Genomic DNA, 56,662 nt, shown 5'->3' on the forward strand with positions numbered 1-56,662 from the left:
GGAACCGCGACGCCGACTACTACTATCACAAATAGTAGATCGGCGGCGCCGACGGGCGATAGGGTTCATCCCGAAAGGGAGGTCCCCATGCCCAGACTCGGCGAGCTGGAAGCCTCGATCATGGCGGTCCTGTGGTCCGCGCCCGATCCGGCCACGGTCCGCGACGTGCTCGGCGCACTCGACAGGGACCCCGAACCGGCCTACACCACCGTCATGACGGTCCTGGACAACCTCCACCGCAAGGGCATCGTCACGCGCGAGCGCGTCGGCCGGGCCTGGGCCTACCGGCCCGCGCAGTCCCGCGAGGAGTTCGACGCCGACGCGATGGCCGCCGTCCTCGAATCCTCCTCCGACCGCAACGCCACACTGCTGCGCTTCATCGGCAAGATCGAACCCGAAGAACTCGCGCGCCTCCGCCGGATCCTCGACACCGAGGACCACCGATGACCGCGGCGCTCATACTCCTCGCCTACGCGGCACTGCTCGCCGTCCTCGCCCCGCGCCTCATGGACCGGGCCGCGTGGCCCGTCGCCGCACCGCGCTTGGCCATCACCACCTGGTTCGCCCTCGCCGCCTCCTTCGTCCTCGCGCTCGTGCTCGCGGGAGCGGCGATCATGCGCCCCACGGAAATGCTCGCCGCCGGAGCCGTCGAGGACTGCGTCACGATCCTGCGCGAACTGCACGGCCCGATCGCCGGCCCGGTCCTCGTCGTCCTCGCCGCAGCACTGACCTGGGCAGTACCACTATGGACGCTGGCGGTCGGGGCGATGGTGGCGCGGACGACCGCAGCCGACCGATCCCACCTGCGACGCGCGCTCGCGAGCGCACCCCTCGACCGAGCGCTCAACGCGGTCGTGGTCGAATCCGCGCGGCCCGCCGCCTACTGCATCCCCGGCAGGGGCGGCCTGGTCGCCGTCACCTCCGGCGCCCTCGCGCTCCTCGACCGGCCCGAACTCGACGCCGTCCTCGCGCACGAACGCGCCCACCTCGCCGGCCGCCACCATCTGCTCGTCGCGCTGGCCCAGACCGGAAAGCGCGCCTTCGGACCGCTGCCGCTGTTCGCGCGCCTCCCCGAGCGCATCGGGCATCTCGTCGAACTCGCCGCCGACGACGCGGCCGTGCGCAGCGCCTCCCGCGCCACCCTCGCCCGCAGCCTCCTGAGCGTCGCCACCGCCCTGGCCCCGGCCGAGGCGCTGGCCGCGAGCGGCGGCGACACCGTCGCCCGCGTCGAACGCCTCCTTGACACGCCCGCCGCTCCCGGACCGGCGGGAGTGGGCACGATCCTCGGCGGCAACGCCGCCGCGGTGGCCGCGCCGGTGCTGGTCCTCGCCGTCCCGATCCTCACCGCCGTCGGCTTCGCCTGCTGCTGATCGACCCTTCGCTCTGCGCGGGTGGCGGCACTCGCGTTTAACTACTATTCTGCCTAGTAGCGAATCGCCGGATGGGGGAGAGCTGCGATGGTCGAGCCGCCGCGGGCACCGTGCGGGACCGGTCGATGACCGAGATGATTCTGGTCACCGAGCCCCGCTGCGGCCGCTGCGACCGCGCCAAAGAGGTGCTCCACCACCTGTCGGCCGAGTTCGAGCTCACCGTCACCGAGATCGACTTCTCCAGCGACGAGGGCCGAAGGCTCGCGATCGAACACGCCATCCCGGTCGCCCCCGGGCTGCTCCTCGACGGCGTCCTGTTCAGCTGCGGCGAAGTCCGCGAAGACCGCCTCCGCATGACCCTGGCGTCGATCCGGCCCATCGGCGACGGCCTCCCCGCGCTGCCGCCGCCCGCGCCCCACTCCGACCTCCCCGAAGGAGCGCCCCGCTCATGAAGCCGTCCTCTCTTCGTCGCAAATTGACCGCCGTCGCCGTGATCGGCGGCCTCCTCGTCTCCGCGGTGGGCTCGGCCCCCGCCTGGGGCCAGCGCGACACCTCGGAGATCAACGACGAGATCGAGGAGACCGACCGGGATCTGACCGCGGCCGTCGAGGCGTACAACCAACTGGCGCAGGAAGCGCAGGACAACCGTGACATGATCGCGCAGACCCAGGAGTCCCTGGACGCGGCCGAGGCGAACCTGGACTCCCTGCGTGGCCGGCTCGCCGACTACCTCACCGCATCCTATGTAGACCAAGGGATCGGCGACGCCGCACTGCTGCTCGAATCGGGCTCCCCTGCGGCGTTCGTCGATCGCCTCGACCGGCTGAACTCCGCGAACCTCTACAACTTCGCGCTCATGGACGAGCTGCGGACGGCGTCCGAGGAGTACGCGGTCCAGCTCGACCTCCTGAACGACCTCCAAGGCGACCTCGACGACCAGGAGGCCGACCTGGCGCGGCAGCAGGACGAGCTCAACGCCCGGATGTCCGACCTCGAGGAGGAGTGGCAGGCCGCCGCCGGCGACGCCGTCACCGACTACGACCTGCCCTACATGACCGATGACGAGTACGCGGTGGTCTCGTTCGCGCTCGACCAGGTCGACAAGCCGTACGTGTGGGGGACGGCCGGACCGGACACCTACGACTGCTCGGGCCTCGTCCTGCGCGCCTACGCGCAGATCGGGATCGAGCTGCCGCACAACGCCGCCGCCCAGTACAACTCGACGGCGAACATCAGCCGCGACGAACTGCAGCCCGGCGACCTGGTGTTCTACAACGACCTTTCCCACATGGGCATGTACATCGGCAACGGGCTGATCGTGCACGCCCCGAACTCCCGCACGGTCGTCAAGGTGGTCGAACTCGACCACGGCAACGTCTACTACGGCGCGACCACCGTCCTCCACTAGAGCACCGCCCCGCATTCCTTGTATCCGCCGCGGGACGTGGTGCGTGTTACAGTCGCGGATGCCGCCGCCGCGATCGGCGACGGCGGCCGGATTTCCGTCGGCGATGCGAGGTGTCCACTGGGCCGCATGCGATTCGCGCTCTGGCTGGTGGGAATCGCCGCGATACTCACGCTCGGTCACCTGCTCGGGCCGCAAAGCGACCTCCAGGCGATCGCCCCGCACGAGTCCGCGAACGACTCCTCGCACGACACCGAGTCGGAGCAGGACCATCCCGAGTCCCCTTCGCACGACCACGGCGCGCACGCCTGCGGTCTCGCGATGCTCCCCGACACCGAGCCCGCCGCCCCCGTCGACGCGACGGCCGACCCGCTCGCGGCGGACTGCGCGTCTCCGGCTGCGCCGGTTGCGGACACCGTCGACGCCCGGGACCGCTCACCCACCGATCCCGTATCCGAACTCCAGGTCAACAGGGTCTAGAAGCGGCCGCCCTCCCCGGGCCGACCGCATCTCCTCCGACCCTCCGGCCGCGCTGCGCGCCGCCGACTGACCTGAAGCGAGGACCACCCGTGAACCGACCCCAAGACAGCGGCGCCCGCGTGCCGTCCGACTGGCAGGTGCCGCGCGCACGCTCCTACGCGCGCGAGCAGTCCGCCGACGACGCCGTTGCGCGCCCGACGCGACGCCGCGGCGCCGAAACCGACGAGCGGCGGCCGAGATACGACCGGCCCGCATCGCCCACCGCCGTGCCGACCGCCGGGTACTACGCCGCCGCGACGCCGCAGCGGCCCGCTCCGCGTACGGGCCGTGTGGCGAATCCGGCCGTCGACGACCGACCGCCGGGGAACCCCGACCTGTGGGCCGACCCCTATCCGGAGCGCCGGCGCGCGGGCGCGCCCGCGCCGGATCGCGGATGGTCCGGGGGAGCGGAGGACGACGACTGGGACACCCAGGTCTTCTCGCTCCTGGCCGATCGCCGTCCCGCGAACGCCGATGACCGCGGCGACCGGAGCCCTCGCTCCGCCCGCGATGCCGTTCCCGGCGAAGCCGGGGAACCCGCGCCGCGCGCCTCCACCCGAACCGAAGCCGGGCTCGCCCGCCACACGGCCGCGGTCGCCAGCCTCGCCGCCGCCGTCGTCCATGCCTTCGCCACCCCGGCCCACTGGGGCGAATGGCCCCTGGCCGGCGCCTTCTTCGCCGCTGCCGCGGGCTTCCAGCTGATCTGGGGGCTGCTGGCGTTCCCGTTCGGGCACGCCTTCCTCCGCGCGGCGGGGCTCGTGGCCAACGTCGGTCTCCTGGGGCTGTGGGCGGTCAGCCGCGTGTGGGGCGTGCCGTTCGGCCCCCACGCGGGTGTCCCCGAATCGTTCGGCGCCGCCGACTTGATCGTCGCCGCGATGGAAGTCGCCATCGTCGTCGGACTCCTGTGGTCCCTCCTGCCGCGCGAGCGCCACGGCATCGTGTCCGCGGGCGGCTACCGGGCGGCCGTCGTGCTCGCGTTCATCGCCTTCGGAGCGATGGCCGTTCCGGGATCCGCTGCGGCGCTGGAGCACAGCCACGCGCACGACGCCGAGACGACCGATCATGACGACGGCCACGACCATGAGCACGGCACCGACATGGAGTCCCCCGCGGACGCCGGGACGAGCGCCGAACCCGAAGCGGAGGCATCCGAACCGGCGGAGGACCACACGCACGCCCCGGGCGAGGAGCACGACTGAGACGGCGCCGCCGAAGCCCGCGCTTCGGCGGCTCGTCGACGCCTTCAAGGAGACTGATAGTTTCCGAAAGTTTCAGGATTCGCTGTCTCGAGCATCGGCGATCGATGATGGTGTGTTTCGAAGGATTCCGAACAGGTATGGGCTTTCAGCACTACTGATGCTTGTTCAGTAGCGATCTTTGCGCCGAAAATCTTCCGATAGTTTTCCGGAAGTCATTGACATGCCTGCACCTGCGGTCCACGATGGTCTCTATCGAAAGATAGATGGCTTTCGATTCGGTTTGCGCGAGTCGCAGCCGGACGGCACCCTTCCAAGGAGTCAGGATGTCCACCTTCAACCCACCGCCCAGCCTCTTCAGCCGCCGGAACCTGCTGCTCGGCGGCACGGGCGCGCTCGCGCTCGGGGCCACCGGGATGTTCCTCCCCAGCGCGGCGCAAGCGCAGCAGGTCATCACCACCAACCAGGAGGGCACCCACGACGGGTACTACTACTCGTTCTGGACCGACACCCAGGGCGCGGCCTCGATGACCCTCGGCGCGGGAGGGAACTACAGCTCCCAATGGAACGGCGCCAACAACTGGGTCGGCGGCAAGGGCTGGAGGAACGGCGGACGCCGCGTCGTGGACTACAGCGGCTGGGTCAACCACGGCAGCAACGGCTACCTGGCACTCTACGGCTGGACATCGAACCCGCTGGTGGAGTACTACATCGTAGAGTCCCACGGCCCGTACAACCCCAGCAGCGGCGCCACCAACCGCGGCACGGCCAACATCAACGGCGGCACCTACACCCTCCTCCACTCCACCCGCTACAACGCCCCGTCAGTGGAGGGCACCAAGACCTTCAGCCAGTACTGGAGCGTCCGCCAGGGCGCCCGCAGCTCCGGCTCGATCGACACCGGCGCCCACTTCGACGCATGGGCCCGGGCCGGCATGAACCTGGGCAGCTTCAGCTACTACATGATCATGGCGACCGAGGGCTACCAGTCCACCGGCAGCTCCAACATCACCGTCGGCAGCACCGGGGGCGGCGGAGGCGGCGGAGGCGGCGGCGCCTGCACCGCGACGCTTTCGGCCGGCCAGTCCTGGGGCGACCGCTACAACCTCAACGTCACGGTCTCGGGCAAGAGCGACTGGCGGACCACGCTGAACATCCCCTCGCCCGCGAAGGTCATCGCCACCTGGAACTGCAACGCCTCGTACCCGACGGCGCAGCAGCTCGTGGCCACCCCCAACGGCAGCGGCAACACGTTCGGCCTCACCATCCAGGCCAACGGCAACTGGAACTGGCCGACGGTCGGCTGCGCATAAGACGATCCTCCGGACACCCCGGAACGGCGCGGCGGCCGCGGGCCGCCGCGCCGCGTCGCCGCCTCAAGCGGGCGGAGCTGAGCGCTCGGCCTCCAGGAACACGTCCGGGGCGCCCCCCCCCCCCCCCCCCCCCCCCCCCCCGGGGGGGGGGGGCGCCCCCCCCCCCCCCCCCCCCCCGCTTCGCCGCCTCAAGCGGGCTGAGCTGAGCGCTCGGCCTCCAGGAACTCGTCCTTCTTCGCGTGGTGGAAGAAGAACGGCGCCAACGGGATCACCGAGCAGACGAGCGCGACGAGAGTGGTGCCGAAGCCCCAGTCGAGGCGGCGGCGGATCAGGAAGGTCGCGAGGACCAGGAGCACGAACAGCGCACCGTGCAGCGCCCCGAGCGGCATGACCAGGTCGATGTCCGAGATGCGGCTCAGCACGGAGCCGAAGACCAGGAGCAGCACGAACGACCACCCCTCGGCCAAGGTGAGCATGCGGTAGCGGAAGACGGGGTTCGCGAGCACGGCAGGGTGTCCCTTCGACGGCGTTCCACGGGGTGACACGGGGTTTCCCGCGGCCGACACTAACACCGCGACCCTGAACCGCCCCTGTGGTCTCGGACGGCCTGAGCCAGGTCACGCCCGCGTCTCCCGTCGGCCCGGCCCCGTTCCCTCCGGCGTCTCCTGCGGGTGTCGACGACGACATAGGATCGGGCCATGCGATCGATACCCCTCGTGGTCACCGCCGGTCTCGCCCTGTTCGCGGCCGCCTGCTCGAGCGGCGGCGACCTGCCCGCCGCCGACGACTTCATCCCCGACACCGCGACCGCCATGCGCGAGGTCGAGAGCGTCCGCTTCGACCTCACGGTCGACGGCGAGGTCCCCGGACTCGACGTGAAGGCCGCCGACGGCGTCGTCACCGCCGACGGCTCCGCCGAAGGCACCGGCACCCTCACCGCGTTCGGCATGGACATCGAAGCCGAATACGTCATCATCGGCGAGGACGCCTGGGTCAAGGGCCCCACCGGCGGATTCCAGCAGATCCCCGTCGGCGACGACCTGCTGCCCTACGACCCGACCCTCCTCCTCGACACCGACTCGGGCGTCGCCACGCTCCTCGAAGCCGTCGAGTCGGCCGCACCGGAGGACACCGAGACGATCGACGGCGTCGAGACCTACCGCTACGCCGTCGAGTTCGACCCGGCCGCCTTCGCCACGCTCATCCCCGCCGAAGGCGACTGGAACGCCGCCACCGTCTGGTTCGACCAGGAGACCTCGCGCGTGGTCAAAGCCGAGTTCGCCCAAGGCGACGCCACCGTGACACTGCTCCTCTCGGACTACGACGAACCCGTGACGATTGCCGAGCCTTAACCGGATGGACCCTGAACCGCAGCGCCCTGAACCGCAGCGCGCCGGCTCGACCCGCCGAAGACTCGCCATCGGCGCCGCCGGCGCCGCCGTCCTCATCGGCTCGATCGACGCGTACGTGCTCGTCTCGGTCCTGGTCGACATGATCGACGAGTTCCACATCCCCGTCAACCACCTCGAACGCGCCACACCCCTGGTCACCGGCTACCTCCTCGGCTACACCGCCGGGATGCCGCTCCTCGGGCGGCTCTCGGACCGCTTCGGCCGCAAACCGATCATCCACGCCTGCCTCGCCGCGTTCGCCATCGGCTCGGTCGTCAGCGCCACCGCCACCGAACTGTGGCCGCTCGTCGCCGGACGCGCCCTCCAAGGCCTCGCCGGGGGCGCCCTCCTGCCCGTCACGATGGCCCTCGCCGCCGACCTCTTCGCCGCCCGGCGGCGCCCCGCCGTGCTCGGCTGGGTCGGCGCCGCACAGGAACTCGGAGCCGTTCTCGGGCCGCTCTTCGGCGCCGCCGTCGCGGCCCTCGTCGGCTGGCGCGGGATCTTCTGGATCAACGTCCCGCTCGCCCTGCTCGCGGCGCTGGCGATCCACTTCGCGCTGCCGAAGGCCGCGGTGCGCCGCGACACCGGACGCGTGGACCTCCTCGGCGGCCTGCTCCTCGCCACCGCCTTGGGGCTCTTCACGATCGGGCTCTACAACCCCGACCCGGAGTCCGCCGTCCTGCCGTCCTGGGGCCTGCCGACCGTGCTCGCCGGCGCGGTCGTCCTGGTCGCCTTCGGGTTCCAGCAGTGGTGTTCCTCCACGCGCCTCCTCGACCCGGCCGGGGTCGCCTGGCGGCCCTTCTTGGCCGGGCTCGTCGCGAGCCTCGCCGCCGGGGCGGTCCTCATGGTCACCCTCGTCGACGTGCAGCTCCTCGCCCAGACCCTCCGCGATCTCGATTCGGCCGGCGGCGCGCTGCTCCTGCTCTGGTTCCTCATCGGCCTGCCGGTCGGCGCGCTCTTCGGCGGCTTCGTCGCCTCCCGTCTCGGCGAGCGCCTCCCGGCCGTGATCGGCTTCGCGGCCGCTGCGGGCGCCTACCTCTGGATCGGCCGATCCGTGCCCGACATCGAACCCGGCCTCGTCCTCGCCGGCGCCGCCCTCGGTGTCACGATCGCCCCGCTCTCCTCCGCCGCGCTGCGCACCACCCCCGAACACAGCCACGGCACCGCCTCCGCCGCGGTCGTCGTCGCCCGCATGATGGGGATGCTCGTCGGCGTCGCCGCCCTCACTTCCTGGAGCCTCCACCGCTTCCAGGACGCCACCGCCGATCTCGACACGCCCCTGCCCTTCGGCGTCCCCGAAGCCGAATACCTTGCGCTCCAAGCGGACTACCTCAAGGCCCTCGACGCGGCCCTCGCCACCCAGTACGCCGAGGTCTTCACCGCCGCAGCCTGCATCTGCGCCGCCGCCGCAGTGGTGTCGCTCGGTATTCCCGGACGTGTGCGAGCCCGCAGACCCTCGCTGACCGGGGCCCGCCCTGGATAGGGTTGCCCGCATGGCGGATCTTTCTGTGGTCGAGAATGTCGACGAGAACCGGTACGAGCTGCGCGACGACGCCGGAGCCGTGCTCGGTTACCTGGAGTACCTCACCCGAGAGGACTTCGTCGTCCTGCCCCACACCGAGGTGGACCGCTCACTGCGCGGCCAGGGCTGGGGCGACCGGCTCGTGCGCCACGCGCTCGACGACCTGCGGGCGAAGGGCGCCAAGGCCTACCCGACCTGCCCGTTCGTGGACCGGTGGATTCAGCGCCACGACGAGTACGAGGACCTGCGCTACCAGGCCTAACCAACGTATGGCTCGCAGGCGTCGCCAAGAGTGCCAACGTATGGCTCGCAAGCGTCGCCAATGTCGGCACCACTGCTGCGGACTGTTCACCTCCGCTTCAACTTCGGGTTCATCCACAGTTCACTTATGGATGAAGCATCTTCAATATGCGTCTCCCGGTTGCCGAGCCCCGGCCCTCGTCCCGCCTCCGTGCGAACGGGGGCCGCTGATGCTGTCCGCCCTCATCCTCCTGCGCCACGTCGCCCTCCCGTCCGCTGAACCCGCGCCGCTCACCGACGAGCAGTCTCGCCGGGCCTGGGCCCTCGCCGACTTCCTGCAGCTCTACAACCCCACCTCACTCCTCAGCGGCCCCGGCCGCGCTTGCGCCGACACCCTCGCGCCCCTCGCCAGCCGCCTCGGGCTCCACGTCACCGTCACCGAGGACCTGCACGCCGCCGCACCCACCCTCCCCGGCCCGGCCCACACCGCGGTCTGGCTGGCCGCCAAGGCGATCCGCGCCCTCCCCGACCCCCGCCGCACCACCGTCGTCTGCGCCGAGGGCATCGTGCTCGCCGCGCTCCTCGTCGCCGTCGCCGCCCGCGACGGCCACGACCTCGCCGGCCACGACCTCACCCTCCCGCTCGACGGACCCGACACCGCCCCACCCGGCACCGGATGGGTCCTCCACCGCGACGACGGCCGTCTCGTAGACGTCAAACCGCTCGCGGCCCGATAGCGCCGTAAATCAATTGCTCCCGCAGGTCAGGCACGGGTAGGCTCGACGGTTCGTCTGCTTCAATCCTGTCCGAATCCACCGGGAGACAAGCTATGGCCAACTCGGCCGAATCCGAACTCCGCGCCGAACTCGACCACCACGAGCACGCCCGCGCCCAGATGGCCGCCATGCGCGACCTCACCGAAGCCATCCACCGCACCTACGCCGGCGACTTCGACGAGTCCGGGAAGAACCTCGGCATCGGCGACGTCGGCGCCGACCAGCACTTCGGCTGGGTCATGGCCAACTACACCGTCCCGCGCCTCGCCGACCTCTCCGACCGGGACATCGCCCTCTTCTTCGGCCGCATCTGGATGGACGACGGCGAGGACTTCCACATCGGACGCCGCCACATCCGCGACGAGAACAACGACCCGATCGTCCTCGACTGGCGCGCCCCGCTCGCCGAGCAGTACTACCACGCCTCCGCCCACGAGCGCCGCGACGTCGCCAAACGCCGCCGCTTCGGCTTCCAAGGCGCCCGCATCACCGGCTTCGAGGACGAGAACCTCCTCCTCGGCGAAGAGGTCGCCTCCGACATCCTCACCGAGGAGATCGAACGCCCCCGCACCGGCCCGATGCGCGACATCGTCGCCACCATCCAGCCCGAGCAGGACGAGCTCATCCGCCGCGAAGCCGCCGTCAACCTCTGCGTCCAAGGCGCCCCCGGCACCGGCAAGACCGCCGTCGGCCTGCACCGCGCCGCGTGGCTCCTCTACAACTACACCGAGAAGCTCGACAAGGCCGGCGTCCTCGTCGTCGGTCCCAACGAAGGCTTCCTCTCCTACATCTCCGGCGTCCTCCCCACCCTCGGCGAATCCTCCGTCTGGCAGGTCACCGTCCACCAGCTCACCGGCGCCCACACCGCCGCCACGGCCGACACCCACGAAGCGGCCCTCCTCAAACACGACGAACGCATGGCCCTCGTCTGCGAGCGCGCCGTCTGGGGCCATGTGGGCACCGCATCCGACGGCGGCGTCACCGCCGATGAAGGACTCCTCATCACCGACGGCGGCTGGCGCTGGCGGCTCGGCCTGCGATACCTCGACGAGGCGATCGCCAACGCCCGCAAGCACACCCGCACGTACACGGCCGGGCGCAAAGCGGTGGAAGACGCGATCGTGCAAGGCGCCCGCCGCCAGGCCGAGATCCGCTCGGGCCATTCGCCGGACAACAAGTGGGCCACGAAGCTCAAGCGCACCGAGTCGGTGAAGGCCTTCCTCGACGCGGTGTGGCCGAGGCTCAACACCAAGACCGTGATGAAGAAGCTCTACGGCGACCCGGCCTTCCGCGCCGACGCGACCCGAGGCATCCTCACCGACGCCGAGGCCGCGCTCCTGACCGGGAAGCCCGGCAGGCCCACCCCGGGGGACCTGCTCATCTCGGACGAGATCGAGTCCCACATGAAGCTTCGCGAGCCGTCGGAGTCCTTCGGCCACATCGTGATCGACGAGGCCCAGGACCTCTCGCCGATGCAGTGCCGGGCGATCGCCCGCCGCTCCGGCAAAGGCTCGGTCACCGTCCTCGGCGACCTCGCGCAGGGCACCACCGCGTGGGCGGCCACGTCCTGGGCCGATCAGATGCGCCACCTCGGCAAGGACCGGGTCGAGCACACCGAGCTGACCATCGGCTTCCGCGTCCCGGCGGTCATCATCGAGCTCGCCAACCGGGTCCTGCCGCACCTCGGCGTCGACGTCGCCCCGGCCCGCTCGATCCGCTCCGACGGCTCCCTCGACACGATCGCCGCTCCGGAACTCCACGAGGGCGTCCGGGAGGCCGTCGCGAAGGCCCTCGCCGAAGAGGGCCTGGTCGGCGTCATCGCCGCCGACGATCGAGCGGAGGACCTGCGGTCCCTGTTCGAGGGCACCGAGCGGCTGGAAGTCGTGGCCGCGAGCCTCGCCAAGGGCCTCGAATACGACCATGTGGTGGTCGTCGAGCCCGCCGAGATCGTCGCAGCACCCGCTACGGGAGGCGCGACCATCGCGGGCGTCGGACTCCGCCACCTCTATGTGGCGCTGACGCGCGCCGTCTCGCGCCTCACCGTCGTCCACTCCCGAGCGCTCCCGCCCGAAATGGAGGCCTGAGGGTCCACCACGCCTCGCCGTTTGTCCGGAACTTCCCGAAACTTGCGCTTTCAGGTGTAACGATGATCCAGTCGCGGGCTCTAGCGGCCCACAGTGGATTCACACACGGGGGAGTGGTCGAATATGCGACCTTCACAAGCGAGGGTCTTCGCCCTCGCCGGAACGGCGCTGCTGGCCGCCGCGGCGCTCGGCGCCTGCGGCGCGGGTGACGACTCGGGCGGCGGCGACACCGACGTCACCTGGGCCGTCAGCTCGGGTTGGGAGTCGTGGAACGAGAACACCGCCGACGGCAACACCTCGTACCTGCACCAGGCGCTGTCTCCGGCCACGACCGCGCTCGGCGACTTCGACCAGGACGCCGAGTGGGTCCACAACGACGCCCTCCTCGCGAAGGCCCCGGAGCTCGTCAGCGAATCGCCGATGACCGTGGCCTACACGCTCAACGAGAACGCCCAGTGGTCCGACGGCGAGGCGTTCGGCGTCGACGACTTCACCTACCTCTGGCACCAGATGTCCGGCAAGGCCGAGCACTGCGACCAGACCCAGTGCCTTCCCGCCTCCACCGACTGGGGCGCGAACGTCGCCTCGATCACGCAGGAGGGCGACGTCGTCACCATGACGTATGTGGACGGCTACCTCGACCCCGAGTGGCAGTACTTCCAGACGCCGATGTACCCGGCCCACATCGCCGAGGCGAACGGCTTCGCCGACTGGGCCACCGACCCGGCCCAGATGGGCGCCAGCGCCGCCTGGTTCACCGAGAACCCGCCCACCTGGTCCACCGGGCCGTACACGCCGACCGACGCGGTCGCCGGCGAGTACGTCACGTTCGAGCCCAACGAGAACTACCAGGGCTCGACCGAGCCGGCCCTCGAGAAGCTGACGATGAAGGTCGTCGAGGGCACCGAGGCGATCATCACCGAGCTGCGGCAGGGCTCGATCGACGGCGCCTGGCCCTCGGAGTTCAGCCAGGAGGAGCTCGACAAGGTCGCCGACGACGACGCCGTGACGACCGAGGTCTACGAGGGCTCGATCTGGCTCCACATCGACACGAACATGAACAACGAGTTCCTGGCCGACCAGGTGCTGCGCCAGGCGGTGTTCGCGGCGATCGACAACGCGGACATCATCAAGAAGGCCTACCCGGACACCGACGTCACGGCCCGCACCAACCACTTCTTCAACGAGCAGTCGGAGTACTTCGAGAACGCGCTCGCAGCGGTCGACCCGGAGTCGGGCTCGGGCGATCCGGCCGCGGCCAACGCGCTGCTCGAAGGCGCGGGCTACACCACCGGCGACACGCTGATGACGCCCGACGGGCAGGCCGTCACGCTGAACTTCCGCTACGGCGAAGGCGACGCGACCCGCACGCTCGCAGGCGAACTCGTGCAGTCCTATCTGGCCCAGATCGGCATCGACGTGCAGCTCGAGGCGATCCCCGACGGCCAGCTCGGCACGGTCCTCTCGGAGGGCGACTTCGACCTGGTCATCTTCGGATGGTCGGGCACGCCCGCGTTCACGACCGCTCCGGCGCAGTACTTCGCTTCGACCTCGTCCTCGAACTTCGGCAAGTACCGGCTCGACGGCCTTGACGAGGCGATCGCGAAGGTGCGCTCGACGACCGACATCGCCGAGGCCGCGCAGTTCGCGAACGACGTGGAGGCGATGGTCGTGCCGCAGGCGTTCACGCTGCCGATCTTCGATGAGCCGCAGTCGATCGTGTACCTCAACGGCGCGCTCGACGGGATCGTCGCGAACGGCAACAGCCAGGCGGGCCCGATGTGGAACATCCAGGAATGGAAGCCCGCGTAGGGCAAACGATCCTGTAAGAGGGCGGTCCGATTCGGACCGCCCTCGTCGTGTATCGGTCCGGTAACAATGATCCGCCAAATTCGTACCGATGCGTTCCCTTCGGGCATGACGCATGGCACTGTGGCACCCAGCACTGCCGAGCGGGCGCCTGGCCCCTCCGCGACCCCTTTGACGGCGACGAAGCCCCAACGGCGCATCGGGCGACCCCTCGGCCGGACACCCTATGGAGGAGACAAGCACATGGCTTTGACTCGTAGAGCACTCGGTGGACTCACGATCGGCGGTTCATCCGCTGTCATGCTGGCGGCGTGCGGCGGCAACGACGACGGCGGCGGCGCGCAGAACGACGAGCTCGTCTGGGCCGTCTCCTGGCCCTGGGAGGCGTGGAACCAGACCACCGCCCTCGGCAACACCAGCTCCTGCAACGAGGCGACCGCCCCGATGTTCGCGGTCGGCGGCGGCGCCGGCTACGACTTCGACCCCGAAGGCAAGGTCTTCTACGACAACAACCTCTTCTCCGGCCCGCCGGAACTCGTGGCCGAGGAGCCGCTGACGGTCAAGGTCCTCCTGAAGGAGGACGTGAAGTGGTCGGACGGCAAGCCGGTCCGGCTGGAGGACTTCATCTTCTACTGGCACTCGCTGTCGGGCCTGCCCGAGCACGCGAACCAGGAGAAGGCCACCCCGACCAGCACGGACTGGGGCTCCAACGTCGAATCGATCACGCAGGACGCGGACGGCTCGATCGTCTTCACCTACAAGGCCGGCTACAGCACCGCCGAGTGGGCCTTCCTCGGCGGCGTCTACCTGCCGAGCCACGTGGCCGAGGAGAACGGCTTCACCGGCTGGGACACCGACCCCGAGGTCATGGGCGACGCGATCCTGTTCTTCAACAACGACCTTTCCCCGGTGGGCCTCGGCCCGTACAAGCCGGTCGACTCCAAGCTCGGCGAGTACGTCATCTACGAGCCCAACGAGCACTACCAAGGCGACAAGAAGCCGGCCTTCAAGAAGCTCACCATGAAGATGGTCGACGGCCTCGAGGCGATCGTCACCGAGATGCGCCAGGGCACTATCGCGGGCTCGGCCCCCAGCGACTTCGACGTCGAGATCCTCGCGCAGCTCGACGAGAACCCGGACTTGAAGTACGAGACGTACGCGGGCGCGACCTGGTCGCACATCGACATCAACATGAACGCGGAACCCTTCAAGGACCTCGCGCTCCGCAAGGCCTTCTTCACGATCATCAACATCGCCGACATCACCGAGAAGATGTTCCAGGGCATCCCGATCCCGTGGAAGGGCAACCACTTCTTCACCGAGGAGAGCCCGTACTACGCCGACTACACCGGTCCCGCCGGCTACGGCTCCGGCGACGCCGAAGCCGCCCGCACGATCCTCACCGCCGGGGGTTACACCTGGGACGCGGATGGGAAGCTGCTCAACCCCGCCGGCGAGATCGTCAAGACCGACTTCCTGTTCTCGGCCGACAACGTCGTGCGCAAGGACACCGCGTCCCTGCTCCAGGCGTATGCGGCCGAGATCGGCTGGGAGATCACGCTCAACGGCAGGGGCGACGACCTGTTCTCGAAGATCGAGGCCGGCGAGTGGGACTCCTGCATCTTCGCCTGGGTGGGCAACCCGCAGTTCACCACCTCCCCGGAGCAGTTCTTCGGCTCCGAATCGTCCTCGAACTACGGCAAGTTCAACGACCCGGCCGTCGACGAGCTCATCACCCAGGTCAACGGCACCCTGGAGATGGACGAGGCCGCCGAGTACGCCAACCAGATCTCGAAGGCGGTCGTCGACGCGGCCTACACGCTGCCGCTCTACAGCAGCCCGCTCTCGCACGCCTACAACACCACGATGGTCGGCAACATCCAGACCAACGGCCAGGCGCAGCTCGGCCCGATCTACAACGTGGTGGAGTGGACGCCCGGCGAAGAGGGCTAGTGCGACGACGATTCCCAAGTCGCATGGAGCCGTAGTCATTACGACACCATCCGTCCTGATAATTCACTGAATTCCCCCGTGGGGCCGATGCCACATCGGCCCCACGGTCCATTCTGTGCACTGCCTTCACGGCGCAAAGTCACGAATTCATCACGAATAAACTCCAGTTGAGGCCGCGACCATGTCAATCCCCTCACGTCTGTGCAAGTGTTTGTCACAACACCGCCGAGGGCGACCTGACGCCCCACCCCGATAGTTCGGACGCGAGGCATCGGCGCCTTCGCGAAGGCCCCTCGGCATCGATACCTGGAGGAGAACACTCATGGCTCTGACCCGTAGAGCTCTCGGCGGCCTGACCATCGGCGGCACGGCCGCCTTCACCCTCGCCGCCTGCGGCGGCAACGAAGGCAACGGCGGCTCCGGCGCGACCGAGCTCACCTGGGCGATCCCCTCGGCGTGGGAGTCCTGGAACGAGAACACCCAGTCCGGCAACAACTCGTACGGTCACCAGGCCATGTACCCCATGCGCTACGGTCTCGACGGCAACACCACCGGCGACTGGGACGAGAACGGCGAGTTCCACCTCAACGACGCCGTCTTCGCCGACGCGCAGGTCGTGAGCGAAGCGCCCTTCCAAGTCGAGTACACCCTGCAGGAGAACGCGCAGTGGTCGGACGGCGAGCCGGTCCGCGTGGAGGACTTCATCTTCCAGTGGTACAGCATCTCGGGCCTCGACGAGCACGCCGACCAGACCAAGGCGCTCCCGGCCTCCACGAGCTACGGCTCCAGCATCGCCTCGATCGAGTCCCCTGAGGCGGGCAAGATCGTCGTGACCTTCGTGGACGGCTACCTCGACCCCGAGTGGAAGTTCAGCCCCACCATCTACCTGCCCTCCCACGTCGCCGAAGCCGAGGGCTTCGCCGCCTGGCAGACCGACCCGGCCGTCATGGGTCAGGCCATCGAGTGGTTCGAGAAGAACCTCTCCGACGTCGTGACCGGCCCCTACAAGCCCGTCGACTTCAAGATGGGCGAGTACATCACTTACGAGATCAACGACAAGTGGAACGGCTCGGTCAAGCCCACCGTCAAGAAGCTCACGATGAAGGTCGTCGAGGGCACCGAGTCCGTCGTCACCGAGCTGCGCCAGGGCACGATCGCCGGCGCATGGCCGAGCGAGTTCTCCCAAGAGGAGTTCGACAAGGCCGCTGAGGACCCGAACCTCTCGCAGTCCATCTACGAGGGCGGCGTCTGGCTCCACATCGACACCAACCTCAACTCGGAGCCGCTCAAGGACACCGCGCTTCGCCAGGCGATCTTCACCGCCATCAACGTGGCCGACGCCATCAGCCGCGTCTACCCCACCACCGAGATCTCGCAGCGCCTCAACCACTTCTTCGGCCAGAAGAACGAATTCTTCCAGGACTTCCTCACCCCGTCCGGCCAGGGCTCGGGCGACACCGCCAAGGCCGCCGAGATCCTCACCGCCGCCGGCTACACCGGTGCGGCCGAGGGCCAGAAGCTGACCAAGGACGGTGCCGAGGTCCCCAACCTCGTCTTCCGCTTCGGCGAGGGCGACGCCACCCGCACCACGATCGCCGAGCTGGCCCAGGCCCAGCTGGCGCTCATCGGCATCACCGTCGACCTCAAGGCGATCCCGGACGGCCAGCTTGGCACCGTGCTCACCGAGAGCGACTTCGACCTGGTCATCTTCGGCTGGTCCGGCAGCCCCACCTTCGTGGCGGCCCCGAACCAGTACTTCCAGACCGGCGTCAACTACGGCAACTACGCCTTCCCGGAAGTCGACGAGGCCATCGCGAAGCTCAAGACCACCACGGACAACGCCGAAGCCGCGGCGTTCGCCAACGAGGTCGAGGCGATCGTCGTGCCGCTGGCGCTGACCCTCCCGCTGTTCGACGAGCCGCAGGGCATCCTGTGGAACAAGAACCTCATCGACGGCGTCAAGGGCAACGGCAGCAGCCAGGGCGGTCCGATCTTCAACTGCGCTGAGTGGAAGGCCCTGTAAGGGCTCACCGAGCTGAGCGGCGGGGCCTCCCGGGGCCTCGCCGCTTCCCTGCTTTCAAGGCCGAAGTTACGGCGATGTCGCTCACCGATGAACGACCGTCGACACCCCTCGTCCCTGAGTTAGCGCTGGCAGACGGTGAATTTTCCACTTAACGGCGCCATTCAGGGAATGAACGTCACGGGAACATAACGAACGAAACTCATCTCGTGTTCGGTTGTCCGAAACCCGGGATTCCCGTGGAAGGCTGTACCTCGCGTCACCCGACCCGCCACCCGATCCGCGCCCGCGCGAGCCCGGCGGCCCGGCCCGGAGCCACCGGCCCACCAAGGTGCTCCCGCCGACCGGTCGGTGACGCAAACCTTCGAGAGGAACCATGAAGCGACACCACAAGGCGGCCGTCGCCGCCCTCGCCTGCACCGCCCTGGTGCTGGCGGGTTGCGGCCAAGGCGAGGACACCACCTCGTCCGGCCTCGACGCGTGCCTCACGGACCCCGCCGACTGCAACGGCGGCGAGCGGGCCGACGGCGGCGAGATCACCTGGGCCCTCGACGGCTCCTGGGGCAGCTGGAACCAGAACACCTCCGAAGGCAACACCGCCTACGTGGCCATGGCGCTCGTCGGCCTGTGGCCCGCCACCGGCCAGTTCGACCCGAACGGCGAGTACATCGTCAACGAGGGCATCTTCGCCGCCGCCCCGGCACTCGTCAAAGAGGACCCGGTGACCGTCGAATACACCCTCAAGGGCGGCGCGAACTGGGGCGACGGCACCGACATCACCGTCGACGACTTCATCTACCACTGGTACGCCACCTCCGGCGACGCGGCGCTCTGCGAGGGCTGCGACCCCGCCAACATCACCCGCGGCTCCCAGATCGAGTCCATCACCGGCGACGACTCCACCGTCACCGTGACCTACAAGGACTCCTACCACTCCGCGGAATGGCAGTACGAGGACGTGCTCTCCGAGCCCGCCCACATCGCCGAGGAGCAGGGCCTCGACTGGCAGAACGACCCGAAGGACATGGCGGCCGCCGAGGACTACTTCGCGATCACGGTCCCCACCTGGTCCAGCGGCCCCTTCAAGATCGCGGACGCGAAGATCGGCGAGCACGTCGTCTACGTGCCCAACGAGGACTGGGCCGGGGAGACCGAGGTGACCCTCGACAAGATCACCTTCCGCGTCATCAACGGCCTCGACAACATCACCACCGCCCTGCGCAACGGCGAGATCGACGGCGCCTCACCGTTCTCGGTCAACGCCGAGACCATCACCCAGCTGCAGGGCGCCGAAGGCCTCGAATACCAGGTCGCGGCCGGGCCCTCGTGGGAGCACATCGACCTGAACACGCAGAACGAGTTCCTCGCCGACCCCGTCCTGCGCCAGGCCGTGTTCACCGCCATCGACCTCGAGAACATCATCGGGCGCACCTACGCGTACGTGCAGTCCGACATCGAGCGCAAGGGCAACCACCTCTTCCGCAACGGCTCCGAGTACTACACGGACCACCTCTCGGCCACCGGCCAGGGCACCGGCGACATCGAGCTCGCCTACGACCTGCTCGCCGAGGCGGGCTACGAGCTCGAGGACGGCGTGCTCCACACCCCCGACGGCGAGCCCGTGGAACTCGACTACCGCTACTCCGAGTCCAAAGAGAACCGCCGCATCACCGGCGAACTCGTCCAGGCCAACCTCGCCGACCTCGGCATCGAGGTCGAGCTGCGGTCCATCCCCGACGCCGACCTCGGCAAGGTCCTCGGCCAGGGCGAATTCGACATGATCGCCTTCGGCTGGAGTTCCGATCCCCTGTTCGTCTCCTCCGCGTCCCAGTACTGGGGGACCGGCTCGGGTTCGAACTTCGGCTCGCTCTCGGACCCCGCGCTCGACGAGCTGATCGGCAAGATCAACGGCACCCTCGACTTCGACGAGGCCGCCGGGTACGCGAACGCCGCGGTCCAGCAGGTCGTCCAAGACGCCTATTCGCTGCCTATCGTGGACACACCGGTCGCGGTCATGCTCTCCGATAGGTTGGTCAACGTCCGCGACAATTGGGCGTCGCAGCAGCGGGCCGCGTACAACATCGCAGAGTGGGGAGTCGAAGGTGAGTGATCATCGGCGACCGCCCGCCCACGACGCCACCGAATGGAGCGTGGCCGCTGAGTGACGTCGAGGAGAAGCCGGGGCGGGGCCGCAGACGCCCCGCCATACGGCGGCAAGAACAGTGTATTTGGAGAAGTGCCAGGGGCTCACGGACCCGGCCGCAGAATGGGGAGTCAGTGAGCCGTAGGAGAAGCCGCGTCGCGACGCGGCGGGACCGGTCGGCAGGCGAACCGGTCCACACCAGAGAAACCGTTAACGAGGCATTATGGTTGTATTCATAATCCGGCGCATCCTGCTGATGATCCCGGTGCTGCTGGGCGCCACTATCTTGTGCTTTGTCCTGGTCGACGTCGCGAACGACCCCGTCCAGGACAAGATCTTCGAGATCTCCCAGTCCACCGGCGAGCCGGTCCCCCAGTCGACCATCGACGCCCTCGAGTCGTCGCTGTACTACGACCGGTCCATCCCCGAGCGCTACTGGATCTGGCTCACCGGCTTCGGTGAGACCAACGGCGACATCGGCCTCCTCCAAGGCGAATGGGGCCCCTCCATCGAGGGCTCCGCCATGGACATCGGCTTCGAGGTCTCGACCCGCTTCTGGATCACCCTCCGGCTGGTCCTGTTCGCGACGCTCGCGTCCATCGGCATCGCCATTCTCTCCGGTGTCGTCAGCGCGGTCAAGCAGTATTCGCGCACCGACTACACCCTGACCTTCCTGGGCTTCCTGTTCCTCGCCATGCCGATCTTCTGGCTCGGCTCGCTGTTCAAGGAAGGCGCGGTGCAGCTGAACAAGATCATCGGCTCCACGTTCTTCCAGACCTACGGCTCCGGCACCACCGGCTTCCGAGGCAACGGCTGGGAGGTCTTCATGGACTCCCTGCCCTTCCTCATCGTGCCGACCCTGGTGCTCATGCTCGGCGGCTACGCCGCGATCTCGCGGTACCAGCGCGCCGCGATGCTCGAGGTCATGAACTCCGACTACGTGCGCCTCGCCCGCGCCAAGGGCGTGCGCAACCGCACCGTCATGCGCCGGCACGCCCTGCGGACCGCGCTCATCCCCGTCGCGACCTTCGCGCCCCTCGCCCTCTCGGGCGCCATGGGCGGCGCGATGGTCACCGAGAGCATCTTCGGCTGGCGCGGCCTGGGCGTGTACTCCCTGGACGCCATCCGGGCCGGCGACACGTTCGCCGTCATGGCCTACGTGCTCATCTCAGGCCTGGTCGTCCTGATCGGCGTCCTGATCTCCGACATCCTGTACGGCGTGCTCGACCCGAGGATCCGCTATGAGTAACACCGCATCGCCCCGCCTCGACGCCGAGGCCATCACCAGCAAGGAGCGCGGCCAGTGGGAGATGGTGGCCCGCCGCTTCTTCCGCCACCGCGCCGCCGTGATCAGCCTCGTGATCTTCATCCTCGTCGTGCTGTTCGCCTACATCGGGCCCTTCCTGTGGAAGTGGGACTACAAGATCCACTCGGAGATCCCCTCATGGGCCGCCCCGAGCCTCGAGCACCCCTTCGGCACCGACAAGGCCGGGCGCGACATGCTCGGCGCGATGATGCAGGCGACCAAGCAGTCGCTCAACGTCGCGCTCGTCGTGGCCATCGGCTCGACCGTCCTCGGCGCGCTCTACGGCGCCGTCGCCGGCTTCTACCGCGGCACGGTCGACTCGATCATGATGCGCTTCCTCGACATCATGTTCGTGATCCCGTTCCTGGTCATCACCGGTGCGCTCGCGGGCGCCATCGACACCAGCGTCCGCTGGTACCACATGGCGATCATCCTCGCGGTCTTCGGATGGACCTCGATCGCGCGCGCCGTGCGCGCCGAGGTGCTATCCCTGAGGGAGAAGGAGTTCATCGAAGCCGCCCGCTCGGCGGGAGGCTCGGACTGGCACATCATCGTGAAGCACCTGATCCCGAACACGATGAGCGTCATCATCGTCTCGGTGACGCTGCAGATCGCCTTCGCCATCCTGTCGGAGACGACCCTGTCCTTCCTCGGTCTGGGCATCCAGAGCCCCGACACGTCGCTGGGCCTCCTCATCGAGGCGGCGGGCGCGTCGGCGTTCAACGAGCACTGGTACCTGTTCTACATCCCGGGTCTCATGATCATTCTCATCGCGCTCACCATCAACTTCATCGGTGACGGCCTGCGCGACGCGATGGACCCGCGGCAGACGATGGTGAGGCGATAGCGTTGACGAACATCTCAGTCGGCACCAACGGCGCCCAGCGCTCCGCGGGAGCCAAGGGCGACATCGTCCTCGAGGTCAACGACCTCAACGTCGCGTTCCCGACCGAGGACGGGCTCGTGCACGCCGTCCGCGGCGTCTCCTACGAGCTGCGCCGCGGTCAGAGCCTCGGCATCGTCGGCGAGTCCGGCTCCGGCAAGTCGGTGACCTCCATGGCGATCATGGGCCTCCTGCCCAAGACCGCCCAGATCACCGGCTCCGCCAAGCTCGAGGGCGAAGAGCTCCTCGGCCTCGGCGACGCCGAGCTCTCCCGCATCCGCGGCAAGAAGATCTCCATGATCTTCCAGGACCCGCTCACCAGCCTCAACCCGGTCTACACGGTCGGCTTCCAGCTCGCCGAGGCCATCCGCGTCCACTACCCGGACGTGAACAAGGCCGAGGCCCGCAAACGCTGCATCGACCTGCTCGACTCGGTCGGCATCCCGAACCCGCAGCAGCGGGTGGACGCCTACCCGCACGAGCTCTCCGGCGGTATGCGCCAGCGCGTGGTCATCGCCATCGCGATGGCCAACAACCCGGACGTCATCATCGCCGACGAGCCCACCACGGCCCTCGACGTGACGGTCCAGGCCCAGGTCCTCGAGGCCCTGGAGAAGGCCCGCGAAGAGGTCAACGCGGCGCTCATCCTCATCACCCACGACCTCGGGGTCATCGCCGGGCACACCGACGACGTCCTCGTCATGTACGCGGGCAAGCCGGTCGAGCAGGGCACCGTGGACGAGATCTTCTACGAGCCGCGCATGCCCTACACGCTGGGCCTGATCGGATCGCTCCCGCGCATGGACGAGGACCGGGGCCACCGCCTCACCCCCGTCCACGGCACGCCGCCGTCGATGCTCAACCTGCCGCCGGGCTGCCCGTTCCGCCCGCGCTGCCCCATGCACCAGGACATCTGCGCGGAGGTCGAGCCGGACCTGCTGCCGGTGAACTCGTCCGGGCACGTCTCGGCCTGCCATTTCCAGGACCAGCTCGAGGGCAAGGCCCCCGACGACGTGTTCTCGCCCGTGGCCACCGACCTGTCGGTCGAAGCGGAAGTCGAAGCCGCTGAAGCCGAGGCCGCCGCGCACCACGAGGAGGAGGAGAAGTGAACGCCATGCTCGACACTCCGCAGACCGCGGCGAGCCCGGTCATCGCCGGGAAGAACCTGGTCAAGGAGTTCCCCGTGCGCTCCAAGGGGATCCTCCGCCGCAAGGTCGGCGCGGTCCACGCCGTCTCGGGCGTGACGCTCGAGATCGGCCAGACCGAGACCCTCGCGCTCGTCGGCGAGTCCGGCTGCGGCAAGTCCACGACCGCGCGGCTGATGATGAACCTCATCCCGCCGACCTCGGGCGAGATCCTCTACGAGGGCCGCGACCTGACGAAGCTCTCGCGCAACCAGATGCGGCCCATCCGCCGGGACCTCCAGCTGGTGTTCCAGGACCCGATGGCCTCGCTCGACCCGCGCATGACGGTCTTCGAGATCATCGCCGAGCCGCTCCGCGTGCACAACATGTTCAAGAACGGCGGCCGCGACCGGGTGAACAGCCTGATCGAGATCGTCGGCCTGAACCCGGAGCACCGGAACCGGTACCCGCACGAGTTCTCGGGCGGGCAGCGGCAGCGCATCGGCATCGCCCGCGCGCTCGCCCTGCAGCCGAAGGTCCTCATGCTCGACGAGCCGGTGTCGGCCCTCGACGTGTCGATCCAGGCCGGCGTCATCAACCTGCTGGAGGACCTGCAGGACGAGCTCGGGCTGTCGTACCTGTTCGTCTCGCACGACCTTTCGGTGGTGCGGCACATCGCCGACAAGGTCGCCGTCATGTACCTCGGCAAGATCGTCGAGGAGGGCACCACCGACCAGCTCTTCGCCGGTCCGGCCCACCCGTACACGCAGGCGCTCATGTCGGCGATCCCGCTCCCGGACCCGCGCAAGGAGCGGACCCGCGAGCGCATCGTCCTCCAGGGCGACGTGCCGAGTCCCTCGAACCCGCCGTCGGGCTGCCGGTTCCGCACCCGCTGCCCGCTGTTCAAGGAGCTGGGGGAGGCGGAGCAGGCCAAGTGCATCGACGTCGAACCGCTCCTGCGCTCCGACCACGCGGGCCAGACCCGCGCGGCCTGCCACTACGCCGAGCCGAAGCAGCTCGTCTAGCGAACGCATCGCAGGGCCGCCCCGCCGCCACCGGCGGGGCGGCCCCGTCTCTTTCCGCCTCATCGGTTCGCGCGCCCCGGCCGTCCAGTGCGAGACTTCGACCATGACCGCATCTGCCAGCGCCACCGTGTCCGCCCTGCTCGCCGAACTCGGCGACCGGTGGGCGACGCCCGAGAAGATCGCCGCCGTCCGGGAACGCCTCATCGCGGACCTCCCCGGCTGGCAGCTCCCCGCCGCTTACGGGCTCGGGATCTACGACGTCTCGGGCGAGCTCGTGTTCGGCCTGAAGAACGTCGGCGAGCACCCGCTTCCGGCGGTCGTGATGGCGACGATCCTCGGCCACGAGGGCGGCTCGAAATCATACGAGGTGAACGCGGCGACCCTGCAGCAGGCGATCCGCCTCCTCGAACCGGCAGAGGCCTGCAAGGCCTACGACCACCCGAACCTGGCGGAGTGGAAGAAGATCCTGAGACTGCTGAAGGGCGACCGGCAGTTGGAGGCGAAGATGGTGTTCGTCGCCGACTTCGCCGACTGGCGCGACGACGACGATGTTGACGACCTGTGCGAGGCCGTCTACTACGCCGCCGAGTCCGACCGCAAAAAGGGACCGGACCGCGGCTGAGCCCGCGGTCCGGCCTTGCGCGACTCAGGTCAGTCGACGTAGTACCCCTGCATGCAGCCGACGTGCGCGAAGCCCCACGTGTCGTGCCAGTCCACCACGACCCAGACCTTCGACCAGGACCCGCAGGTCGTGTGCTTGCCGCCGTCGGTGAACGGCGAGCACCAGGTCCCGTCGACCCAGGTCCCGGCCGGGATGGGCGGGCCGATCTGCCCCGCGGTCGCGTTCGGGAACTCGCGCACCGCGGTCGGCACGCTGAACGCGGCGCTGCAGTACACGCTCTCGGTGTCCTCGGCCGCCTGAACCACAGGCGCTTCGGACCCGACCGGCCCCGCCGCAGCGGGAGCGGCCCACGCCGCACCGATCGCCAGGGCAGCGGCCGCACTGGCCAGAATTCGTCGCATTTGACCACCTCGTTGTAGGACGACAATGCCGCTCCATGCTTGCAGCGGAGAGGGTGCCGCGTGGCCGGAACCGGTGCGGTCGGGATTGTCGGAAAGACGATAGGCGCGACCTCCCGATTCGAGCCGCATGCGGGCTCAGGGTCGGTGCGAGCCGGGGTTCGGTCGGGCAGCGACATCGAGGTGAGGGAGGGGCGGGCCCGGACTGGGCCCTCCGGCTTGACGGGGCGCGGACCTGGCGCCTCCGGCGCCGTCTCGCAGCCTGGGGAACCTTTCTTCTCTGGACATGCTGAGGGGCCCGGTCCCCCTTGGGAATCGGATTGCACCGGCTTTGACCTGCGCTCCCCTCAGCGGTCGCCCGCTGAGGGCAGGTTCAGAACGGAGGGCCGCCCGGGTCTTCCCGGAGGACCACCGGGGTCGCGGGCCTCGCCAGGGCCACCTCGATCACCTTGCAGGCCTTGACTTCTGCGGCATCGGATTCCCGGAACTTCTCCCGGGTTCGCGCGATGCTCGCTTCCATGCGCTTGTGGGCGAACCAGACGCATACTCATCGAGTTGACGCTTCAGGCTCCGAGAGAACGCTTCGGCGGCCTGCCCGTTCGGAAGATCGGCATCGGCTTCCCATTCGGCATCCGCAGCGCCGGTGCGCCTGTGGCGGATCACCACCTGACCGGGTCCGGTCTTCGTAATGTCCCATTTGCCCGTGTGGATCCTGCCGTGGTGGAATCGGCAGAGCAGGATCAGGTTCTCAGCGGTGGTCGAGCCGCCGTCCGCCCAGTGCTCCAGGTGATGCGCTTCGGTCCAAGAGATCGGAGCCCGGCAGCCGGCCCAGGCGCAACCCCCGGGCTGCTCGAGCTCCAGCTTGTGGCGGAGCGTCACGTCGGGGAGGCGCTTCGCCCGGCCCAGTTCGATGGCTTCGCCAGTGCTGTAGTCGAAGACCGAGGGGATGACCCCGGCTTCGCAGGTGAGCAGGCGGGCCTTGGAGACGGCGATCGTCTTGCCGTCGAGGTTCGGGAGCCGCCCGGTCTTCTCACCGCGAAGGGTCTCGACATCGCAGGTGAGGTGCAGAGTGGCGGTGTGGCCGTGCCGCTCGGGAGCCGAAGGGTCGGTGCCCTAGGCGGCCGCCATCTGGTGCAGCGCTTCTGCATTGCGCCCGGAGGCGCGGGGGAGCAGACCGTCTTCGTCGGCCTCGTCCTGGCGGGGAGGGGGAACGGCGGGCGAGCAGGGACTGCTGGTCGAAGAGCTCCGCGCAGATGCGGTCGAGGTGCTCGGCGAGTTCGGGGCGGGTGGAGTGGATGCAGTATTCCCGGATCAGCTCCTGGGCGTGGCGCAAAAGTCTGCTCCGTAAGGGGACTCGACCGGGGCGGGGTAGGGAACCCGGGAGTGCGCGGCCAGCCCTTCTCGCTCCAGGCGGCGCACGGCGTAGGCGATGGCGTCGATGCGGGCGGCCCCGGCGAGGGCGGCCTCGGTGAGGTGCTTGAACCTGGGAGCCAGGCGGGCGATGGAGGCGATCTGACCGGCGCAGGCTTCATTGAGATTGAAGGACTCCTTGATCCAGTCGCGAATGCCGGAGAAGCCGTCGCATTCTTTGTGGAGCCCTTGGGAGGTGTAGGTGATGACCGCTTGCAGGAGATTGACCTCGACTGCGGGGAGCCGATCGGCGAGGAAGTCGATCCGAGGGTGCAGGGCGGCGGCCCGTGTGTTCCGATCTGTGCCATTCATCCTGCTCGCCCCCTCCGGAGTTATCCGATTTCGGTATTGGTGTCACCACCCAAAAGAATGAATGTATGTCCATAAGGGATTTCACGGCGCTGCTCGATCGCTTCGATTCCAGCCTGCAGGCCGGAATCGGAGAGGTGCCGCTTGCTGCCGGTTCGTCGCTGCCGCTTGAACCTTGTGTACACATCATTGAAATCCGCAGTGGGACAATGGAAGCACTCGCACCCGTCACTGCCGCCTGAGCCGCAAGGCGAACAGACCGGCGACTGTCGGAATCACGACACTTTGGCGTTCGCAGAGGTGAAGGGCCCCAAGGCAGAACTTGGGGGGTCCACCGCGCCCGGATTCCCGCTAGCGTGGCAGCATACGGGCCCGAGTGGTGGAATCTGGTAGACACAGTCGGCTTAAAACCGGCCGTCGTGAGACTTGCGGGTTCAAATCCCGTCTCGGGCACGGAGGTGGGATCGACTTGTAGGCCAAGGGGATCGGACGGAGGGGGGCCGTCCGGCCCTGGAGTGGCGTTCCTCGCATTCCCGGCATCGCCGTCCGAACGGGTGATCGCCCTCCGGCGGCGGGAAATCCTCACAATTCGTGTCCACACCGTCGTTGACCTGCTCCGTTAGGTCTGTGAACCGGGAGTTTCAGGCTCGGTACGGACTGCATCGACAGGTTGACTGCGCAGGGCCGCCGTGCTATCCAGGGAGGCGAGCGCTGATACCATTCTGTCGAAACAGCCGGTGGGGACATGGCTTTCCCTTCTGCTGCAACGACCTTTGTCACTTCCCGGTATCGCGGAAGCCGTAGGCCAGTGTCGTGAGGATGGCGATGCCCGAAACACCTCTGTCCACAACCCATACTTTCCAGCCCACCGGTCCGCCTCCCCTCCCTTCCGGACCCAATGCCGAAGAGGGAGCTCGGGAGTCGGCCGATGTCAAGGCCCGACTGCTGCGCATCGCGCTGCTGCCGCTCGTCGCCGCCGTGCTCCTCGGCGTCGGCGTGGTGGTCTTCTACAACCTGGCCCCATCAGACGGTCCCTCATGGACCGCGCCACTCGTGCTCGGCCTCGCCGCGGTCTTCATCGCGCTCGTGGCCTACCTGTCCGCCGGTGCCGCCTCCAAGGTCGACGCCGACCTGGGCCGTCAGGTGCTCGCGGTCCGTCGGGCCACGGTCGAGACGCACTACAAGGTCTGGCAGGTCCTCGACGATCTGCAGCGGGATCTGCCCGCCGACCAGCGATGGTCCGTTCCGCTCCCCAACCCCTCCGCCAACGCCTCCACCACCAGCGAGGCGGTGCGGCTCCTGGCCGCGGAGGCCCGGCAGCTCCGTGCGGCCGCGGAGGCGGTCGCGGCGCGAAGCGGGCGCACCGCGCCGCAAGCGCCGGCCCGCAATCCGAAGCCGACGATGACCTCGGGCCCGATCGACGCGGTGAGCGCGCATTCGCGCGTGGGCATCTTCGTGAACCTCGCCCGGCGCCTGCAATCACTGGTGCACCGGGAGATCGAGCAGCTCGACGAACTCGAGAACCAGGTGGAGGACCCTGATCTCCTCAAGGGCCTGTTCTCGGTCGACCACTTGGCGACGCGCATCCGACGCCACGCCGAGAACCTGGCGGTCCTGGGCGGTGCGACCTCGCACCGGCAGTGGTCGCGGCCGGTCAACGTCTACGAAGCGCTCCGCAGCGCCGTCGCGGAGGTGGAGCAGTACGCCCGGGTGAAGCTGGTGCGCCCCATCGACGGCACCCTCAAGGGCCACGCGGTCGCCGACGTCATCCACCTCGTGGCGGAACTGGTGGAGAACGCGACGACGTTCTCGGCGCCGAACACGCAGGTGCTCATCCGGGTCGCCCGCGTGCGCACGGGCCTGGCCGTGGAGGTCGAGGACCGCGGCCTGGGCATGGAAGCGCACGAACGGGACCGGTTCAACAAGATGCTGGCGACGCCGGACCAGGTGGACCTGGACGAGCTGCTCGCGGACGGCCGCATCGGCCTGTACGTGGTCTCGTCGCTGGCGCACCGCCATGAGTTGACGGTGCAGTTGCAGTCCAACATCTTCGGCGGCACGCAGGCGATCCTGGTGATCCCCGAGGTGCTGCTGGGCGACGACACGCCGAAGGCCCCCGCGCCGCGTGAGCTGCCCGCGCCGCCGCCGGTGCAGGCGATGCCGGTGCGCCAGCCGGGGGCGGGGGCGCAGTCGCCGCATCTTCCCTCAGTGCAGTTGCGCCCCTTGCCGACCGCGGGTACCCGCCACTACGGTGGGTCTGTGCCTCAAGCTCGCATGGACGGTCCGGTCAACGGCCACAGCACAGCAGCCATGAGGGTCGACACCGGTGCCCTGCCGGTGACGGCCGAGATCCCCGAGGTGGATCCCGATCGCCCGGTCGGGCGCGGCTTCGATGCTGACGCCCGCCCGGAGCTTCCCAAGCGCTCCAAGCAGACGCACTTGGCGCCGCAACTGCGCGATGCCCCGCAGCAGGGGATGCGGGGTTCGGAGACGGGCCACGACCCGGGTCTGATGAAGGCGTTCCAGCAGGGCCAACAGCGCGCGGACATCGCTCCGCAGATCCCCGCATCCGATGGTTCCGTTTCTCCGTACAGGAATGAGGATTTCTAATGGCAGGCGACGAGGCAGGCGCGCAATCAGATCTCAGCTGGCTGCTGGCCGGGCTGGTGAGGAAGGTTCCGCACACGCGAAGCGCACTCCTGCTGTCCTCGGACGGTATCAAGAAGGCGTTCCACGGCATGGGCGTCGACCAGGCCGACCAGCTCTCGGCGATCGCGTCGGGCATGTTCTCGCTGGCGCGCAGCGCGGGCGTCCAGTTCGGTTCGTCGGCGGGCGTCCGCCAGGTGGTGGCGGAGCTCGACGACACACTGCTGTTCGTGTCGACCGCGGGCCAGGGCGCCGTCCTGGCGGTGGCGGCGGGCCGCGAGGCGGACGCGGGCGTCCTCGGCTACGAGATGTCCATTCTGGTCAAGAGCGTGCGCCCGTACCTCGAGACGCCAGTGCGCAGGACCGCGGCCGCCAGTGGTGAAATGGTCGGCTGATGGCCGATTTCGAGCATCAGCCGCTGCTCGACGACGATGCGGGGCCGCTGGTGCGGCCCTACACCGTCTCGAACGGCCGCACCGCGCCGACGAAGAAGATGGACCTGCTGTCGCTGGTCCGATCGACTGGGCAGATGCGGCCGGCGCAGCTGGAGGCCGAGCACGCCGAGACGCTGCTCCTGTGCCGGGAGCCGATCTCGGTCGCCGAGGTCTCGGCGCACATGCGCCTGCCGGCGATGGTCATCAAGGTCTTGCTCTCCGACCTCGTCGACTGCGGAGCGATCATCACCCACGCTCCCGACCCGGCCGTCGACCCCACCGACCAAACCGTATTGGAGGCACTCCTCAATGGCCTACAACGGCGACTCTGACAGCTCGCCCGCACAACAACAAGCCCTGCCCACCGCCATCAAGCTGCTCGTCGCCGGGGGCTTCGGCGTCGGCAAGACCACCTTCGTCGGGGCGGTCTCGGAGATCGAGCCGCTGAGCACCGAGGAGACCATCACGATGGCCTCGATCGGCACGGACGACCTCACCGGCGTCGGGGACAAGGTGACGACGACGGTGGCGTTGGACTTCGGCCGCATCACGCTCGACCGGCAGCACATCCTGTACCTGTTCGGCACGCCCGGCCAGGACCGGTTCTGGTTCATGTGGAACGAGCTCTCGGACGGGGCCTTCGGCGCGGTGGTGCTGGCGGACACGCGGCGCCTGGAGGACTGCTTTCCGGCGCTGGACTTCTTCGAGCGGCGCGGCACGCCGTTCATCGTGGCGGTCAACGAGTTCGAGACCGGCTTCCACTATGAGCCGGAAGAAGTCAGGGCCGCACTGGACCTCAAACCGAATATCCCGATCGTCTGCTGCGACGCACGCGATCCACGTTCCGCGACCTTGGTGCTGGTCACTCTGACCAAGCACCTGATATCGGCCGCTGCTTTCAGCGTCCGGTGAAGGAGCCCAGCATGTCCAATCCCGAGAACGAGTTCCGACTCACGATCACACCCGACGACCCGGGAGCCACCGAGCGGGCCAAGCGCCTGCGCGACTTGGGGATCGGCAACCTGCCCGACCCCGAGTTCGATGAGCTCGCCCAGGAGCTGACCAAGCTCACCGGTGCGCCTTACGCGATGGTGAACTTCATCGACGAGGAGCACCAGTACTTCGCGGGCCTCGCGGCCCCGACTCCGGACGCGGCCAGCCAGGCGATCGCGGGGGCCTCCGACGCCCCCGAGGTGGGCCGGGAGATGGACCGCGACCACGGCTACTGCCCGCACGTGGTGGTGCGCGGCAAGGCCCTCGTCCTGGGGGACGTGTGCGACTACCCCCGGTTCGCGGGGAACCCGGTGGTCGACAAGATCGGCATCCGCTCCTATCTGGGGGCGCCGCTGATCGACGACGAGGGGAACACGTTGGGGACGGTGTGCGTGGTCGACACCGAGACCCACGACTGGGGCCGTCCGGGTCTGGAGATCATCAAGGGCATGGCCGCCAAGGTGATGGACCGGATCCGGGAGCGCAATGCCGGGATCCAGTCCGACAACTCCACGCAAGGGTGAACGAATGAGGAGGCGGCTGACGCTGCCTCCTCGTTTCCGCGAGAGCGATCTTCCGGCCGATCCTCCGGATTTCGCGCTCTAGTGCACCGCGACCGCCTCGCCGTTGACGATGCGCTCGGACCACTGGCCCTTGGTCCGTCCCATCGCCGCCTCGGCGAGGCGCAGGCGCTGCACGTCGGAAGTGCCTGCGGGCGCGAAGATGTGGTACGCGTCCCGCAGGAACCGCTCGATCGGCCGCTCGGTGGTGAGCCCGATCGCGGCGTGGATCTCCATCGCCTCGCGTGCGGAGTCCAATGCGGACTCCACGTTGACGAGCTTGGCGTTCATCAGCTCGATGTCGCAGGGCATGCCCCGGTCGAGCAGGTGCACCGCATGGTAGGCGGTGATCCTGGCCGTCATGAGCCGTGAGGTGATCTGCCCGATCTTCTGTTTGATGTTGTCGAGTTCGGCGATCGGCCTCCCGTACAGCTCCCGTTGGGACGCATAGGCGACGGTCTCGTCGAGAATCGCCTGGTGGATGCCGAGCGACACCGCCGTCAGGTTGGAGCGTCCGTAGAGGATCGAGGACGAGTAGGCCACCGAGAGGCCCTGGCCCTCGTCGCCGAGCCGGTTCGTGGCCGGCACCCGGCAGTTCTCGAACAGGAGCTCTCCGAAGCTGAACCCGTGTAGGCCCATCGTGGACTGCTGCGGGGCCAGCGCGAACCCGGGCCGGTCGGACTCGACGAGGAACGCCGTGAGTCCCTTGGGGCCGTCGCCGGTGCGCACGACCACGCCGTGGAGGTCCCCGACATGGCTGTTGCCGACGAAGACCTTGTGGCCGTTGAGGATGTAGTCGTCGCCGTCGCGTACGGCCTGGGCGCGCATGCCGAGCACGTGGCCGCCGGAGGCGGATTCGGTGACGGCGATGGTGGGGAGGCAGTCGCCGTAGGCGACCTTGGGCAGCCAGGCCTTCTTCTGCTCGTCGGAGCCGAAGTGGAGGATCTTGGCGACCCCGAGCTGGGAGGCCTGCACCATCGCACCCATGGCGCCGGAGACCCGGGCCAGTTCCTCGATGATGATGGTCTTCGCCAAGTGCCCCATGCCCATCCCGCCGTAGTCGACGGGGATGGTGACACCGAGCCAGCCTTGGGCGGCGATGAGGCGGGAGAGCTCGTGGTGGACGGTCTTCTGGGTTTCCATCTCGGGGACGCGCGGGAGCACTTCGCGTTCGGCGAAGGCCCGGACCTCGGCTCTGAGGGCGTCGTGCTGTTCATTGGTGAAGTAACCGGTCGTCAACGGGTAACCCCCTGTGGGCGTCTCGCTCGCCTATGACCGCTCCGCAGCAGTCCCCACCAGTGACGAGCTGTATATGCGAGTTGTATTCGCAGTGACTGTAGCAACCGTTTTCGGATGGGGCAAGGATCGACAATGTGGACACAGGGTTGTGACGGGTCAGTAACAAGCTCCTGTGCTGCAAGGGATCACGTGCGCAAACGTGGGTCCCGTATTGCGAGAGTGAGGGTGCGCGAACTGTCGCCGTGTGCTACGGACGAGTGGCGCTTACTGTTATCCGGGCGTTGTGAAGGCGTTATGCTGCGTTGACTCGGGCGCAATCGTCCCATGATTGGATCAGCTTGGGGCAACCCCGGCCCGCCATCCATCGACCCCCAACGGAGTGCCATGTACACCATCAGAAGGAAGCGCCGCGCCGTGGCCGTCGTCGGCGCCGCCGCGCTCGCCGCGACCACGCTCGCCGTCGGCGCCTGGTCGGCCAGCGCCGGGCAGCAGGACCGCCACCGCGAGGTCGACCTCCAGCTGCTGGCCCTCAACGACTTCCACGGCTACATCGAGGCCAGTGCCTCCAACACCTACCCGATCGACGGCGTCAACACGCCCGTGGGCGGCGCCGAGTACCTGGCGACCCACCTGGAGCAGGCCCGTGACGGCGAGCGGTACTCGACGACGGTGGCGGCGGGCGACCTCATCGGCGCCAGCCCGTTCCTGTCGGCCGTGTACGACGACGAGCCGACGATCGAGTCCCTGAACGCGATGGGCGTCGAGGTCTCCTCGGTCGGCAACCACGAGTTCGACGCCGGTATCGACGAGTTGAACCGCATCATCGAGGGCGACGAGGACTTCGAGGGCGCCGCGTTCCCGTACCTCGGCGCGAACGTCGTCGACGAGGCGACCGGCAAGCCCGTTCTGGACCCGTACTGGGTCAAGGACTTCGGGCGCGGCATCAAGGTCGGCTTCATCGGCATGACCCTCGAGGGCACGGGTGACATCGTCTCCCAGTCCGGCATCGAGGGCCTGGAGTTCACCGACGAGGTCGAGACCGCGAACAAGTACGCCAAGGAGCTCAGGCGCAGGGGCGTCAACGCGATCGTGGTGCTGCTGCACGAGGGCGGCGTCCCGGTCGCCGAGGACACCGGCCACGAGTGCGAGTCGCTCGACGGCACGGCGGTCGGCATGTCCGGCCCGATCGTGGACATCGCCGAGACGATGACCCCGCTCGTCGACGTCATGGTCACCGGCCACACCCACAACGAGTACGTGTGCTCGGTGCCCGACCCGGCCGGGAACCCGCGCATGATCACCTCCGCGTCCTCGTACGGCCGCGTGTTCACGCAGATCGACGCCACGTACGACAGGCGCACCAAGGACATCGTGCGCTCCTCGGTGACCGGTTCGAACACGGTCGTCACCCGCGACGTCGACCCGAACGGAGAGCAGCGGGACCTCATCGCCTCCTACACCGGCGACGGCTACGACGAGGTCGCCAACCGCCTCATCTGCTACATCGCCGAGGACATCAAGCGCGGCCAGACCCGCGCCGAGGAGTTCCCGCTCGGCAGCCTCATCGCGGACGCCCAGCTGTGGAGCACCGCGAGCGCCGACACCGGCGGGGCCGAGATCGCGCTCATGAACCCCGGCGGCGTCCGTCAGGACCTCCTCCACAGCGCCGGGAACCCCGGCGAGGTCACGTACAAAGAGGTCTTCGAGGTCCAGCCGTTCTCGAACTACGTGGTCACCCTCGACCTGACCGGCGCGCAGATCCTCGCCGGCCTGCAGCAGCAGCTGCCGAGCGAGGCCCGCTCGACGACGCTGCAGCTGCAGGTCTCCGAGGGCTTCACGTACACATGGGACAAGACGAAGACCGGCGCCGACCAGATCGTGGCCGATTCGCTCATGCTCGACGGCGAGCCGATCGTCATGGACCAGACCTACCGGGTGACGATGAACTCGTTCCTCGCCGACGGCGGCGACTCGTTCACCGCGTTCAAGGACGGCACGAACCGCCTCTTCGGCGCGCTCGATGTGGACGCGTTCGAGGACTACCTCGCCGAGTTCGGCACGGCCGAGGCGCCGCTCGAGGCGCCGGAGCTCGGCCGGGTCACAGTGATCTCTTAGCTACCTAAGAACATTCACAGCGGCGGAGCAGGGAATGCTCCGCCGCTGTGTCGTGTTTCCGGCAATGACCGGATAAGCTCAGAACCACCCTTGAAACTCCGACGGAGGACCGCAGGTCATGGCAATGCAGAGCAGGAACTCATCCCTTCGAAACATGGTGAAGACCCAGTACAACGAGCAGCACATGGGCGCGGCGTACGGGCCTTACGGGCAGATGACCCAGGCTCCGCAGGCCGAGACCATGAAGATCGACGACGTCATCGTGCGCACCGTGGCCCTCGTCGGCGCGACCTTCGTGGCCGCCATGCTCACCTGGGGCATGTTCACGAGCGGCGACCAATCGCAGCTGGGCCTCGCCGGGCTGCTCATGGGCATCGGCTCCTTCGTCGGCATCGGCGTCATGATCTTCTCGATGTTCAAGCCGATCACGAACCCGTTCGTCGCGTTCGCCTACGCGATCGGCCAGGGCTTCCTCCTCGGCGGCGTCTCCGCGATCTTCGAGGCGCAGGCCGAGGGCATCGTCGTGAACGCCCTCCTCGGCACGGTGCTCGTGTTCGTGGGGATGCTCGCGCTCTACAAGTTCCGCATCCTCAAGAACTCCCCGATGTTCACCAAGGTCATCGTCGGCGCGGGCTTCGGCATCGCCGGTCTGCTCCTGGTGAACTTCGTCGCGAGCCTCTTCAGCGTCAACCTCGGCCTGTTCGCCACCCCCGGCGGCGACCCGACCACCCTCCAGTGGATCATCGCGATCGCCCTCACCCTCTGGGCCGCGTTCTCGTTCATCCTCGACTTCGACATGATCGAGTACTCCGCCGCCAACGGCGCCCCGAAGAAGTACGCGTGGGCCGGCGCCTTCGGCCTCACCGCGGGCCTCATCTTCCTGTACTGGAACCTGCTGCGCCTGCTCTCCTACTTCCAAGGCGAGTAGCCGCGGAAGCATGAAGCACAGTCAGGGCGAGTGGCGCTCTTGAGCACCGAACTCGAGCGGGCGATCGGGCGTGTCGTCGAAGGCACGCGCCACTGGTCGCCCGCTCGCTGGTCTTCCCGGGCCGATGCGATGCACGCCCTCGTCCAGGCCCTCGCCGACATCACCGCCGACGCCGAAGGACGGTCGCGGCGACCGGTCCCGCGCCTCCCGAACGACATGCAGCTCCCCGACCAGCTCCAGGTGATCGCCCTCGACCTCCTCGAAGCGGAACTCACCGAGACGCAGCGCGCCGCCGCCGACGAGGCGATCCGGAAGGTCCGCGCGATCCTCTTCTAGTCGTTCCAGCCCGCCATGAGCAGCGCCGCGTCGTCCAGGGCCTCGACGATGTTGTCCGACTCCCAGCGCAGCACGCTCCGCCGCGTCCGCGTGTCGCGGTCCTCGATCGCGGCGAGGCGGAAATCGAGGCGCTGCACGGCCTCGCTGAGGTCGATCCCGCGAGGCGGGGCCGCACCGCGGGCCAGCGCCGCCAACCGCAGATACGCCGTGTCGAGCGAATCCGCGAACGCATCCACTCCCGCGAGGCCATTCGCCTTGTCCTCACGGCCGAGCGTCGCGTTCACCGCCACCAGTGCCCTTCCCGCCCTTGACAATGCGGCCTCCGCGCCGAGCGCGTCCGCCGAGAGCGGCCCCGGACCGGCGACCGGCTCGGCCTTCGCCTGGTCGGCCGCGCCGGTGAGCGCCGATCGCCGCGCCCTGATGCGGTCGATCGCGGCGTGCATGACCTTCCGGTCGTAGTCCGCCGGGTGCGCCTGGCGGTCCAGGGTGAGCCGGGCGTAGTCGCGGTAGGCGTCAACGAGGTCCCCGAGGAGGTCCCCGAGGCGGCGCGTCTGCCACGTCGGCACCAGCACATAGAACCCGATCGCGAGCGCCGCGCCCACCACCGTGCAGGCGCCCCGGTCCAACGCGGCGGTCACCGGGCTCTCGCCCGCGAGGTCGATCTGGAACACCGTGAACCCCGAGACCGCCGCCGCGAACACGAGCATCGACACCGGCCGCGTCAGGTACGCGATGAGCGCGTACGCGAGCACGATCAGACTGAGCCACAACTGGTCCTGCGGCAGCACCAGCCCCAGGACCGAGGCGAGGACGACGCCGCCGGTCGTGCCCACCGCCCTCGTGGCGCCGCGCGTGAGCGTCCCGGAGAAGTCCGCTTGCAGCACCAGCCAGGCGGTGAGCGGGATCCAGTAGCCGTGGTCGGTGGGCCAGGCGAGACCGATCAGCATCGCCAGCGCGATCACCCCGGCCCGGCGCAGCGCGTGGTGGATCACCGGGTCGCGCCGGTGGAGTCGGGTGCGGAGCTGGCCGAGGGCCTGGCGGGCGGTGCTGGTGGCGTGGGCGAGGGCGGGGTCGGCGATGACGTCGTCGCCGCCCGCGGTGATGCGCTCGGCGAAGCCGCCGGTCTCGTGGAGCGTGCGCAGGAGCCCGCCGATCTCGGTGGGCATCGTGCCGGTGGCGGTCGCCATGGGGTTCTGGGAGAGGCCGTCGAGGAGCGCGTCCCAGTCGAGTTCGGTCGGTGAGCGGGAGGTGATCTGCTCGGCGAAGTGGGTCAGGAGCCGGGCCGCGAGTTCCAGTGCCTCCGAGTAGAACTCGACGGTGTCGCGGTCCTGCGCGTCGGCCCGGGCGCGGGCGGAGGCGGTGCGGCCGATCGCGGTGGAGACGGCGTACAGCTGGCGGCGGGCCTCGAGGATCGCGGCGGGCAGGGCCCGGCGGCGGTCGAGTTCCTGCGCGGCCTCGAAGAGCGGTTCGGTGCGGAACGGCGCGTCGGGGTCGGCGGCGAGCGCCTCCGCTTCGGCCGCGAGCGCGAACCAGGCGTCGGCGAGCGCGCGCCGGTCCTCCGCCCACCGGAAGTAGGGCGGCAGGAGCGCGGTGAGGGCCTGCACGGCCCCGCCCGCGGCGACCGCGAGCGCGGCGAAGAGCACCCCGGTGTGGGCGGTGAGGTGGTCGGCGAGGAAGAACATGATGCCGGAGACGGTGAACGTGACGCCCGCGACGTGGGTGACCGAGCCGATGAACGTGAGCGTGAACGCATAGGCGGCCGCGGCGGCGATGAGCACCACGGGGTCGTCGAGCGAGCCGAGTACGACCCCGAGCGCCCCGGCCGCGCCGACCAGCAGCGGCAGCGAAGGCCCGGTGCGGGTGCCGGGGGTGAGCATCGCGACGCCGCCGAGCCAGGCGCCCATCACCGCGGCTTGACCCCAGGACGGGTGGCCTGCGAACGCGACGGCGCTCATCGCGGCGGCGATGCCGAACGCGGCGCGCACCGCGAGCACCGGAACGGCCTCGCCCGGGGTCCATGACCGCAGGTCCCGGCCGACCCGGCGCAGCGATTCGCGGACCCCAGGGTTGAGCACGTCAAAAGCGTAGCTGCGCCTTCCGGTGTGAGGCCCCTTACCGGTTACGCTGGTGTCATGCGACAAACGGTGCTGGTGGTCGACTTCGGGGCCCAATACGCGCAGCTCATCGCGCGCCGCGTCCGGGAAGCCAACGTCTACTCGGAGATCGTGCCCTCCTCGATGCCCGCGAGCGAGATGCTCGCCAAGGAGCCGGCCGCGATCATCCTCTCGGGCGGTCCTTCGAGCGTGTACGCGGAAGGCGCCCCTCAGGTGGATCGGGCCCTGTTCGAGGCCGGTGTGCCGGTGCTCGGCATCTGCTACGGCTTCCAGGCCATGGCGAAGGCGCTCGGCGGCACGGTCGCGAAGACGGGGCTGTCCGAGTACGGCGGCACCGAGCTCGACGTGCTCTGCGCCTCGAAGCTGCTCGACGGCCTGCCCGAGCACCAGTCGGTGTGGATGAGCCACGGCGACTCCGTGACCGAGGCCCCGGCGGGCTTCGAGGTCGTGGCCCGCACCAACGGCGCCCCCGTGGCGGCGTTCGAGAACCTCGAATCGCGCCTCGCGGGCGTCCAGTACCACCCCGAGGTCGCCCACACCCCGCACGGCCAGGCCGTGATCCGGCACTTCCTGCACGACATCGCCGGGATCAAGCCGAACTGGACGAACTCGGCGATCATCGACGAGCAGGTCGCCGCGATCCGCGAGCAGGTCGGCGACAAGCGCGTCCTGTGCGCCCTCTCCGGCGGCGTGGACTCCTCCGTGGCGGCGGCGCTCGTGCACCGCGCCATCGGGGACCAGCTGACCTGCGTGTTCGTCGACCACGGGCTGCTCCGCGCCGGTGAGGCCGAACAGGTCGAGAAGGACTACGCGCAGCTCACCGGCATCGACGTGCGCGCCGTGGACGTCTCGGAGCAGTTCCTGACCGCCCTCAAGGGCGTCACGGACCCCGAGGAGAAGCGGAAGATCATCGGCCGCGAGTTCATCCGCACCTTCGAGGCCGCCGCGCGCGAGATCGCCGAGGAGCAGGGCATCGACTTCCTCGTCCAGGGCACGCTGTACCCGGACGTGGTCGAGTCCGGCGGCGGCACCGGCACCGCGAACATCAAGAGCCACCACAACGTGGGCGGGCTCCCCGACGACCTCCAGTTCGCGCTCATCGAACCGCTGCGGACCCTCTTCAAGGACGAGGTCCGCGCGATCGGCCTCGAACTCGGCCTGCCCGAGGCGATGGTGTGGCGTCACCCGTTCCCCGGCCCCGGCCTGGGCATCCGCATCGTCGGCGAGATCACCCGCGAACGCCTCGACCTGCTGAAGGCCGCCGACGCGATCGCCCGCGCCGAGCTCACCGCCGCCGGTCTCGACCGCTCGGTGTGGCAGTTCCCGGTGGTCCTCCTCGCGGACGTCCGCTCCGTCGGCGTCCAGGGCGACGGCCGCACCTACGGCCACCCGATCGTGCTGCGCCCGGTCTCCTCCGAGGACGCGATGACCGCCGACTGGTCCCGCCTGCCGTACGAGCTGCTGGCGAAGATCTCCACGCGGATCACCAACGAGGTCGCCGACGTCAACCGCGTGGTGCTCGATGTCACCAGCAAGCCGCCGGGGACCATCGAATGGGAATAGGGACCCGCTGATCAGCCGACCCACTGCAGCTTTCGAACTCGCGCTGATCCACGAGAAGATCAGGCAATCCCGGTCGGACTGGATCGACAAGCAGGTCAAGGCGTTGGTGGGCGAATACCAAGCTCTCTATGTCGAAGACCTCAACGTGAAAGGACTCGGCCGGGGTCGCGCCGCGAAATCGGTCCAGGACGCCGCATGGGGCATGTTCCTGACCAGGCTCGAATCCAAAGCGATCCGAGCGGGACGGACATTCGCGCGGATTGACCGGTATTTCCCTTCGGCACGCATGTGCTCTGCATGCGGAGCCTTGACCGGTCCGAAAGGGCTGGAGGGGCTCACGATCCGGAGATGGGCATGCCCGTGCGGCGCGTGTCACGACCGGGATGCAAACGCCGAGATCAACATCAGACGTGAAGGAAAGCGTCTTGCGGCCGAGGGACTGCCGGACACATAAAACGCCTGCGGAGCCTGCACAAGACCCGGGAGTCCGGGCTGTGGGCGTTGAACCAGGAACCCACCCGTAGACGGTCCGACATCCGTGGACCGCAAGCCGGGAATCTCCGCCATACATGGCGGTGAGGAGGTCAAGCCGTACAGTTGAGGGATGCAATTCCGGATAGCTGCGTACGGGGAGGTCCGTGACGAGAACGGCCGGGTCCTGCTGACGAGAAGGACCCGCGGGCGCGAAGCGGGTCCCTGGCATCTGCCAGGCGGCGTGATAGACCACGGCGAACCCCCGAAGCGCGCCGCCGGCCGACTGGTCGGCGAGCACACCGGCTACGAGGTCGCCGTGGACGCGCCCCTCGAAGCGGTCGCCGTCGCCAGGCGCGGCGTCCACACCAACGCGATCATCTACGCCGCCACCGTCGCCGGAAGCCCCGGCGGCGACTTCGAAGGCGACGCCGCCGAATGGGTCGAACCGGCACGCGCGGCCGCCGAATCCCATTCGCCGTTCGTCTCCGCGTGCCTGCACCTCGCCGACGACCGGCTCGCCGGGCGCGTCGACAAGGCCCCGCAGGAGACCCGGCCCGTCCCGCCCGCGAAGGCCAAGAAGGGCCGCCGCAGAAGGGGCCAGCGCTTCGGCGCGTACGGCGTCGTCGCCGACGGCGCCGGCCGCATCCTGCTCGCCCGCATCGCCGAGGGCTACCCCGGCGGCGGCACCTGGCACCTGCCCGGCGGCGGGGTCGACTTCGGGGAGTCGCCGCGCGCGGCCGTCTCCCGCGAGATCTACGAGGAGACCGGCCAGGAGGCCCTGGTCGGGGAGCTGCTGAACGTCACCTCGTTCCGGCACCGCCGCGCGATCGGCCCCGAGGGATACCCGCTCGACTGGCACGGCGTGCGCGCGATCTACTCGGCCACCGTTCCCGACCCTTCGGCCGCGCAAGTGGTCGAGGCCGCGGGCGGCTCCACCAGCGAATCGCGCTGGTGGGACGCGGACGCGCTCGACGACCTGCCGCTGTCGGCGGCCGTCGAGGACGCCCTCCAAGTCGTCGACCTGAAGAACCTCGCCGCGCAGGCTTAGAAGCCCTAACGCCAGCGAGCCACCACGGTCTCTCCGGCGCGGATCGCCTCGCCCGGGACGACCGCGGCCTCGGCGGCCCCTGCAGGCAGGTACACGTCGGTCCTGGAACCGAACCTGATGAGCCCGTAGCGTTCGCCCTTCGCAACGGCCGCACCGGGTTTGGTGCGGTTGACGATGCGGCGCAGGAGCGCCCCGGTGCGCTGGGCGACGACGACGCGCCCGCGCGGCGTCGACAGGACCGTGTAGCAGGCGGCGTTGTGCTCGGCCTCGGGAGCGCTCACCTTCGAATAGCCGCCGCGCTCGGTGAACACGTCCACGACTTCACCGGCGACGGGCGCTCGGTTGATGTGCACGTCCGTGACCGAGAGGTACGCGCTGATGCGCAGCCACTCGGAACCCGCCGTGCCGGTCGCGGCGCCGAAGCGCTCGTCGACCACGGTCTCGACGCCCATGACGCGCCCGTCCGAAGCGGCGAGCACCGCTTCGGGCTCGTCGTCCTCGCCGCGGAGGTCCGCTTCGCGCTGCGGGTCGCGGAAGAACGCGGCGACCGGGACGGCGGCGAGCGCGGGCAGCACCCACGCTTTCGAGGCAGGCCGGATCTTCTTTGCGGCCCAAGCGGTCCCGAGGAGCAGTCCGGCGGCGATCACGCCGTTCGAGTCGAGGTGCATCGAAGGCGTGACGGCGACCGAGGAGGCGCGCCAGGCCGGGGCCAGATCCTCGGCGGGGGCGATCGCGTGCGGCTCGCCGTCGCGTTTCGCGGCAGAGCCGATGCGGAGCTTGTGGATGCGCACGGGCGGGAGCGACCGCACGATGAGGTCGGTGCCGATGCCGTGCTCGGCCACGAGTTCGGCGATCTCCTCGCGCGCGGGCGCGGTGAGGGTGGCGGCGAAGGAGAGCACCCCGCCCGGGGCCACTTTCGCTCGCAGCAGTTCGATGTCGGCGATGAACGCCTCGGCCTCGACGGTGACCGGCGAGGCGAGCATGACCTCTTCGGCCGGTTCGGCGTCGGCGAGCGCGGCGACGGCGGTGACGTTCCCCGCGGTCCAGGATCCTTCGGCCGCCAGCGACACCTTCAGGTCCTCAATGGATACGGGGTCGGCGACGACGGTGAGCCGGTCGGCGGGCATGAGCGCCTCGAGCGCGGCCGTCAGCACCGGGTTCCCCCAGGCCGCGCCCACGACCAGGCCGGTCTTGGGGCCCCTCCGGCGAGCGAATTCGTCGGTGATGCCGCGAGCGGCGGCTTTCGAGATCGGCATGACTCCGACTATAGAGCGCCGCGCTGACGGGTCCGGGCCGCGCTCGCGTGTTGTCCGCAAGTGAGACGCGACGCTTGTCCCGGTTTGGGCTCGTACTTTCGGAGGGTTCTGCACATCGTTCGGCCGAGTGGCCGCGCCGTCACTCACGGTCCTCTCGTTTCCCCTCATGTCAGGTCGACCCGGCACTCCACTCACGACCCGCCACCTCAAGTCCCGCTCCAGGAGGACCGAACCACGATGAGACTCAAGACGATCCGCACCCCGCTCGCGGCGGCGGCCGCGCTTCTCGCCGTCATGGCGGGCGCTCCCGCCCATGCCGAGGAGCCCGAGCCGGTCTCCGGTGACGTCGTCACCGCCCCGGGCCTGGAGCTGCGCGGGCGCTTCGCCGAGGAACGCTACGACGTGTGGGCCAACGTCCTCGGCCTCAAGCCGCACGGCGGCGAGGAGACGCTCGTCGTCTACTGCATCGACATCCACACCCCGCTCGACACCGAGAGCCCGTACACCGAGGGCGACTGGGAGGAGTCGGCGGTCGCGAACCTCGAAGAGGTCCGCTGGGTCCTGCTCAGCGGCTACCCGAACGTCGGCGCGGAGGACCTCATCGAGGCCGCCGGCGCCGCAGTGAACCCCGACTGGTCCGACGCGGAGGCCGCCGAGGTCGCCTACGCGGGCACGCAGGCCGCCGTCTGGCACTTCACCGACGGCTGGGACCTGCTGGAGGACAACCCGGTCAAGGGCGGCCACAACGGCGAGGACGAGGCCGTGCTCGCGGTCTACGAGCACCTCACCGAGGAGCCCGGGCGCGTCCCGGACCCGTCCGAGTTCACCGTGGACCTCGAAGGCGAGGAGTCGGCGAGCTACACGGACGGACGATTCGGCCCGTACACGATCCGCTCCAACGCCGGGCCGGTGGAGCTCAGCGCCGCAGGCGGCCGCCTCGAGACCGAGGGCGGCGACGAAGTGCAGTCCCTGAAGGACGGCGAGCAGTTCTGGATCGTGCTCGACGAGGGCACGAACGAGATCACCGTCGAGGGCACCGCGGCCTACGACCTCCCGGTGGGCCGGGTCTTCACGGCCACCACCGATGAAGCGCTCACGGGTGACGTGGACAACCCGATGACCGTCGGCGACTCACAGAAGCTCATCCTCGCGCAGCCGCGCGAAGGCGCGCTCCCCGCCGAATGGCGCTTCGCCCTCGACGCCCCCGAGAGCAGCGAGGCCCCCAAGCCGCAGCTCCCGACCACCGGTTCGAGCCTGAGCATCGCCTTCGCGGCGGGCCTGGCGCTCCTGGTGGGCGGCATGACCGTGGTCGTGCTCGGCAAGCGCCGCAGCGCCAATTTACGGCTCGCAGGCTTCGCCGAGAAGGTGAACGACCACTAGGACCTGATGGATGCGGGTGCCCGCTTGCCGATGGCGAGCGCCCGCTGTCGCAGGAGCGTTCCGGACCACGTCGAACGGTCCGGACCCGGGCGCGCTCCGCGGCTCGACACAACGCCCGGTGCATGGTGCGGCCGGGATCGGAGGGCAGCGATCCCCCTCCGGTCCCGGCCACTCTGGTCACTCGGATGTCCAGACGTCACCGTCCATGCTCGAGATCACCGACGATGCCGAATCGTTATAGTGGCGCGGCTCTCCCAGGCCGCGCCATTTCCCTTGCCTCCCAGTCGAAACGCAGGTTGAGGAATTCTCGCCCCGGAATGCAACCGGCAGCGTACCGCTAACGTGTCGCATGAGAACCTCAACGCGTCAATCCCTCGGAAAAGCAAAGGGACTTCTACCAATGATGACCAAAGCCCTGAAAGGGACGCTGGCCGCCGCTGCAGGCGTCGCGCTCGGACTCACCGGTGCGGTCGCCGCACAGGCGCAGGACGACGAGGCGGGCATCCTCGCCGCCGGCAACGTCGTGATCGAGGACGACGGCATTCAGCTGTTCGGCGATGCCAACGGGAAGGACAAGAGCCCCCACGCCTCGATGATCGCCCTCGACACGGGCGACGGCGAGCTCCGCACCGTCTACTGCATCCAGCTCGAGGTCAACCTCGAAGAGCAGTACCTCCACGAGGAGCGCCCGTGGGACGACGTCCCCGTCGAAGACCTCCCCAAGGTCCTCGGCGTCCTCCTCAACGGCTACGACGGCACCAACGCCGGCGAGCTCCTCGAGGCGTCGGGCCTCGCGAGCGACGACTACGGCGACGTCACCCAGGACCAGCTGGCCTACGCCGCCACCCAGTCCGCCATCTGGTCGCTGACCGACGGCTGGGCCCTCGACGAGAACGACCCGACCAACAATGACGTCGCCGACGAGATCGTCCCCGAGCTCCAGGCCTGGCTGCTCGAGAACTCCGAGCCCGTCGACGAGCCCGACCTCGAGCCGTACTTCGACATCGACGACTCCGAGGCCGAGACCGAGGGCAGCACCGTCGGTCCGTTCACCGCCTCGACCAACGTCGACGCGATCAACTTCTCGCAGCCCGAGGGCGCGACCATCGTCGACGAGAACGGCGAGGAGATCACCTCGCTCTCCGACGGCCAGGTCTTCTACGTGAAGTTCGCCGAGGCCAAGAGCGCCGCCGTCACGCTCGTCACCGAGACCTTCACCTGGACCACCCCGGCCGGACGCACCTTCGTCCCGGTCGACGACGCCGGCGCCGACGTCGAGGGCCAGCGCCTCATCCTCGCCGAGGAGTACTCCGAGGAGTACAACGCCGAGATCGAGTTCGAGATCGTGGTCGAAGAGGCCCCGAGCGAATCGCCCAAGCCGCAGCTGCCCGTCACCGGTTCCAGCCTGACCACCGTCGCCTCCGTCGGCGGCGCGGTCCTGCTCGCCGGCATCGTCGCGATGGTGCTCATGCGCCGCCGCGCCGCCCGCGCGGACTGGGGATCGGACGCTTAACGGCAGCCGAATACTGCGATAACCGCCACACGCCCGCTGGTCAGACCGGCGGGCGTGTGGCATACTTGCCGCGTGACTCAGAGCGCGCGATTTTACTTTTACTACGGCCGGAACCGTCCGAGCCGTAGGTCGTCGCGCTGACACACCGACCTACAGGCCCCGGGCGAACAGCCCGGGGTCTTTTTCACGCCCAGGGCCACCGCCCGGAGTCAAATCCGCATTGCTCTTGAGGAGAAGCCCTGATGACCGCATCCGCCGAAGTCGTTCCCGACGAACTCAAAGACCTTCGCACCGAGATCGACTCGCTCGACGCCGAGATCATCCGGCTGTGGCAGCGCCGCGCCGAAGTCTCCAAGCGCGTCGGCGAGATCCGCATGGCCAACGGCGGCACCCGCCTGGTCCTCGATCGCGAACGCGCCATCCTCGAGAAGTACCGCGCCGCTCTCGGCGACGACGGCATCCAGATCGCGATGCTCGTCCTCAGGTCGGGTCGCGGACCGCTCTAAAGAGTGATGCCGCGCCGATGGAGTGTCGTACCCGGCGCGGCATAATTAGGGGCGATGAACGACCTTCTGACCGGCCTCAACGAACCGCAACGCCAAGCCGTCGAGCACGCCGGATCCCCGCTGCTCATCGTCGCGGGCGCGGGCTCGGGCAAGACCCGCGTCCTCACCCACCGCATCGGCCACCTCCTGGCCGAGCGGGGCGCCCACCCCGGCGAGATCCTCGCCATCACCTTCACCAACAAGGCCGCGGCCGAGATGCGCGAACGCGTCGACGCGCTCGTCGGCCCGCGCTCGCGCGCCATGTGGGTGCTCACCTTCCACTCCGCGTGCCTGCGCATCCTCCGCCGCGAAGCGCACCGGCTCGGCTGGAAGTCCAGCTTCACCATCTACGACAGCGACGACGCCCGCAGGCTCCTCACCCAGATCGTGAAGGACCTCGGCCTCGACTCGAAGAAGCAGTCGCCGCGCTGGTTCGCCGCCGAGATCTCGCGGCTCAAGAACGAGCTCATCGGCCCCGAGGAGGCCGCCGGGAAAGCGGACGACGCCCGGGGGAAGCTCGTCGCCGACGTGTACGCGCAGTACACCGAGCGGCTGCGGCTGGCCCAGGCCGTCGACTTCGACGACATCATCGGGTCCACCGTGCACCTGTTCCAGGCGTTCCCGGAGGTCGCGAAGTCGTACCGGTTGCGGTTCCGGCACGTCATGGTCGACGAGTACCAGGACACCAACCACGCCCAGTACACACTGGTGCGCGAACTCGTCGGCACCGGCCCGGACCATGCCGAGCTGTGCGTCGTCGGCGACGCGGACCAGTCGATCTACGCCTTCCGCGGTGCGACCATCCGCAACATCATCGAGTTCGAACGGGACTTCCCCGACGCGAAGACGATCCTCCTGGAGCAGAACTACCGCTCCACGCAGACGATCCTCGACGCCGCGAACGGGGTCATCCGCAACAACACCGAACGCGGCCGAGAGAAGCGTCTGTGGAGCGACGAGGGTCCCGGCGGGCGCATCCTCGGGCACACCGGCGACAACGAGCACGATGAGGCCGCGTGGGTCGCGGGCCGGATCGACGAGCTCGTCGACGCCGGCGAGACCAGCTTCGGCGACACGGCGATCTTCTACCGCACCAACGCGCAGTCCCGTGCGTTCGAAGAGGTGTTCGTGCGCCGGGGCATCCCCTACAAGGTCGTCGGCGGCGTGCGCTTCTACGAGCGCAAGGAGGTCCGCGACCTGCTCGCGTACCTCAAGCTCACCGCGAACCCGGACGACACGGTCTCCGCGATGCGGGTCGTCAACGTGCCCAAGCGCGGTGTGGGCGACCGGGCCGTGGCCGAGGTCGAAGCGCTCGCGGCCCGGCTGCGGCTCTCCTTCCCGGCGGCGCTGCACCGCGTCGACGAGGCCCCCGGCATCTCCGGCCGCGCCCGCACCGGCATCAAGCGGTTCTGCGAGATCATGGACGAGGCGACGGCGCTCGCGAGGACCGCGCCGCCCGAGGAGGTGCTCGACAAGCTCATCGCCGACACCGGGTACCTCGAAGGCCTCGAGCAGTCCAAGGACCCGCAGGACGAGGGCCGCATCGAGAACCTGCAGGAGCTCGTGGCCGTCGCCCACGAGTTCACCGAGTCGGTCATGCGCGGCACGACCGAGGACGACGAAGCCGACCTCACCGCCGACGTGCCGTCCTTCCTGGAGCACGTCGCGCTCGTCTCCGACGCCGACTCGATCCCCGACCCGGAAGCGGAGGAAGGCGGCGTGGTCACGCTCATGACCCTCCACACCGCGAAGGGCCTGGAGTTCGACTCGGTGTTCCTCACCGGCCTCGACGACGGCCTCTTCCCGCACGAGCGGTCGATGAACAAGCCCGGTGACATGGAGGAGGAGCGGCGGCTCGCCTATGTGGGCCTCACGCGGGCGCGCAAGCACCTGCACCTGACCCGGGCCGGGACCCGCAACATCTTCGGGCAGCCGCAGTACTACGCCGCCAGCCGGTTCCTCGCCGAGATCCCCGGCGACCTCATCGAATGGAGCGAGTCGGCGCCGCCGCCGCGCGTCGTGAAGTCGAAGACCACCGCGAACTTCGGCTCGCCGATCGTGATGCGCAACGCCGCCGACATCCCCTCGCTCGACGTGGGGGACAGGGTCACCCACGACAAGTGGGGGCTCGGCCGCGTCGTCGAGCTCAAGGGCTCGGGCCCGAGGGCCCAGGCGCGCATCGACTTCGGCGACGGCGAACCCAAATGGGTGATCCTCCGGCTGGCGCCGGTGAGCAAACTCTGAAGGCGCGGCGGTCCAGACCGGGGCCTTCGTCTCGATCTGGACCGCCGCGGCACCGGACCCCGGCCGCGGGTCAGCGCAGGTCGAGCCCGACTTCCGAGAGGTAGCGCAAGGGCTCGACCGGTTCGCCGTTCACATGCACTTCGAAGTGAACGTGCGAGCCGAACGAGCGGCCGGTGTTGCCCGCGTTCGCGATCCGGCTCCCCGCGTCCACCCAGTCGCCTTCGCTGACCAGGATCTCCGAGTTGTGGGCGTAGTAGGTCTCGACGCCGTCGCCGTGGTCGATGATGACGAGGTTCCCGAACCCCGTCTCCCATCCGGCGTGCGTGACCGTGCCCGGGTACGCGGCGTACACCGGGTCGCCGGTCTCGGCGTCGAAGTCGACCCCGTTGTGGTTGCGGCCCCAGCGCTGCCCGAACAGTGACGTGATGGTGATCTGGTCGAGCATCGGCGTCCACTTGACCTGCGCGTCCTGACCGGTGACCGGCGAGGTCCGTGCGGCGGTGGCGACCTCCTCGGCGGCGGCGGTGCCGAGCGGCGGGTCCGCAGAGGACACGCTTTCGGCGCCCGCCTGCGGGGCGCGCGCCTCCGCGGCGAGCGCGGCGATGTCGGCCACCGCTCGTGACGTGCCGGGCTGCTCCTCACCGGAGGAGAAACCCGCCCCGGTCGCCATGGCGACGATCGACGCCCCGGCGACGGCGGAGCCGACGACGGCGGTGTAGCGGCGTTGCGTCCCCGCCAGGAGCGGGGAGAGTTCTGCCGCCCACGAGGCGCGGTGCTGGCCCCTCGTGCGGTGCGGCCGGGCGGCGTGACGCCTGATTGCCGGCGCGGCTACCGGTCCGGGATCGGACATTCGAGCTCCGAGATAGTGGCGGTGCCCATCGGCGGCGTCGGAGGACTGGGTCAGTCCCGGGGGGCCGTCCGTGGGCTTGGCAACCGCCACACGGTAGCGCCGCGAACGCCGGGCGGGCGAGATTCGTCACCGCGCGGCGTGTCGCGACAATCCAGACATTTCAGGAAGGTAGTGGTCAGGCGTTCGCCGTACGAATTCATGACTCGCAAGCTTCGTCAAGAAGTGCGGCCTTCGATTCGCTGAACAGCCGCACGATCTCCGGTCGGACCTCGGCCCGCTCCGACAGCGGTGCGGCCCAAGCGATCCGGATCGGGACTTCGGCGCCGTCGACGACCGCCGCGAAATCCGCGCCCTCGCCGTCGAAACCGGTCATGCGGGCCGACTCGGCGCCGCGCCGGCCGCCCGCGCCCTGGCAGATCACGAGCGTGTCGGCCGCATGGTCGGTGTTCATGTGATGGCAGATCGCGGCGACCACCTTCGGCTCGAACGGGTTGCGGCCCAAGTCTTCACCGAGCGCAGAGAGCACGGCCCCGTTGTGGTCGTAGGCGAGGAGCACCTCCGCGATGACCCGCCGCTTCTCGGCCTCGGACAGGTCCACCGCGTCGAGGCGGGCGCGGTACTCCTCCTTGAACGCCTTGAGGCTCTTGATGTCCGCGAACACGTAGAAGGACGCGCCCTCGTCCTCGAAGCCGTAGTTGCGCCGCGCGGCCTTGCCGAAGGCCTGGCCGCCCGAGAGGTCGCCGAGGTAGCGGGTGTACGCGTGGGCGATGTAGCCGCCGGGCCAGTTCGCGGCGACCTCCTCGATCCGGTCCACGTACGCCTTCGTCGCCGGAAGCGGCTCGATCCCCGAGCGCCACTTCGGACCCATCAGGAAGCGCAGGTCGGCCTCGATCGCGGGCACGCGGGCGAGTTCGGGGAACACGAACGGCCCGGCCACCGGGTCGTCGGCGAAACGCGCGGCCGCGGCCTCGATCGCCTGGTAGACAAAGTACTGCTGGGCATGCCAGCGGGTGTAGTCGGCGACGCCGAGGGATCCCTCGAAGAGCCGGTCGAACACGCCCGGGACTCGCTCGGCCTCCGTGTCGGCCGACGGGTCGAGCCCTTGATGGCGCGACCACGAGGCTTCGCGGATCCGGGCCGAGAAGAGGGACGCCCCGGCGTCGGCCGGGCCGTCCACAGCGGCGGTGTCTGCTGGCATGTGCGCATTCCTTCTCGAACAACGATCAAATCCTTGAGTAAGGCGAGCCTAACTTATATGACCGATCACGGGTAGGCATGCGAACGACCGACCCGTCAGCGAGACCACCCCGGGCATCGGCGAGAATGAAGTGAGCCGTGCTCACCCGTTCGGCTGAACCAGAAAGGGCACGAGAATCACGGTCACAAGCCTTCCCCAGGGAGAGCCGACTGTGGCACCATGGGCTCTACTGGTCCCCTTGACAGCACCTACTCAAACCTCACGGGAGGCCTCGTGAAACCGGTCAAACTCTTCAAGAAGTTCGGCGTCGCAGTCGCCACGGGACTTCTCACCCTCGGCATCGTCGCCGGCACTGCGGCGGCCGCCCAGGCGAACTCGTCGGACATCGGGTCGCACGACTCGAGCTCCTCCGAGTTCCTCACCCTCGCCGGGAACTCGTCGGACATCGGGTCGCACGACTCGAGCTCCTCCCAGTTCCTCACCCTCGCCGGGAACTCGTCGGACATCGGCTGACCCCCGCAAGGGGATCGGCCGGCAATCGAGCGCACCCGTGATCCGCGAACGCCACCCACGTCTCTTCGCGGTACTGCCATGGGCGCTGCTCGTCCTGCTGTTCGGTGCCGACATCCTCGGCATCGTCTACTTCGGGCTGCCTCAGTCCTACCCGGTGGCCCAGTGCCTGCTGCTGGTCGCCAGTTTCGTGCTGGCCCAGAACCTCCTGGTGCAACAGCATGTCAGAGGCCACCGGATCTCCTTCAACCTCGCCGACATCCCACTGGTGCTGGCGCTGTTCTACCTGGACCCGTTCCTGGTCGTCGCCGTCCGGGTCGCAGCCTCCCTGATCTACTACTCCGGGCGCTACCTCCGCAGCCAGGACGCCGGAGTCTTCAAGCCGCTCTTCAACATCGCCATGTCGACCTCGGGCGCGGTCAGCGCCTCGCTCGTCGTGCTGTTCGCCGGACTCGACACGGCGAACGACCCGCGGACCTGGATCGTGCTCGTCGCCGCGGTCGTGGCCGCAGGGCTCTTCACCACCGCGCTCCTCTCGCTGCTGCTGTGGATCATCAGCGGCTGGCGCAGCATGGTCCAAGCCTGGATGGGCTTCTCGCTCACCGTGGCCGGCCCCATCATGGCCGCGTGCGTCGGCCTGATCTTCCTCGTCCTGCTCGAGGCCACACCGTGGGCGTGGATCCTCATCGCCTTCCTGCTCCTCACCATCGTGGCCCTCGCCACCAGCTACATCAAGCTGCGCCGCCAACGCCACATCCTCAACGAGCTCAACACTTTCACCCAGCTCGTCGCCGACTCCGTCCGCTCGAACCGGCTCATTGACGCGAGCCTCGGGCGGCTCCGCGAGATCCTCTCCGCCGAGTCCGCCACGGTCTGGGTCCCCGCCGAAGGCCGCTATCCGGAGATCCGGCTCACGTCCGCGGTCGACGACATGGGCCTGACCGACCTCGACCCCGTCCCCGAAGCGCTCCAGCAGGCGGTCATCGAGACCGGCCGCCCTATCCTCATCGGCTCGAAGCACGGCAGCCGCGACGAGAAGGCCGCGCTCCAGAGCGCCGGCCTGCGAGGCGCCATGCTCGTGCCCCTCCGCTCCGGCGACGAGACCTACGGCTGCCTCTCCGTCGCCGACCGCATCGGCGGCGAGATGTCGCACTTCCTGCCGCTCGACCTCCAACTCCTGGAGACCCTCGCCGCGCACGTGAGCATCGCCGTCGACAACTCCCGACTGGTCGACCAGCTCCGCTACGACGCCTACCACGACCCGCTCACCGGCCTCCCCAGCCGCCGCCGGTCCCTCGCCGCACTCCAGGAAGCCCTGTCGATCACCGTCCCCAACGAAGTCGTCGCGGTCTTCATGTTCGATGTGGACTCCCTCCACGAGATCAACGACGCCCTCGGCCACGAGGCCGGCGACACCGCGCTCAAGGAGTTCGCCAAGCGCCTCAGCGGCCACGCGCCCGCCGCCTCCTTCCTCGGCCGCATCGACTCCGACGAGTTCATCCTCCAGACCCGACTCGCCTCCACCGACGCAGCCCTCGACACCGCCCGGCGGCTCCGAGCCGCCGTCCAAGGCCCGTTCGAAGTCGGCGGCGTCGCCGTCAGCCTCTCCGCGGCCGTCGGCGTCGTCACCCACCCCGACTTCGCCGCCGACGCCGACGAACTCCTCAAACGCGCCGACGGCGCGACCCGGCAGGCCAAGAACGCCTCCGACGGCGTGCAGCTCTACCACTCCGGCCTCGAATCCGAGAGCCTGCGCCGCATCGGCCTCGCCGCCGACCTCCGCCGCGCCCTCGACCGGGGCCGGCTCGAAGTGCACTTCCAGCCGAAGGTCCGGCTCGACACCGGCGCCGTGCTCGGAGCCGAGGCACTGGTGCGCTGGCCGCATCCGACGTTCGGTCTGGTCGCCCCCGAGGAGTTCATCCCGATCGCCGGGTCGACGGGCCAGCTCGGTCAGCTCACCGAGACGGTGCTCGACGAGGCGCTGCGGCGATCGGCCGAATGGGCCGGGGACGACGGGCCGCTGCCGATGGCGGTGAACCTGTCCCCGCGCACGCTCGCGGACGCGGGCTTCCCGGACAAGGTCGCCTCGCTCCTGGAGCGCCACGGAGTCCCGGCCGAGCGGTTGACGTTCGAGATCACCGAGGACGACGTGGTCTCGGGAGAGCCGCGGCTCACACCGGCGCTCGACCGGCTCCACGAGATGGGCGTGCGCCTGTCCGTGGACGACTTCGGCACCGGGTACTCCTCGCTCGCGTACCTGCGGCGGCTGCCGGTCCAGGAGATCAAGATCGATCTGCGGTTCGTGCAGGGCATGGCCACCGACGCGGACGACCGGGCGATCGTGGAGGCGGTCCTGGGCCTGGCCCGGCACTTCGCCATCGACGTGGTCGCCGAGGGCATCGAGGCGCACCAGACCGTCGAGCAGCTCCGCGAGCTCGACTGCGAGGCCGGTCAGGGCTACTACTTCTCGCGTCCGCTGCCGGCCGACCGCTTCGCCGCCTGGCTCCACAACCAGCCCGGCGGCCGGGGCCGGGCCCGCCTCCGGGCGGTCTGACCGCAGCGCTGTGGCCCGCACCGCAAGGCGGGCCCCGCGTTCGATCTGGGCGGCCCGTCATGTACTCTTGTCAAGGCCGCGGGGGAAGCCTCGCGATCGCCCCCTTAGCTCAGTCGGCAGAGCGTCTCCATGGTAAGGAGAAGGTCTACGGTTCGATTCCGTAAGGGGGCTCGGAAGCACTCAAGACCATTCGGGTGCTGTACTGCTCACACAGTTCATCTGCTCACGCAGGGCCATCTGGTAGGCAGTGAGCGCACGGCGGTGTAGCTCAGTGGTAGAGCAAACGACTCATAATCGTTGTGTCGGCAGTTCGATCCTGCCCATCGCTACTTTTGTAAAGCGTCGACCACCGAGATACGCTGGTCGACGCTTTGTTTTGTTCAAGAACGGCCCGTCGACCGGCGAGCCGAGTTAGAGGAAGGCACTCATCGTGGCCAAGGCTACTGACGTCCGCCCCAAAATCACCATGGCGTGCGTGGAGTGCAAGGAGCGCAACTACGTCACGAAGAAGAACCGGCGGAACCACCCCGACCGGCTCGAGCTCAAGAAGTACTGCCCGAAGTGCAAGGTTTCGCGAGTCCACAAAGAGACCCGCTAGACCCTCTCCGCGGTACATGCTCAACGCTTCGTACGCAGGCCGGTCCTTGCCGCCCACCGAACCGGTGGTGATCACCCCGGATTCGGTGACCCGTTTCGCCCAGGCCCTCGGCCTCGACGACGACGGAACGGTTCCGCCTACATTCTTGATATCGCTCACGCTGCCCGCGGCGGAGCGGCTCATCGACGACCCCGAGTTCGGGCTCGACTGGAGCCGCGTCCTGCACCGCGAGCAGCGTTTCGCGTACCACCGCGAGCTGCGGGCGGGCGCCGCCGTGTCGTGCGCCTCGACCATCGAGTCGATCAAGTCCGTCGCCGGGAACGACCTCCTCGCGCTGCGCACCGACGTCCACGACGGCGAGGGCCTGGCCGCCGAGGTGTGGACCACCCTGTTCGTGGCCGGAGACCCCGCATGAGCCTGAGCGAACTGGCCGTGGGCCAGACGGTGTTCACCGCGACGTACCCCGTCACGCGGGCCGACCTCGTGGCCTACGCCGACGCCTCCGGGGACCAGAACCCGATCCACCAGGACGAGGCCGCGGCCAAAGCCGCCGGGCTCCCCGACGTGATCGCCCACGGCATGTACACGATGGGCCTCGTCTCCCGCGCGGTGCGCGAATGGACCGCGAGCGCCGGGCTCGACGCGACCCTCACCGATTTCTCCGCGCGCTTCGCGAAGCCCGTGGTGGTGCCTGCCGACGGCGGCGCCGAAGTGGTCGTGGAAGGCAAGATCCGCAAGCTCGACGCGACCTCGGTCGAGCTGGCGATGACCGTCCTGAGCGCCGGCGAGAAGGTCCTCGCACCGGCCCGCGCGACCCTCGTCACGAAGTAACAAGCCAAGGACAACGGCGCTGACCAGCTGGTCAGCGCCGTTGCCGTTCGTCCACAGGCCTGTGGATAACTCGCTGTAGTCGAAGAATCCCCTGCCGCTCTTGCGGCCGATCTCGCCGGCCGCGACGAGGCGGCGCAGCAGTGCGGGCGGGAAGAACTTCGGGTCGGCCGTGTCCTCGTAGATGTTCTCGGTCGCGTGCGTGATCACGTCGATGCCGGTGAGGTCGGCGGTGGCGAGCGGGCCCATCGGGTGGCCGAAGCCGAGCCGGCAGGCGGTGTCGAGGTCTTCGGCGGAGATCACGCCGTCCTCCACGAGCCGGGCCGCCTCGTTCACGAAGGCGCAGATGAGACGGGTGGTGGCGAATCCGGCGACGTCCCGGTTGACGACGACGCAGGTCTTCCCGGCGGACTCGGCGAAGTGGCGGGCGGTCTCCAGCGCCTCGTCGCTGGTGTGGATGCCGCGCACGAGTTCGCAGAGCTTCATCATGGGCACCGGTGAGAAGAAGTGGGTGCCGACGACCCGCTCGGGATGGGTTGCGGCGGCGGCGATCTCCGTGATCGGGATGGCCGAGGTGTTGGTCGCGAGGACGGTCTCGGGCGGGCAGACCGCCGAGAGCCTCCGGAAGACCTCCTGCTTGACCTCGAGGCGTTCGAAGACGGCCTCCACGCAGATCTTCGACCCCGCGGCCGCTTCGAGGTCGGTCGCCACCGTGATCCGGGCCTGCGCGGCCTCGGCCTCCGCGGTTGAGACCTTCTCCTTGGCGACGAAGCGGTCGAGCGAGTTGCGGATCGCCGCCTGCGCGCGGTCCAGCGCGCCGAGGTCCGTGTCGACCAACGTGACGTCCCAACCGCCCAGGCTCGTGACCTGCGCGATCCCGGAACCCATGAGTCCCGAACCGATTACCGTGACTTTTGCCATGGGGCGAGGCTATATGGTCGGTGCATGGCGGTCAATCTCACCAGGATTTACACGAAGACGGGCGACGACGGCACGACCGGTCTCGCCGACTTCTCCCGCGTCCCCAAGACGCATGTCAGGCTCGCGGCCTACGGCGACGTCGACGAGGCCAACGCGGTCATCGGCTCGGCGCTCGCGCTGCAGACGGGCGAGATCGGCGAGCGCGAGCAGGAGATCCTCCTCGCGGTGCAGAACGATCTGTTCGATGTCGGCGCGGATCTCTCGACGCCGGTGTCCGAGAACCCGAAGTACCCTCCGCTTCGCATAGACGAGTCCTATGTGACACGGTTGGAGGGCTGGATCGACGAGTGCAACGCCGATCTGGAGGCGCTGCGGTCGTTCATCCTGCGCGGCGGCACGCCGGGGGCGGCGCTGCTGCACCAGGCGTGCACGGTGGCGCGCCGGGCCGAGCGTTCGGTGTGGGCGCTCCTCGACGCCGAACCGGACACCACGCACGAGGTGCCGGTCACCTACCTCAACCGGCTTTCCGACCTGCTGTTCGTGCTCGCCCGTAAAGCGAACCCGGGAGGGGACGTGCTGTGGCGCCCGCGCGCCTCACAGGCGTGAAACAATAGCCAACCTGCGAATTCTCCGTCGCGTTGCGAAATCGTTACCCCTTGACGACACCTTTACAGCTTGACGAGAGCGATAACACGAGCCAGGATATGAGCGGTAACATGCGTTCACGCAAATATCCAAAACCCTCGTATTCAACACGCTTGAAAGGCGACCCCCAACGTGTTCAAGAAAGCTCTTGCCGGCATCGGCGCCGGTGCACTCCTCTTCGGACTCGCGGCCTGCGGCGGCGGTGACGGCGGCTCCGACGGCGGCGACGACGGCAGCCTCGTCATCGGCTTCGCCCAGGTCGGCGCCGAATCAGCGTGGCGCACGGCCAACTCCAAGTCGGTGCAGGACGCGGCCGAGGCCGCGGGCCACACCCTGAAGTTCAACGACGCGC

53 protein-coding genes, 3 tRNA genes and 1 pseudogene (1 of these 57 only partly in view) are annotated in these 56,662 nt (G+C 68.9%); 47 read left to right on the forward strand and 10 right to left on the reverse strand.

What is annotated here, in order from left to right:
* Positions 1–87 precede the first annotated feature (87 nt).
* The 7 genes from JHY01_RS03385 (at position 88) to JHY01_RS03415 (ending at position 5,803) form a co-directional block, all read left to right on the forward strand.
* On the forward strand, positions 88–447 hold the full coding sequence (locus JHY01_RS03385) for a BlaI/MecI/CopY family transcriptional regulator (RefSeq protein ID WP_205324191.1): 360 nt from the start codon (positions 88–90) through the stop codon (positions 445–447).
* A complete protein-coding gene (locus JHY01_RS03390; RefSeq protein ID WP_205324192.1) occupies positions 444–1,370 on the forward strand; it encodes a M56 family metallopeptidase in 927 nt (308 codons plus the stop codon). Before JHY01_RS03385 ends, JHY01_RS03390 begins: the two co-directional genes overlap by 4 nt.
* 125 nt (positions 1,371–1,495) lie before the next feature.
* Positions 1,496–1,822 (forward strand): glutaredoxin family protein, encoded by a 327-nt coding sequence (locus JHY01_RS03395; protein ID WP_205324193.1) that lies wholly within the window; start codon positions 1,496–1,498, stop codon positions 1,820–1,822.
* Positions 1,819–2,778, forward strand: coding sequence for a C40 family peptidase (locus JHY01_RS03400; RefSeq protein WP_205324194.1), 960 nt, complete (start codon positions 1,819–1,821; stop codon positions 2,776–2,778). The genes JHY01_RS03395 and JHY01_RS03400 overlap by 4 nt, the downstream gene beginning before the upstream one ends.
* A gap of 126 nt (positions 2,779–2,904) precedes the next feature.
* Positions 2,905–3,255, forward strand: coding sequence for a hypothetical protein (locus JHY01_RS03405; RefSeq protein ID WP_205324195.1), 351 nt, complete (start codon positions 2,905–2,907; stop codon positions 3,253–3,255).
* 89 nt (positions 3,256–3,344) lie between these two features.
* Positions 3,345–4,493 (forward strand): hypothetical protein, encoded by a 1,149-nt coding sequence (locus JHY01_RS03410; RefSeq protein WP_205324196.1) that lies wholly within the window; start codon positions 3,345–3,347, stop codon positions 4,491–4,493.
* A 323-nt stretch (positions 4,494–4,816) separates the two neighbouring features.
* Positions 4,817–5,803, forward strand: a complete 987-nt coding sequence (locus tag JHY01_RS03415) for a glycoside hydrolase family 11 protein (protein WP_205324197.1) — start codon at positions 4,817–4,819, stop codon at positions 5,801–5,803.
* A 188-nt stretch (positions 5,804–5,991) separates the two neighbouring features.
* Here the strand turns inward: JHY01_RS03415 and JHY01_RS03420 are convergent, their stop codons facing one another.
* On the reverse strand, positions 5,992–6,309 hold the full coding sequence (locus JHY01_RS03420) for a DUF3817 domain-containing protein (RefSeq protein WP_205324198.1): 318 nt from the start codon (positions 6,307–6,309) through the stop codon (positions 5,992–5,994).
* A 192-nt stretch (positions 6,310–6,501) separates the two neighbouring features.
* Here JHY01_RS03420 and JHY01_RS03425 point away from each other — a divergent pair, with 192 nt between their 5' ends.
* From JHY01_RS03425 to JHY01_RS03490, 14 genes are all read left to right on the forward strand, one after another.
* A complete protein-coding gene (locus tag JHY01_RS03425) occupies positions 6,502–7,155 on the forward strand; it encodes an LppX_LprAFG lipoprotein (RefSeq protein ID WP_205324199.1) in 654 nt (217 codons plus the stop codon).
* Between the two features lie 4 nt (positions 7,156–7,159).
* Positions 7,160–8,677 carry an MFS transporter gene (locus JHY01_RS03430; RefSeq protein ID WP_205324200.1) on the forward strand — a complete coding sequence of 506 codons (1,518 nt, stop codon included), beginning with the start codon at positions 7,160–7,162 and terminating at the stop codon, positions 8,675–8,677.
* A 10-nt stretch (positions 8,678–8,687) separates the two neighbouring features.
* The gene (locus tag JHY01_RS03435) at positions 8,688–8,978 is read left to right on the forward strand and encodes a GNAT family N-acetyltransferase (RefSeq protein WP_205324201.1); all 291 of its coding nucleotides are present in this window, start codon (positions 8,688–8,690) and stop codon (positions 8,976–8,978) included.
* A 208-nt stretch (positions 8,979–9,186) separates the two neighbouring features.
* The gene (locus JHY01_RS03440; RefSeq protein ID WP_205324202.1) at positions 9,187–9,693 is read left to right on the forward strand and encodes a hypothetical protein; all 507 of its coding nucleotides are present in this window, start codon (positions 9,187–9,189) and stop codon (positions 9,691–9,693) included.
* A gap of 92 nt (positions 9,694–9,785) precedes the next feature.
* Complete coding sequence (locus tag JHY01_RS03445) at positions 9,786–11,816, forward strand: AAA family ATPase (RefSeq protein ID WP_205324203.1); 2,031 nt, start codon at positions 9,786–9,788, stop codon at positions 11,814–11,816.
* A gap of 123 nt (positions 11,817–11,939) precedes the next feature.
* Complete coding sequence (locus tag JHY01_RS03450) at positions 11,940–13,628, forward strand: ABC transporter family substrate-binding protein (protein ID WP_205324204.1); 1,689 nt, start codon at positions 11,940–11,942, stop codon at positions 13,626–13,628.
* Positions 13,629–13,868: 240 nt separating this feature from the next.
* Complete coding sequence (locus JHY01_RS03455; RefSeq protein WP_205324205.1) at positions 13,869–15,578, forward strand: ABC transporter substrate-binding protein; 1,710 nt, start codon at positions 13,869–13,871, stop codon at positions 15,576–15,578.
* A 322-nt stretch (positions 15,579–15,900) separates the two neighbouring features.
* Positions 15,901–17,601 (forward strand): ABC transporter substrate-binding protein, encoded by a 1,701-nt coding sequence (locus JHY01_RS03460; protein WP_205324206.1) that lies wholly within the window; start codon positions 15,901–15,903, stop codon positions 17,599–17,601.
* Between the two features lie 373 nt (positions 17,602–17,974).
* On the forward strand, positions 17,975–19,708 hold the full coding sequence (locus JHY01_RS03465) for an ABC transporter family substrate-binding protein (RefSeq protein WP_205324207.1): 1,734 nt from the start codon (positions 17,975–17,977) through the stop codon (positions 19,706–19,708).
* Positions 19,709–19,964: 256 nt separating this feature from the next.
* Positions 19,965–20,990 (forward strand): ABC transporter permease, encoded by a 1,026-nt coding sequence (locus JHY01_RS03470; protein ID WP_205324208.1) that lies wholly within the window; start codon positions 19,965–19,967, stop codon positions 20,988–20,990.
* Positions 20,983–21,894, forward strand: a complete 912-nt coding sequence (locus JHY01_RS03475; protein WP_205324209.1) for an ABC transporter permease — start codon at positions 20,983–20,985, stop codon at positions 21,892–21,894. Before JHY01_RS03470 ends, JHY01_RS03475 begins: the two co-directional genes overlap by 8 nt.
* 2 nt (positions 21,895–21,896) lie before the next feature.
* Positions 21,897–23,039, forward strand: a complete 1,143-nt coding sequence (locus tag JHY01_RS03480; protein WP_205324210.1) for an ABC transporter ATP-binding protein — start codon at positions 21,897–21,899, stop codon at positions 23,037–23,039.
* A gap of 5 nt (positions 23,040–23,044) precedes the next feature.
* Entirely contained in the window at positions 23,045–24,079 is a 1,035-nt protein-coding gene (locus tag JHY01_RS03485; RefSeq protein WP_205324372.1) for an ABC transporter ATP-binding protein, read from the forward strand.
* A 103-nt stretch (positions 24,080–24,182) separates the two neighbouring features.
* Entirely contained in the window at positions 24,183–24,701 is a 519-nt protein-coding gene (locus JHY01_RS03490; protein WP_205324211.1) for a hypothetical protein, read from the forward strand.
* Positions 24,702–24,730: 29 nt separating this feature from the next.
* On the opposite strand, the gene JHY01_RS03495 is transcribed toward JHY01_RS03490, so the two are convergent.
* From JHY01_RS03495 to JHY01_RS03505, 3 genes are all read right to left on the reverse strand, one after another.
* Positions 24,731–25,102: a hypothetical protein gene (locus tag JHY01_RS03495; protein ID WP_205324212.1), complete on the reverse strand. Its 372-nt coding sequence runs from the start codon at positions 25,100–25,102 to the stop codon at positions 24,731–24,733.
* A gap of 441 nt (positions 25,103–25,543) precedes the next feature.
* Positions 25,544–25,978, reverse strand: a complete 435-nt coding sequence (locus tag JHY01_RS03500) for an HNH endonuclease signature motif containing protein (RefSeq protein WP_205324213.1) — start codon at positions 25,976–25,978, stop codon at positions 25,544–25,546.
* Positions 25,979–26,410: 432 nt separating this feature from the next.
* Positions 26,411–26,821 (reverse strand): hypothetical protein, encoded by a 411-nt coding sequence (locus JHY01_RS03505; RefSeq protein ID WP_205324214.1) that lies wholly within the window; start codon positions 26,819–26,821, stop codon positions 26,411–26,413.
* A gap of 65 nt (positions 26,822–26,886) precedes the next feature.
* Between JHY01_RS03505 and JHY01_RS03510 the strand changes: the two genes are divergently transcribed.
* The 7 genes from JHY01_RS03510 to JHY01_RS03540 all read left to right on the forward strand — a co-directional run bounded on the left by JHY01_RS03510 (position 26,887) and on the right by JHY01_RS03540 (position 31,415).
* Entirely contained in the window at positions 26,887–27,060 is a 174-nt protein-coding gene (locus tag JHY01_RS03510) for a hypothetical protein (RefSeq protein ID WP_205324215.1), read from the forward strand.
* Positions 27,061–27,188: 128 nt separating this feature from the next.
* Positions 27,189–27,271, forward strand: a tRNA-Leu gene (locus JHY01_RS03515).
* Positions 27,272–27,643: 372 nt separating this feature from the next.
* Positions 27,644–29,428 carry a sensor histidine kinase KdpD gene (locus JHY01_RS03520; protein ID WP_205324216.1) on the forward strand — a complete coding sequence of 595 codons (1,785 nt, stop codon included), beginning with the start codon at positions 27,644–27,646 and terminating at the stop codon, positions 29,426–29,428.
* On the forward strand, positions 29,428–29,859 hold the full coding sequence (locus JHY01_RS03525; protein ID WP_205324217.1) for a roadblock/LC7 domain-containing protein: 432 nt from the start codon (positions 29,428–29,430) through the stop codon (positions 29,857–29,859). The genes JHY01_RS03520 and JHY01_RS03525 overlap by 1 nt, the downstream gene beginning before the upstream one ends.
* A complete protein-coding gene (locus JHY01_RS03530; RefSeq protein WP_205324218.1) occupies positions 29,859–30,230 on the forward strand; it encodes a DUF742 domain-containing protein in 372 nt (123 codons plus the stop codon). The genes JHY01_RS03525 and JHY01_RS03530 overlap by 1 nt, the downstream gene beginning before the upstream one ends.
* Positions 30,208–30,810 carry an ATP/GTP-binding protein gene (locus JHY01_RS03535; protein ID WP_205324219.1) on the forward strand — a complete coding sequence of 201 codons (603 nt, stop codon included), beginning with the start codon at positions 30,208–30,210 and terminating at the stop codon, positions 30,808–30,810. Before JHY01_RS03530 ends, JHY01_RS03535 begins: the two co-directional genes overlap by 23 nt.
* A gap of 11 nt (positions 30,811–30,821) precedes the next feature.
* Positions 30,822–31,415: a GAF domain-containing protein gene (locus JHY01_RS03540; RefSeq protein ID WP_205324220.1), complete on the forward strand. Its 594-nt coding sequence runs from the start codon at positions 30,822–30,824 to the stop codon at positions 31,413–31,415.
* Between the two features lie 78 nt (positions 31,416–31,493).
* Here the strand turns inward: JHY01_RS03540 and JHY01_RS03545 are convergent, their stop codons facing one another.
* The gene (locus JHY01_RS03545; RefSeq protein WP_205324221.1) at positions 31,494–32,690 is read right to left on the reverse strand and encodes an acyl-CoA dehydrogenase family protein; all 1,197 of its coding nucleotides are present in this window, start codon (positions 32,688–32,690) and stop codon (positions 31,494–31,496) included.
* A gap of 384 nt (positions 32,691–33,074) precedes the next feature.
* Here JHY01_RS03545 and JHY01_RS03550 point away from each other — a divergent pair, with 384 nt between their 5' ends.
* The 3 genes from JHY01_RS03550 (at position 33,075) to JHY01_RS03560 (ending at position 36,069) form a co-directional block, all read left to right on the forward strand.
* Entirely contained in the window at positions 33,075–34,805 is a 1,731-nt protein-coding gene (locus JHY01_RS03550; protein ID WP_205324222.1) for a bifunctional UDP-sugar hydrolase/5'-nucleotidase, read from the forward strand.
* Positions 34,806–34,959: 154 nt separating this feature from the next.
* Positions 34,960–35,733 (forward strand): Bax inhibitor-1/YccA family protein, encoded by a 774-nt coding sequence (locus JHY01_RS03555; RefSeq protein WP_205324223.1) that lies wholly within the window; start codon positions 34,960–34,962, stop codon positions 35,731–35,733.
* A 39-nt stretch (positions 35,734–35,772) separates the two neighbouring features.
* Positions 35,773–36,069 carry a hypothetical protein gene (locus JHY01_RS03560; protein WP_205324224.1) on the forward strand — a complete coding sequence of 99 codons (297 nt, stop codon included), beginning with the start codon at positions 35,773–35,775 and terminating at the stop codon, positions 36,067–36,069.
* On the opposite strand, the gene JHY01_RS27585 is transcribed toward JHY01_RS03560, so the two are convergent.
* Entirely contained in the window at positions 36,066–38,144 is a 2,079-nt protein-coding gene (locus JHY01_RS27585) for an FUSC family protein (protein WP_205324225.1), read from the reverse strand. The two genes, JHY01_RS03560 and JHY01_RS27585, sit on opposite strands and share 4 nt — an antisense overlap.
* A 57-nt stretch (positions 38,145–38,201) precedes the next feature.
* On the opposite strand from JHY01_RS27585, the gene guaA reads away from it, so the two are divergent.
* The 3 genes from guaA (at position 38,202) to JHY01_RS03580 (ending at position 41,268) form a co-directional block, all read left to right on the forward strand.
* The gene (guaA, locus tag JHY01_RS03570; RefSeq protein WP_205324226.1) at positions 38,202–39,746 is read left to right on the forward strand and encodes a glutamine-hydrolyzing GMP synthase; all 1,545 of its coding nucleotides are present in this window, start codon (positions 38,202–38,204) and stop codon (positions 39,744–39,746) included.
* The gene (locus JHY01_RS27975) at positions 39,706–40,200 is read left to right on the forward strand and encodes an RNA-guided endonuclease TnpB family protein (RefSeq protein WP_205324227.1); all 495 of its coding nucleotides are present in this window, start codon (positions 39,706–39,708) and stop codon (positions 40,198–40,200) included. Before guaA ends, JHY01_RS27975 begins: the two co-directional genes overlap by 41 nt.
* A gap of 150 nt (positions 40,201–40,350) precedes the next feature.
* Positions 40,351–41,268, forward strand: coding sequence for an NUDIX hydrolase (locus tag JHY01_RS03580; protein WP_205324228.1), 918 nt, complete (start codon positions 40,351–40,353; stop codon positions 41,266–41,268).
* Between the two features lie 5 nt (positions 41,269–41,273).
* Here JHY01_RS03580 and JHY01_RS03585 read toward each other — a convergent pair whose 3' ends face one another.
* Positions 41,274–42,524, reverse strand: coding sequence for a phosphatidylserine decarboxylase (locus JHY01_RS03585; protein WP_205324229.1), 1,251 nt, complete (start codon positions 42,522–42,524; stop codon positions 41,274–41,276).
* 237 nt (positions 42,525–42,761) lie between these two features.
* Between JHY01_RS03585 and JHY01_RS03590 the strand changes: the two genes are divergently transcribed.
* The 4 genes from JHY01_RS03590 to pcrA all read left to right on the forward strand — a co-directional run bounded on the left by JHY01_RS03590 (position 42,762) and on the right by pcrA (position 48,206).
* The gene (locus JHY01_RS03590; protein ID WP_205324230.1) at positions 42,762–43,904 is read left to right on the forward strand and encodes a Cys-Gln thioester bond-forming surface protein; all 1,143 of its coding nucleotides are present in this window, start codon (positions 42,762–42,764) and stop codon (positions 43,902–43,904) included.
* Between the two features lie 400 nt (positions 43,905–44,304).
* Entirely contained in the window at positions 44,305–45,417 is a 1,113-nt protein-coding gene (locus JHY01_RS03595; RefSeq protein ID WP_205324231.1) for a thioester domain-containing protein, read from the forward strand.
* Positions 45,418–45,659: 242 nt separating this feature from the next.
* Entirely contained in the window at positions 45,660–45,923 is a 264-nt protein-coding gene (locus JHY01_RS03600; protein ID WP_205324232.1) for a chorismate mutase, read from the forward strand.
* A 54-nt stretch (positions 45,924–45,977) separates the two neighbouring features.
* Positions 45,978–48,206 (forward strand): DNA helicase PcrA, encoded by a 2,229-nt coding sequence (gene pcrA / locus JHY01_RS03605; protein WP_205324233.1) that lies wholly within the window; start codon positions 45,978–45,980, stop codon positions 48,204–48,206.
* 70 nt (positions 48,207–48,276) lie between these two features.
* Here the strand turns inward: pcrA and JHY01_RS03610 are convergent, their stop codons facing one another.
* Both JHY01_RS03610 and JHY01_RS03615 read right to left on the reverse strand, forming a co-directional pair.
* On the reverse strand, positions 48,277–49,056 hold the full coding sequence (locus JHY01_RS03610; protein ID WP_205324234.1) for a M23 family metallopeptidase: 780 nt from the start codon (positions 49,054–49,056) through the stop codon (positions 48,277–48,279).
* A 196-nt stretch (positions 49,057–49,252) separates the two neighbouring features.
* A complete protein-coding gene (locus tag JHY01_RS03615) occupies positions 49,253–50,254 on the reverse strand; it encodes a biliverdin-producing heme oxygenase (RefSeq protein WP_205324235.1) in 1,002 nt (333 codons plus the stop codon).
* 273 nt (positions 50,255–50,527) lie between these two features.
* Here JHY01_RS03615 and JHY01_RS03620 point away from each other — a divergent pair, with 273 nt between their 5' ends.
* From JHY01_RS03620 to JHY01_RS03650, 7 genes are all read left to right on the forward strand, one after another.
* On the forward strand, positions 50,528–50,767 hold the full coding sequence (locus JHY01_RS03620) for a hypothetical protein (RefSeq protein WP_205324236.1): 240 nt from the start codon (positions 50,528–50,530) through the stop codon (positions 50,765–50,767).
* 37 nt (positions 50,768–50,804) lie between these two features.
* Positions 50,805–53,318 (forward strand): bifunctional diguanylate cyclase/phosphodiesterase, encoded by a 2,514-nt coding sequence (locus JHY01_RS03625; RefSeq protein ID WP_205324237.1) that lies wholly within the window; start codon positions 50,805–50,807, stop codon positions 53,316–53,318.
* Positions 53,319–53,416: 98 nt separating this feature from the next.
* Positions 53,417–53,489, forward strand: a tRNA-Thr gene (locus tag JHY01_RS03630).
* 86 nt (positions 53,490–53,575) lie between these two features.
* Positions 53,576–53,647 (forward strand) — tRNA-Met (locus JHY01_RS03635).
* A 98-nt stretch (positions 53,648–53,745) separates the two neighbouring features.
* Positions 53,746–53,916: a 50S ribosomal protein L33 gene (gene rpmG / locus JHY01_RS03640; RefSeq protein ID WP_208496875.1), complete on the forward strand. Its 171-nt coding sequence runs from the start codon at positions 53,746–53,748 to the stop codon at positions 53,914–53,916.
* Between the two features lie 46 nt (positions 53,917–53,962).
* Positions 53,963–54,331, forward strand: a complete 369-nt coding sequence (locus tag JHY01_RS03645; RefSeq protein ID WP_205324239.1) for a MaoC family dehydratase N-terminal domain-containing protein — start codon at positions 53,963–53,965, stop codon at positions 54,329–54,331.
* Positions 54,328–54,747, forward strand: coding sequence for a MaoC/PaaZ C-terminal domain-containing protein (locus tag JHY01_RS03650; RefSeq protein WP_205324240.1), 420 nt, complete (start codon positions 54,328–54,330; stop codon positions 54,745–54,747). Before JHY01_RS03645 ends, JHY01_RS03650 begins: the two co-directional genes overlap by 4 nt.
* A 75-nt stretch (positions 54,748–54,822) precedes the next feature.
* Here JHY01_RS03650 and JHY01_RS03655 read toward each other — a convergent pair.
* Positions 54,823–55,665, reverse strand: a pseudogene (locus tag JHY01_RS03655) (3-hydroxyacyl-CoA dehydrogenase family protein); the annotation flags it as partial.
* 24 nt (positions 55,666–55,689) lie between these two features.
* On the opposite strand from JHY01_RS03655, the gene JHY01_RS03660 reads away from it, so the two are divergent.
* The gene (locus JHY01_RS03660; protein ID WP_205324241.1) at positions 55,690–56,271 is read left to right on the forward strand and encodes a cob(I)yrinic acid a,c-diamide adenosyltransferase; all 582 of its coding nucleotides are present in this window, start codon (positions 55,690–55,692) and stop codon (positions 56,269–56,271) included.
* A 171-nt stretch (positions 56,272–56,442) separates the two neighbouring features.
* A protein-coding gene (locus JHY01_RS03665) for an ABC transporter substrate-binding protein (protein ID WP_205324242.1) crosses the window boundary here: on the forward strand, positions 56,443–56,662 show its start. It continues 767 nt past the right edge of the window; 220 of the gene's 987 nt are visible here — the first part of the coding sequence; it begins with the start codon at positions 56,443–56,445; its stop codon lies beyond the right edge, outside the window.

The organism is Glycomyces sp. YM15 (genome assembly GCF_016918015.1).
Lineage (GTDB): Bacteria > Actinomycetota > Actinomycetes > Mycobacteriales > Micromonosporaceae > Glycomyces.

Excerpts from the sequence above, each read along its gene's own strand:
- JHY01_RS03455 (WP_205324205.1), top strand. The coding sequence starts at position 13,869 with ATGGCTTTGACTCGTAGAGCACTCGGTGGACTCACGATCGGCGGTTCA.
- JHY01_RS03390 (WP_205324192.1), top strand. The coding sequence starts at position 444 with ATGACCGCGGCGCTCATACTCCTCGCCTACGCGGCACTGCTCGCCGTC.
- JHY01_RS03615 (WP_205324235.1), bottom strand. The coding sequence starts at position 50,254 with ATGCCAGCAGACACCGCCGCTGTGGACGGCCCGGCCGACGCCGGGGCG.
- JHY01_RS03505 (WP_205324214.1), bottom strand. The coding sequence starts at position 26,821 with ATGAATGGCACAGATCGGAACACACGGGCCGCCGCCCTGCACCCTCGG.
- JHY01_RS03395 (WP_205324193.1), top strand. The coding sequence starts at position 1,496 with ATGACCGAGATGATTCTGGTCACCGAGCCCCGCTGCGGCCGCTGCGAC.
- JHY01_RS03460 (WP_205324206.1), top strand. The coding sequence starts at position 15,901 with ATGGCTCTGACCCGTAGAGCTCTCGGCGGCCTGACCATCGGCGGCACG.
- JHY01_RS03435 (WP_205324201.1), top strand. The coding sequence starts at position 8,688 with ATGGCGGATCTTTCTGTGGTCGAGAATGTCGACGAGAACCGGTACGAG.
- JHY01_RS03660 (WP_205324241.1), top strand. The coding sequence starts at position 55,690 with ATGGCGGTCAATCTCACCAGGATTTACACGAAGACGGGCGACGACGGC.
- JHY01_RS03465 (WP_205324207.1), top strand. The coding sequence starts at position 17,975 with ATGAAGCGACACCACAAGGCGGCCGTCGCCGCCCTCGCCTGCACCGCC.
- JHY01_RS03590 (WP_205324230.1), top strand. The coding sequence starts at position 42,762 with ATGAGACTCAAGACGATCCGCACCCCGCTCGCGGCGGCGGCCGCGCTT.
- JHY01_RS03470 (WP_205324208.1), top strand. The coding sequence starts at position 19,965 with ATGGTTGTATTCATAATCCGGCGCATCCTGCTGATGATCCCGGTGCTG.
- JHY01_RS03405 (WP_205324195.1), top strand. The coding sequence starts at position 2,905 with ATGCGATTCGCGCTCTGGCTGGTGGGAATCGCCGCGATACTCACGCTC.
- JHY01_RS03610 (WP_205324234.1), bottom strand. The coding sequence starts at position 49,056 with ATGTCCGATCCCGGACCGGTAGCCGCGCCGGCAATCAGGCGTCACGCC.
- JHY01_RS03595 (WP_205324231.1), top strand. The coding sequence starts at position 44,305 with ATGATGACCAAAGCCCTGAAAGGGACGCTGGCCGCCGCTGCAGGCGTC.
- JHY01_RS03525 (WP_205324217.1), top strand. The coding sequence starts at position 29,428 with ATGGCAGGCGACGAGGCAGGCGCGCAATCAGATCTCAGCTGGCTGCTG.
- JHY01_RS03430 (WP_205324200.1), top strand. The coding sequence starts at position 7,160 with ATGGACCCTGAACCGCAGCGCCCTGAACCGCAGCGCGCCGGCTCGACC.
- JHY01_RS03510 (WP_205324215.1), top strand. The coding sequence starts at position 26,887 with ATGTCCATAAGGGATTTCACGGCGCTGCTCGATCGCTTCGATTCCAGC.
- JHY01_RS03650 (WP_205324240.1), top strand. The coding sequence starts at position 54,328 with ATGAGCCTGAGCGAACTGGCCGTGGGCCAGACGGTGTTCACCGCGACG.
- JHY01_RS03585 (WP_205324229.1), bottom strand. The coding sequence starts at position 42,524 with ATGCCGATCTCGAAAGCCGCCGCTCGCGGCATCACCGACGAATTCGCT.
- JHY01_RS03475 (WP_205324209.1), top strand. The coding sequence starts at position 20,983 with ATGAGTAACACCGCATCGCCCCGCCTCGACGCCGAGGCCATCACCAGC.
- JHY01_RS03540 (WP_205324220.1), top strand. The coding sequence starts at position 30,822 with ATGTCCAATCCCGAGAACGAGTTCCGACTCACGATCACACCCGACGAC.
- JHY01_RS03495 (WP_205324212.1), bottom strand. The coding sequence starts at position 25,102 with ATGCGACGAATTCTGGCCAGTGCGGCCGCTGCCCTGGCGATCGGTGCG.
- JHY01_RS03440 (WP_205324202.1), top strand. The coding sequence starts at position 9,187 with ATGCTGTCCGCCCTCATCCTCCTGCGCCACGTCGCCCTCCCGTCCGCT.
- JHY01_RS03600 (WP_205324232.1), top strand. The coding sequence starts at position 45,660 with ATGACCGCATCCGCCGAAGTCGTTCCCGACGAACTCAAAGACCTTCGC.
- guaA (WP_205324226.1), top strand. The coding sequence starts at position 38,202 with ATGCGACAAACGGTGCTGGTGGTCGACTTCGGGGCCCAATACGCGCAG.
- JHY01_RS03485 (WP_205324372.1), top strand. The coding sequence starts at position 23,045 with ATGCTCGACACTCCGCAGACCGCGGCGAGCCCGGTCATCGCCGGGAAG.
- JHY01_RS03555 (WP_205324223.1), top strand. The coding sequence starts at position 34,960 with ATGGTGAAGACCCAGTACAACGAGCAGCACATGGGCGCGGCGTACGGG.
- JHY01_RS03450 (WP_205324204.1), top strand. The coding sequence starts at position 11,940 with ATGCGACCTTCACAAGCGAGGGTCTTCGCCCTCGCCGGAACGGCGCTG.
- JHY01_RS03580 (WP_205324228.1), top strand. The coding sequence starts at position 40,351 with ATGCAATTCCGGATAGCTGCGTACGGGGAGGTCCGTGACGAGAACGGC.
- JHY01_RS27975 (WP_205324227.1), top strand. The coding sequence starts at position 39,706 with ATGTCACCAGCAAGCCGCCGGGGACCATCGAATGGGAATAGGGACCCG.
- JHY01_RS03550 (WP_205324222.1), top strand. The coding sequence starts at position 33,075 with ATGTACACCATCAGAAGGAAGCGCCGCGCCGTGGCCGTCGTCGGCGCC.
- JHY01_RS03535 (WP_205324219.1), top strand. The coding sequence starts at position 30,208 with ATGGCCTACAACGGCGACTCTGACAGCTCGCCCGCACAACAACAAGCC.
- JHY01_RS03425 (WP_205324199.1), top strand. The coding sequence starts at position 6,502 with ATGCGATCGATACCCCTCGTGGTCACCGCCGGTCTCGCCCTGTTCGCG.
- JHY01_RS03445 (WP_205324203.1), top strand. The coding sequence starts at position 9,786 with ATGGCCAACTCGGCCGAATCCGAACTCCGCGCCGAACTCGACCACCAC.
- JHY01_RS03415 (WP_205324197.1), top strand. The coding sequence starts at position 4,817 with ATGTCCACCTTCAACCCACCGCCCAGCCTCTTCAGCCGCCGGAACCTG.
- JHY01_RS03385 (WP_205324191.1), top strand. The coding sequence starts at position 88 with ATGCCCAGACTCGGCGAGCTGGAAGCCTCGATCATGGCGGTCCTGTGG.
- JHY01_RS03530 (WP_205324218.1), top strand. The coding sequence starts at position 29,859 with ATGGCCGATTTCGAGCATCAGCCGCTGCTCGACGACGATGCGGGGCCG.
- JHY01_RS03400 (WP_205324194.1), top strand. The coding sequence starts at position 1,819 with ATGAAGCCGTCCTCTCTTCGTCGCAAATTGACCGCCGTCGCCGTGATC.
- JHY01_RS03490 (WP_205324211.1), top strand. The coding sequence starts at position 24,183 with ATGACCGCATCTGCCAGCGCCACCGTGTCCGCCCTGCTCGCCGAACTC.
- JHY01_RS03520 (WP_205324216.1), top strand. The coding sequence starts at position 27,644 with ATGCCCGAAACACCTCTGTCCACAACCCATACTTTCCAGCCCACCGGT.
- pcrA (WP_205324233.1), top strand. The coding sequence starts at position 45,978 with ATGAACGACCTTCTGACCGGCCTCAACGAACCGCAACGCCAAGCCGTC.